This window comes from Streptomyces neyagawaensis (assembly GCF_023516595.1).
Classification (GTDB): Bacteria; Actinomycetota; Actinomycetes; order Streptomycetales; family Streptomycetaceae; genus Streptomyces; species Streptomyces neyagawaensis.
Map to the genome: position 1 here is coordinate 113,997 of NZ_JAMGBG010000046.1, position 53,884 is coordinate 167,880.

A 53,884-nucleotide genomic window follows, 5' to 3' on the forward strand; every position below is an offset into this window, starting at 1 on the left:
TGGTCTTGGCCGTCAGCCACGTCAGGGAGAGGGCCAGGGCGACCACACCGGCCACCACCCGCCGCCGGGCCGTGAACCAGGACAGCGGCAGCCGGGCCCCCTCCGCGCGGGCCTCGCCGCGGTACAGGGCGATGGCCAGGGCCGCCGCCGGGCCCGCCAGCTCCAGGAGCCGCTCGACGTTCGTGCCGATGGGGGTCGGGATCAGATAGCAGAGGACCACGCCGAGGGCGTACACCGCGGAGCCGAGGCGGAGCACCCGCCAGGCGCTCGGCGCGGTCACCACGACCACCGCGCAGATCACCACCGGAGGCCATATCCGGCTGAACGCCATGGGCTGCTCGCCCTCGAAGGGGAACAGCAGCGTGGTCACGGCGACGACCGTCACCGGCGGCACGATCAGCGCCGCCGCCCGGCCCCACTCGCGGCACAGCAGATAGGCGGCGCCGACCACGAGGAGGAAGAGCCCGGAGACGGGGCTCCCCATCGTGGACAGCGTCGCGCACACCGCCGCCACGGCCAGCCGCCGCCCGCCGCGCCCGCCCACCACCGCCAGCAGCGCCCCCATGGCGAAGGCCGTGCCCAGCATGAACGTGGAGCGGCCCGACACCACCTGGCACCACAGGGAGAAGGTCGCCGCGAGGGCGACCGGGATCGGCGCCCGCACACCCGTCCGGGCGACGACCGCGCCGACGAGCCAGGACGCGGTGAGCCCGGACGCCAGCGTCACGGCGACCACCCCGCACACCGCCATCAGATACGGCGAGAGGACGCTGTAGTTCGCCGCGTGCAGGCCCCCGTACCAGAACAGGTTGACCGCGGAGTCCGGGTACATCTTCGCGAACTCCGCCCACGCCACCTGGGCGGCCAGATCCCCGCCGCCGGTCGCGAAGACCGCCCACCACACGACGTACAGCGGCAGGGCGCACAGAGTGGCCGTGAGGGGCACTCGGTGGCGTTCCCGCCACGGCTCACGCGTCGGCGACGGTTTGTCGGCGCGCGAGACGGGACGTCGTGGGGTCAGCTCGGCAAAGGCCACTGCGGCTCGTCCGTTCCGTTCGACTCGTGCGGGCGGTTGTTCGTCGTGTGTTGGAGTAGACGCTAACCACCCGCTGACAGTTGGCCGACAGGACCTGTTCCCTCCGGTGCGGCCGTAGGGAAAACCCCCACAGCCGTACCGGTACTACATGGGTCAGGATGCGACCGGGAACGCCACGTCGCACACCGGATCCTCCGGCCCCGCCGCGTCCCAGTCCGCGAAGTACACCTCACGGCAGGGGCCGACGACCTCCAGGCCACGCGCGGCGATCCACCGCTCGACCGCCTCGAAGGCCGCCGCGATCTGCGGGTAGGCCACCTGCGCCTTGGTGATCCGCGTGTACGCGAGGCGGCGCGCCGGCTCCACACGCACCCCGGCCCCCCGGGCCCGCCCCTGCTCCGCGGCCCAGCGGCGGGCCGCGTCCGGGTCGGCCACCGGGACACACGACTCGGCGGGGCCGTCGCTCTCCAGGGACACCTCGGAGTGGTACACGACGTACGGCGCCCCCGCCGTCCCGCCGCAGACCGCCGCACCCTCCTCCAGCCGCCCGAGCGACGCCCCGATCCACGCCGGCAACTCGTCGACCAGGAGGTGACGGCTCTGGGTGAGCACCACCTGCTCGGCCGTGTCGACCGTTTCGACCACGAAGGTGCCGTACGCGCCGCCCGGGGCGTTCGTTCCGCCGGTGCCGTCCGTACCCTCCGTACCGTTCGAGCTGTTCGTGCCGTCCGTAGCGTTGATGGCGTCCATGGCCGGGTCCCTTCCCGTGAGCCGTCCACGGAGGTAGCCGACCAGGGCCCGCTGCGACGCGAACCGCTCCTCGGCGCCGGCCCAGTACGCGGCGAGCCGCTCGGCGGCCAGCGCGCCGTCCGTCCCGACGGCCTCCACGATCTCCGCGACGCGGGCGAGAGGCATGTCGAGCTGCCGCAGCAGGGCGACGAGACGGGCGCGTTCGACCTGGTCGAACCGGTAGTACCGGTAGCCGGTCAGCTCGTCGACGTACGCCGGGGCGAGCAGCCCCAGCCGGTCGTAGAGCCGCAGGGCCTTCGCCGACAGCCGTGCGCGGGCGGCGAAGGCACCGATGGTGAGCAGATCGTCGGTGGCCACTGGGTCATCCTCCGTCACCGGGCGTCCGCGCCCGGCGGGAGGGACGGTGGTCCTTGACCCAGGGGGAAGGTCAAACGGGTGACGGGTGACGGGTGACGGGTGGCCGCCGGCAGGCGGTCGGTGGCGGTGGCCTCAGGCGAGGGCCTTCTCCACGGCGGCCACCAGGTCCGCGGCCTCCGGCTCGGTCTGCGGGGAGAAGCGGGCCACGACCGAGCCGTCCCGGCCGATGAGGAACTTCTCGAAGTTCCAGCGGATGTCGCCGCTGTGGCCCTCCGCGTCCGCGTGGCCGACCAGCCGCTCGTACAGGGCGTGCCGGCCCTCGCCGTTCACCTCGACCTTCTCGGTCATCGGGAAGGTCACGCCGTACGTCGCCGAGCAGAACTCCGCGATCTCCTCGGCCGAGCCCGGCTCCTGCCCCAGGAACTGGTTGCAGGGCACGCCCAGCACGGTGAAGCCCTGTTCCGCGTAGCGGGCCTGAAGGGCTTCGAGGCCGGTGTACTGGGGGGTGAGACCGCACTTGGAGGCCACGTTCACGACGAGCACGGCCTTGCCGGCGTACTGCGCGAGGTCCGCGGAGCCGCCCGTGAGGGCACCGATCTCGACGTCGAGGGGCGAGGTACGGGGGGTGTCTGTAGTCATAAACGGATGCTATCTCCGGAAACTTTTTCTCCTCCGCCGCCCCGGACGGAACACCACAGCCGCCTCGGGGCCCGCCCCGGACGCGACGCGTCAGCCCGGCCCTCGTCGGCGGCCGTTCGTCAGCCTCGCCCCGACCGCGAAACGAGGCTCCGGCCCCGGCCCGCTCGGGACGCGGGGCTTCCGCCTTGGCCTCGGCCCGCCCGGGACGCGGGGCTTCGGCCTTGGCCCCGTCTGGGATACGGGGTTCTGGCGTCGGCCCGCCCGGCGACGCGGGGCTTCGGTCTCGGCCCGTCCGGGATGCGGGGCTTCGGCCTTGGCTCCGTCCGGGATACGGGGCTTCGGCCTTGGCCCCGTCCGGGATACGGGGTTCTGGCGTCGGCCCGCCCGGCGACGCGGGGCTTCGGTCTCGGCCCGTCCGGGATACGGGGCTTCGGCCTTGGCCCCGTCCGGGATACGGGGTTCTGGTCTCGGCCCGCCCGGCGACGCGGGGCTTCGGTCTCGGCCCGACCGGAACGTGAAGCTTCGGCCTCGGTCGGCTCCGGACGTGATACGTACAGCCCCCGGCCTCATCGGCGGCGGTGCGTCAGCCCCCGGCCCCCGCCCCCGCTCCCGTCGGTCTCCCGGCGTTCCGGGGCCCGTACCAGGACCTCGCCGGCCGCCGTCCGTGTGTACAGGACCGAGCGGCCCGCTCGTCCGCGTCGGACCAGGCCCGCGTCCAGCAGGACCTTCAGATGGCGGCCCACCGAGCCGAGGGGGCGGCCGGTGACCGCGCACAGCTGGGTCGTGCTCATCGGGGAGTCGAGGAGGGCGAGGACGCGGGCGCGGGCGGCGCCGAGGAGCGGGCCGAGGGCGGCGGGCGCGGCCGGAGGGCCGCCGACGTCGGCGAGGACCCCCGAGCACGGGTACACGACGGCGTACCGCTCGCCCTCCTCCCACGCCACCCAGCCGACCCGCTGCGGGGTGACCGGCACGAACACCAGCCGCGCTCCGGAGATCTCACGCGGCGGGTACTCGTGGAGGTTGACCTGGAGCCGGTTCTCGCCGAGCCAGCGCATCCCGGGCCGCAACGCGTCCAGTACCGCCGCCCAGCCGCTCTGCCCCAGCTGCGCGGTCCGGGCGAGGACATCCGCCTCCAGTACGCGCCGCCGCCGCTCCCAGTCCGGCCGTACGGTCTCCTCCCACACGTACGTCAGGAGGTCGGCCGCACGGTCCGGCAGGTCGTCGCGGTCGAGGGCGGCCGGGAGGGGGCCGCGCAGGGACAGCACGAGGTGGGCGCGGGCGGCGGCCGGGTCCACGGCCCGGACCCGGGCGACCTCCTCCGCGAAGGTGTCGCCCTCGCGCGGGGCCGGGGTGAGGAAGTCGGCGATCCACTCCTCGCCGAGGCCCGCCCGGACCAGCAGGGCGGTGACCGGGTCGCGGGCCAGCTCGGCGCGGTAGCCGGGCAGATGGGACGCCAGCCAGGACCGTTCCCCGGGATGGGTACCGGTGCCGGCGTGCAGCCGCTTCAGGCTCGCGAACGTCTCCGCGAGCGGCGACACCACGAACCGGCTGCCGGCGAGGGTGTCGGCGTTGACCTGCCACCAGCCCACTGCGAGACCTCCGGGACGCCGCGGAAGCCGTCCGGGAGCTTTCGCGTGTGCGCGAAACATTAGCGGCGGCCGGGACGGCGGACCGATCGTCCTGCTCATGCGCAGCTACCAAGCCCTCTTCCGCACCAGGGAGTTCACCCCTCTCTTTCTGTCCTCGGCCCTCCAGGTCGCCGGGTCCACGATCGGCGGCCTGGCCCTCGGGACATCCGTCTACGAGGCCACCGGGTCCCCGCTGCTGTCGGCGCTCAGCATGTTCGGCCCGTCCCTGGCCCAGGTGGTCGGCGCGACGACCCTGCTGTCCGCCGCCGACCGACTGCCGCCGAGGGCGACACTCACCGGCCTCGCCGCGTCGTTCGCGGTGAGCACGGCCCTGCTGGCGCTGCCCGGTCTGCCGCTGTGGGCGGTGTTCGCGGTGATCGCCGTCCAGGGGCTGATCGCGTCGCTCGGCGGGGGAGTGCGCTGGGGCCTGCTGACCGAGATCCTGCCGAAGGACGGCTACCTGCTGGGCCGCTCGGTGTTCAACATGCTGCACGGCCTCACGCAGATCACCGGCTACGCCACCGGCGGCGCCCTGGTGGCGTTGCTGTCCCCCCGGGTGACGCTGCTGGTGTCGGCGGCCCTGTACGCGGCGGCCGCCCTGTGCACGCGCACGGGCCTGACCCGCCGCGCCCCGCGCACCACGGGCCGTCCGTCCGTCGCCGAGACCTGGCGGACCAACGCGCGCCTGTGGGCGGCCGTCCCGCGCCGGCGCCTCTATCTGGGCCTGTGGATCCCCAACGGCCTGGTCGTCGGCTGTGAGTCCCTGTTCGTGGCGTTCGCCCCCGACCGCGCGGGCCTGCTGTTCGCCTGCGCGGCGCTCGGCATGTTCACGGGTGACGTGACCGTCGGCAGACTCCTCCCGCCCCGGGTCCGCGACCGCCTCGCCACACCCCTGTTGTTGCTCCTGGCCGCCCCGTACCTCGTCCTCGCCCTCCACCCCCCGACCGCCCTGGCCGCTGCCTGCGCGACGCTCGCCTCCGTCGGCTTCGGCGCGAGCCTCGTCCAGCAGCAGCACCTGCTGGCCCTCACCCCGCCGGACCTCACGGGCCACGCCCTCGGCCTCCACTCGGCCGGCATGCTCACCTTCCAGGGCATCAGCGCGGCCCTCGCGGGCGGAGTCGCCCAGCTGACGTCGCCGGGCACGGCGATGGCGGTGATGGCCGCGGCGTCCCTGGCGGTGACGCTGGCGCTGGCGGTCGACCGCCCCCGCCCGCCCGTGCCGGACGGAGCGGGAGCGGTCCGCCCCTCCTCGATCGGCACGAGGGGCGGGACCTCCCGGACGGGAAGGTTCCGGCGCTGAGCGCGCCTCGGCGTTCATGATGTGCGCGCGCCGGGCGCGGCCGGCCGGGACGCGGGAACTTCGCCCCGAAAGCCTGTACCGCCACACGTTTCGCCGTTGATGGGCGCCCGTAGCCGCTACGGTGCGCGCTGTCGCGCGGCGGCCGTATTGTTCCGCGATTCCCCGATGGCGTGGCGGGACGGGGAGCGCGCGCCCCATGCTGACGTCCGGCTCCCCGTTGACGCGCCGGCACCGCGGAGGGGGCCCTCTCGGACGTACATGTGGGGAAGGTTTCGATGTCCAGAAGGCAAGTCTTATCCGTCGCCGTCCTGGTGACGGTCCTCGGCTGGAGCGTCGTGCTGGTCGCCGTCGGCCAGCCGGCCGCGGCCGCCGCCGTCGTCCCCACGCTCGTGCTGAGCGCGGAACAGGTCGTCACCGCGATGACGGGCGGAACGGGCCCGGTGGCGGGCGGACGACCCGGCCCGGTGGCGGGCGGACGACCCGGTCCGGTGACGGCCGGCCGCGGCCCCGTCGCGGCCGACGAGGAGCGCCTCGGGTGACCCCGTCCCTGTCGCGGCGGCCCGGAGGGGGACCGCCGGCGGGCAAGCCCGGCCGGAAACTCGGGCCGATAGCCGACGGCGTGGGCGCCGCCCATCGCGCCTGGCTGGAGCCCCTGCGCCACCGGTTCCTGGCCAGCGGACTGACGATCAGCGAGCTGAGCTGCCGGTCCGGCTGGGCCAAGTCGAAGATCTCCGAACTGTTGCGCGGCACGGGCCGCTACCCCCGCTGGGAGATCACCTACGGCCTGTTGGACGTCCTCGACGTACCGAGCTGGCCGATGCGCCGGCTCTGGATGGCCGCCGCGCTGGAGGCGGAGAAGAAGCCCGACTGGATAGACGGCTGCATCCAGAACCGCCCCCAGCCGCCCGGACGGGCCACCGTGTCGACCGGACCCGCCGTACCCCCGTTGGAGCACCAGGCGTTCACCGAACTCAACCGCTCCGCCTACCTCGCCTACGCCCGGCTGTTCCTCGGCGAGGACGAGGCGCGGGAGGTCGTCGCGGAGACGTTCGACGTGCTGTGGTTCCGCTGGGACGAGGCGCTGGCCAGCTCCGATGTGGTGCCGTTCGCCTGGTCCGTGCTGCGCCGCGGCGTGATGGCCCGCGCCCGCCACGTCGACGGTTGCCCGGAACTGGCCCGCACCGCGTTCGACACGGTCGCCCTGAGCGTGATCTCCACGCCGGAGGCGCGGTTCGCGCAGATCGAGGAGTCGATGACCCTCTTCAAGGCGATCAGCCGCCTGCCCGCCCACCAGCTGGACGTCATGACGCTCACGTATCTGCGCGGCATGGACCACGCCGCCGTCGCCGACGTCCTGGGCGTGCCCATCGCCTCCGTCCACACGGCCGACCGCTACGCCCGCAAGACCCTCACCGCGGCGCTCCGCCTCCAGCAGCGGCACGGACACGACCCGGAGCCCCAGAACCACCCGGGAGAGATCCCCGAATGATCCCCACGCCGATGACCCCGATGCCCCCGCCGACCCCGCTGGACGACCTCCTCGCCCGGGCCCGCCTCCTCGAGACGCCGGTGATACCGCACGACATAGTGCCCGGCGCGCCCGGTCAGGACCCGCTTGTCGGCGGCGCCGCCCGCCAGCACGACCGCACCCGCACGATGGCCGCCCGCGACCTGCGCACCCTGTGCGAGACGGTCCTCGCCCACACCACCTCCGACTCCCTCCAGGCGTTCGTCACCGAACATCTGCCCGAGCCGCCGGGCGCCCGCGTCCTCGGCTGCGTCCTCCAGCTCGCCGACGCGGCGGACAGCGCCCGCTCCTGGTGGCAGTACGCGGCCGGCGCCGGCGACGACCTCGCCTCGTACTGCCTCTACCTCCAGCACCTGGTGCTCGGCGACGCGGAGGCGGCGGCGTGGTGGCGCGAACAGACCAACATCGGCACGCGCCCCTCGCCGGAACCCCTCACGGCGGTCCCCGACGCCGGTGTTCCCACCGCGTACGACGCGAGCTTCCCCACGGTGCTGCGGGCTTTGACCCACCTGGACCGCACGGCCCTGCCCCGCACGGAACTCGCCGACGCGGTCATGCACTACGTCCCCGGAGCGGTGACGCTCGGCTACGTCGACAACCCCGACTTCGAACTCCCCCTGCCACGACCCGACTTCGCCGAACACATGACGATCCTCCTGGCGGCGACCACGGCAACGACCACGTGGACCGGCCCCCCGGCCTCCCACGCGCAACCGCGACTGCCGCGACGGGGGGCGGCCGGGGGAAGGGCAAGGAAGGGGAACACCGACCCCGCCCCCGGTTCCCGGCACTAACCTGGAACACCTTTCCGGGGGTTGGGCCGCGGAGACGAGGGGGAGCGAAGTGGATCGGGGGGCCATGTCGGAACACGGGGTTTCGTCCCATGAGGGTGTGTGGCTCAGCCGGTTAGTGGGTAGGGCGCCGCTCAAGGACTGTGGTCTGTATGTCGCATGGTCACCCGACGGAAGCCGGATCGCGGTGCCTGCTGACCACGGTCGCGTCCGGATCGTCGATGTCGACCGTGACGCGGACGTGACTGTCCTTCGCGCACGCGGCAACAGGGGATACGTCAACCGGGTCAGCTGGTCACCGGACGGCTCACGCCTCGCCGCCGCGTGCGGGCTACACGGCGTCCGGGTGTGGGACATCGACAGGCCCTCTCAGTCCTGGCGGGGAATGGCTCACACGCGATGGGTCGGTCAAGTCGCATGGTCGCACTCGGCCGATCTGTTCGCGTCCGGTGCGCAGGACGGGACGGTCAGGTTCTGGGATGGTAGGGACGGAAAGCCGGTTGCCACCCTCGATGAGCACGGCGACTACGTGAACGGCCTCGCATGGTCGCCGGATGACACCTGGCTGGCGTCAGGTTCGGCCGACGGGGACGTGCACATCCGGGAGTTCCCGATGACCACTCTGGCCTCCCGCTTGTACCCGTTTGACGACATCGTGACCTGCGTCGCGTCGTCGGCGGACGGCCACACCCTCGTCGTCGGCACGAGCAAGGGGAAAGTCAGTTGCGTGGACGTCCGTTCGGGGGACTTCGGACGCCACGTCGTTCTGGAGGGGCACACCGACAGCATCTCCGACGTCACGTTCTCCGCGGACGGGAAGCTCCTGGGATCAGCCTCCCGTGACCGCACGATCAGATTGTGGCGCACCGACGACTGGTCGACGGTCGCGGTGTTGAAGCTGCCCTATGACGATGCCGAGGATGCTTACGAGGACGCCAGTCTCGACCGCAGCATCCGCGGCCACTCCCAACTCCCTGGATTCGACAACCACCCCTACTACGAGAACATCTTTGAGCACGACATCGACATCATGGGCGGCGGCTTGCACGACCGCGAACGCACGATGTCGACCTTCGCCTTCCACCCCACCCTCCCCCGCCTGGCCGTCTGGAACAACTACGCCGGCCTCTCCCTCTGGGACTACGACCTCGACCAGCTCCTCGGGCATCAGGACGTCGGTGAGTCCGTGCGGTACATGACCGCCAAGGTCGTCCTCGTGGGGGACTCGGGGGTCGGCAAGACGGGGCTCGGATGGCGGCTCGCGCACGACGAGTTCAAGGAGCACGCCTCCACGCACGGCCAGCAGTTCTGGCTCATCGACGACGTACGCACCCAGCGCGCCGACGGCACGGACTGCGAGGCCGTCCTCTGGGATCTCGCAGGCCAGCACGTCTACCGCCCCGTGCACGCGATATTCCTGGACAACGTCGACCTCGCCCTCGTGCTGTTCGACCCGACGAACCGTCAGGAGCCGTTGAAAGGCGTCCAGTTCTGGCTGCAACAGCTGTCCGGGAGAAGGGCGCTGCCCCCGACCGTGCTGGTCGGGGCGCGCGTCGACCGGGGCGCCCCCGTGGTGTCGCAGGCGGAGCTGGACCAGTACTGCCAGGCACAGGGCATCACCGGCGGCTACGTCAGCACCAGCGCGGCGACCGGCACCGGCGTCGGCGCGCTGATGGAGCTGCTGCGCGAGCAGATCCAGTGGGAGCGGATGACCACCACGGTCACGACTCTCACCTTCAAGCGGATCAAGGAGTTCGTGCTCGCGCTGAAGGAACGGCCGGACCGCCGCGGCGTCCTCGTGGCGCCCACCGATCTGCGGCGGCAACTGCTGGAGTCGGACCCCGAGTGGCGGTTCACCGACGCCGAGATGATGACGGCGGTCGGGCACCTGGAGAACCACGGCTATGTCTCGGTGCTGCGGACCTCCTCCGGCGCGCAGACCGTCCTGCTGGCCCCGGAGCTGCTGGTCGACCTCGCCTCGTCCGTCTTCCTCCAGGCCGACAAGCATCCGCAGGAACTGGGCGCGCTCAGCGAGTCCACGCTGCTCGGCGGCGACTACCCCCTCCCCGAGGTCGACACCCTGGACCCGGCGGAGCAGCAGGTGCTGCTGGACGCCGCCGTCGTGCGGTTCCTGGAGCACAACCTGTGCTTCCGTGACACGCTCGGCGCGGAGACCCTGCTGATCTTCCCCGGTCTGATCAAGCAGAAGCGCCCGCTGTTCGACGCGATCGAGACGGTCGACGACGTGTCGTACGTGGTCCGCGGCCAGGTCGAGAACGTCTACCCCGCGCTGGTGGTGCTGCTCGGCCACACCCAGACGTTCAACCGCGTCAACTACTGGCAGAGCCAAGCCCAGTTCGACATGGGCAGCGGGCAGATCTGCGGCTTCCGGCTCTTCCAGGAGCGCGAGGGCGAGATCGAACTCGTCCTGCACTACAGCGCGGCGGTGCCGCCCTACGGCCGCCGTATGTTCCAGGGGCTGTTCGAGCGGTTCCTGTACCAGCGCGAGGTGACGGTGACCGTCTTCCCGCCGGTGTCCTGCGCCAACGGGCACCGGCAGGAGCGCTCGGCGGTGATGGGCTCCCTGCGCGACGGTGTGCGGGTCATGTTCTGCTTCCGCTGCGGCGACCGCATCGACCTCCCCGACAGCGAGCAGCCGGTCGCGCTCGGCGCCGAGGACACCCGGCTCGTCGAACGGGACGAGGCGGCGGCCCGGCTGCGCAGCACGTACGAGTCGCAGCTCGTGCGGGTGAAGAGCTTCCGAAGCGACCGAACGGTGCCCCGCTGCTACCTCAGCCGGCAGCCCGCCGACGCCGCCTGGGCGTCCCGGCTCGCCCGCGACCTGCGTGAGGCCGGGGTGCTCATCGTGGACGACCCGGCCGACGTACGCGACGACGACGTCGTCCTGGTCGTGGTGACCCCCGACCACCTGCGGGTCCTGACCCGCCCCGAGGGCGCGGCGGCCGTCGACGCGGAACTGATCCGCGCCCGGCGCGGCGCCGGCGCATGGCCGCGGGTGATCCCGCTGCTGCGGGCCGGCACCGCCGACAGCCTCCAGCCCGTCGAACTCCTGCGGGGGCTCGCGCCCGGCAGGTTCCAGGACGACACCCGCCATGTCGTCGGCCTGTTCGACCTGGTGCTGACGCTGTACGCCATCCCCTTCACCCATCCGGCCTTCCAGCCGCTGCGCGGGACGCTGCGGCACGAGTGGGAACGACACAAGCGTGAGGAGCGTGCAGTGGTGGTGCGGCCGACGGCCCCGTCCGACACGGAGGTCTACCTGTCGTATTCCTGGAGCAAGGCGAGCAACGCGCTCGCCGACGAACTGGACGAGGCGTTCCAGGCCAGGGGCGTCACCGTGGTGCGCGACCGGCGGGACATCGGCTACAAGGCGTCCATCAAGGACTTCATGGCCCGCCTCGGGCAGGGCAAGTGCGTGGTCCTGGTGATCGGCGACGCCTATCTGAAGTCGCAGAACTGCCTGTTCGAGCTGCTGGAGACCGCCCGGCACGGCGAGTTCGCCGACCGGGTGTTCCCCGTGGTGCTCCCCGACGCCCGTATCTACCGGCCGCAGGACCGCATCGGCTACGTCCGGTACTGGGAGGAGCAGATCAACGAGCTGGACGAGGCCATGCGGAGCGTCTCGGCCGCCAACCTCCAGGGCTTCCGGGAGGACATCGACCTCTACACGGAGATCCGCGCCCAGCTGCCCCGGCTGGCGGACATCCTGCGCGACATGAACACCCTGTCGCCCGAACTGCACCGTGCCTCGGAGTTCTCGGAGATCTTCGAGGCGGTGATGACCCGCCTGTCCTCCTGAGAGCCGGAAGCGGGGGCCGGGCCCGGCCGATCCGGGAGGTGGGCGTCCGGCCGGGCTGTCAGGACTGGTACGGCTGCTGCTGGCTCTGCCCCTGGTGGTGGCCGCTGGGGCCGCCCGCGACCTGCGCCTGGAGCTGTTCCGCCTGCTCGGCGGTCACCTTCTGCTCCGCCCCGCAGAACGTGCACTGGGTCCGGTAATTCGTCGACACCGGGAACAGCGGCACGAAGAACAACGTGAACTTCGTGACCCGCTTCCGCAGCGTGTGGGCGGAGGGGTTCCCGCACTGTCCGCACACCAGCGTGAGTATCGCGAGCTGGTACAGGTAACCCTTGGTGCCAAAGATGATCAGCATGTCGGTCCTTCCCGGTGGTGCCTACCGGCACTCTGCCCCCAGTGTGCACGCCCCGGCCCGATCGTCCTAGAAGTTCTTGCGGCGACCTCCACCTCCCCCCACCTGGGGGGACCGGTCACGCGTACGACCCGCTGGGTACTACCGGGGCTGCGCCCTCCGCCACTCCACTTCCCCGGCAGCCATCGGGGCGTGGACGCTGTACACGTCGCCGACCCGCAGGTTGTCCGGCGTGGAGTACTCGCCGTAGGTACCGATGACGGAGACGGCCACGCGGGAGTCGGGCTGCCAGAAGGTGCGGTAGTACGGGGCGTTGGCCGCGATCTCCGGGACCTCGACCAGGGGGACGCCCCGCCGCACCAGCAGACGGCGCAGCTTCTCGAACCGGAGCCTCGGAGCGAACCGCCCGTACCGGGCACGCAGCGTGTCACTGACGAGGGCCCGGTTCCGGTGGGCGAGCCGGTGCACCTGAAGCGTGAAGTGGTGACCCGACCAGGGCTGGTCGGCGGCGGCACGATCCCAGGAGAACTCGGCGAGACCGTAGTCCCGGCACAGGCCGCGGTCCCCGAAGGCGTCCTCGGCGAAGGAGGGCCCGAGGACGTCGGTGACCCGGTCGGGAGAATCCCCGGGGCCCACGCCGAGCACGGTGCCGGTGGTGACGACGTCCAGATAGAACGCCAGCGAATACGGAGTCACAGACTGATCCTCGATGCGATGGGGCCGACGCGGTGCAGTGTCCACCGGCACGGTCAGCGCAGGGCGAGCGGGGTCGCGGAGGTGACGTGGGTCAGCTTGTCGGGGTTGCGGACGAAGTACAGGCCGCTGATGCGGGAGTTCTCCACGCGGACGGCCATGACGCCGTCGAGGACGCCGTCCACATGCGCGGCGAGCGCGGGGCTGCCGTTGACCACGGTCGGCTCCCAGGTGACCGTGGCCCGGAGCTTGGCGGTGCCGCCGACATAGAAGCGGATGATCTTCTCGGCGCCGACGATCGGATGCAACGCGGCCTTCTTCTTGCCGCCGCCATCGCTGAGCAGGACGACGTCCGGGGCGAGCACGTCGAGAAGATCCTGGGGGTTCCCGGTCTCGACGGCCCGCCGGAAGGACTCCAGGGCCGCCCGCGTCTCGCTCGACGACGCCGTCGTACGGGGACGCCGGGCGCCGACGTGCTTGCGGGCACGGTGCGCGATCTGGCGGACCGCGTCGGGGTTCTTGCCGACGGCCTCGGCGATCTCGTCGTAGTCGATCTCGAAGACCTCACGCAGCACGAAGACCGCCCGCTCGGTCGGGGAGAGGCTTTCGAGGACGAGCATCATCGCCATCGACATGCTCTCGGCGAGTTCGACGTCCTCGGCCACGTCCGGCGCGGTGACCAGCGGCTCGGGCAGCCACGGGCCGACGTACGCCTCGCGGCGGCGCTTCACGGTCCGTAGCCGGTTGAGCGCCTGCCGGGTCGTGATCCGCACCAGGTACGCCCGCTGGTCGCTCACCCGTTCGAGGTCCGCCCGGACCCAGCGCAGCCAGGTCTCCTGCAGCACGTCCTCGGCGTCGGCCGCCGAGCCGAGCATCTCGTAGGCGACGGTGAACAGCAGATTGCGGTGGGCGACGAACGCCTCGGTCGCCACCCCGGTGATGTCGTCGGTCATCTCTCGCTCTCACTCCGGGTCGGTACGACGGGACCGGCACCAGGCCGGGCCGGCCCGACGGGACAGGCAGGCTCAGCCACGCGCGGCCTCTCCGCTCCTCAGGGGGCGGACGGCCGTCTCACCGGTCGGAGCGGATGGTGCGGTCGCCAGGCGGCGCGTGCGCGTGGGCAGGCCGAAGGTCGGATGAGAGGTCGTCCACAGCGACATCCGCAGGATGGCCGCCTTGAACCGTGCGGCCTTCCGGCCGGCCATGAACCTCGGCTTCGCCTTCGCGTCATGGCCGACCAGCTGCAGGATTCCGTCGCGCCGCCCGAGGCTGATGTGGTTGGCGACGTACTCCAGCCCGGTGTGCTTGACCGTGCCGCCGGTCAGCCGGGCCACGATCGCGACCGTCGCCTGCCGGCCGGTGTAGCCGGCCGAGGCGCAGGACATCGGCAGCGGAAGGCCGTTGTCGCCGATGGCGTGGGCGCTGTCGCCCACGGCGTAGACGTCCGGGTGCGACACGGACCGCATGGTGCGGTCGACGACGATCCGGCCGTCGGCGGCGACCTCCAGCCCCGCGGTGGCGGCGATGGGGGCGACCACGAACCCGGCCGTCCACACGGTCGCGTCGGACGCCAGGACCGTACCGTCCGCGCACAGCACCCGTCCCGCTTCGACGGCCTCCACACCGGTGTGTTCGAGCACGGTGACGCCGAGCCGGTCACAGGCCCGGCGCAGATGCTCACGGGCCCCGGTGGACAGAGGGGCGCCCAGCTCACGGCGGGCGATCAGGGTCACCGACAGGCCGGGACGGGACTCGGCGATCTCGGTCGCGGTCTCGATCCCGGTCAGCCCGTCACCGACGACCACGACGCTCCCGCCGCCGCCACGCGCGTCCAGACCGTCCAGACGCGCACGCAACCGGAGCGCGGAGGGCCGGGCCGCGACGTCGAAGGCGTACGGGGCGACACCGGGGACACCGTGCGCGGCGCCGCGGCTGCCGAGCGCGTAGACGAGGGTGTCGTACTCGATCGCGCCGCGACCGCCGTCACCGTTCCCACCGCCGCCGTCACCGTCGTTCTCGGCCACGGTGACGACGCGGCGCTCGGGGTCGACGGCGGCGACGCGTGCCAGTCGCAGCCGGACCGCGGTTCCCGCGAAGACGTCGGCGAGCGGGGGAGCCGCGATCTCCTGCCCGGCCGCGAGCTGATGCAGCCGCAGCCGCTGCACGAAGTCCGGCTCGGCGTTCACCACGGTGATTCCGACATCCGCCGGAGCCAGCCGCCGAGCCAGCGTCCCGGCCACGTACGCCCCGGCGTACCCGGCGCCGAGAACGACGATGCGGTGCTTCATGCCACTCATGCCGCTCATGCCACTCCTGGGGGCCATGGCTTTCTCCTCTGTCTGAAGGCGTTCGACCTCAAGACACCGGAGGACCGGCGTGTGTGACATGGAGTGATGCGGGTCACAGTAGGGGGTGCCCCCTGTTACTCACTTTCGGGTGACGCCCGGGCCCATACGGGCGGGCGCACGACGATGAACGGATGTCGCACCCCAACGCCCCCAAGGAACCCCCGCCGCTCGGCGACGCCAGGCCGACCGTAAAGCGCATTGATGGATATTACAGGCAAGAGTCATGGAAATATGGACAAGAGGTAACAGAGGGGGATGTTGCGCCACGAGTTCTCCACGTCGTGGACAGAGTGTGCGTGCGGCCAACCGGCCGCCACTACACCGGCCTTCCCGTTGGCCCGCATCACCTGCCCGGGGAAGCCGTCCGCACCAAGAGGGAGCCCCCTTGTCCGCTACCACTACCGCTTCTTTCAGCGCCCGCCGTCTCGCCGCTGCCACGCTCGCCGCCGGCGCACTGATCTCGGTCGTCACACTGCCGGCGTCCGCCGCCGACCACGGCCGTCACGAGCGGCCGAGGGTGACGATCTCGGAGGTCCAGTACGACGCCCCGGGCCGCGACGACCGCTCGAACCGCTCCCTGAACCGGGAATGGGTGGAGATCACCAACACGGCCAGGAGCAGCGTCGACCTCTACGGCTGGACCCTCGAGAACGAGGACGGCCGCACCTACACCTTCGACGACTACCGCCTCCGGGGCCGTACGACGGTCCGCATCCACACCGGCTTCGGCCGCGACACCGCCAGTGACCTGTTCCAGGGCAGCCGCCACCACATCTGGGGCAACCACTCCGACACCGCCACCCTCCGCAACGACCGCGGCCGCTTCATCGACAGCGAATCCTGGGGCGACCACCGCCGCGGCGACCACGGCTTGGGCGACCACCGCCGCGGCGACCACGGCTTGGGTGGCCACCGCCACGGCCACGAGGGCCTGGGCGGCCACCGCCACGGCGACGGCGGTCACCACCACGGCGACCACCGTCACGGTGACAACGGCCACCACCACCGCTGACCCCACCACCCCCAGGCGCGCCCGGCACCCCACAGCCGGGTGCGCCTCCCGCATGACCGGCGATCAGACACAACTCGACGTCCGCATATGGAGCTTGGTTCACGGCGCAGACCCGACCTCGGCGAACCGCCGAGCCGTGTCCTCGTCGGGCGCGGCTGCCTTCCCCGTGATTCCCCGCACCACGGCTTGAAAAGCGATTCCCGAAGCGAGGGACACGACTGTTGCTCGAACTTCCGTGCCATCAGGCTCGTTCGGTAGATCGCTCCACGGCCGGCGCCGCTCGACGGTATGCCCGGCGAGGGTGGACATGCGATCGGCTCCGCCGACGTCAGCGGCGGTCTCGCGGTCCAGCCGCCCTGCTCGGCGTCTCCACAGTCCTGTCGGTGGTGTTCGGCGCGTTTCTCAGGCAGGTTCGTGGGATCCGGGCTTGTCGGAGTCCGGCAGGCTGCTTTGGATGTTCTTCCGCCCGGTGCGCAGTTTCGCCAGGACGCGGGCCACGTGCTTCTCGACGGTGCGGGGGGACAGGAACAGGGTCTGGGCGATGTCCTGGTTGGTGGCGCCGTCGGCGAGCAGCTTGGCGACTTCCAGTTCACGGGGCGACAGCTGGGTTCCGTAGCCGCGGCGTCCCGGTCGCCGCGACGTCTGGACACCGAGTTCGCGAAGGCGGTGTTGGCAGCGTGCGGCGTCGCCGGTCGCGCCGAGCCCGGTGAAGCCGCACGTGGCGTCGGCCAGGTGCGCCGCCGCGTCTTCGGGAGACGAGCAGGTCAAGGCTTCGCCCCGGCGTTCGGCGGCCTTGGCGACCTCGTAGGGACGGCCGATGTCCTGCCACCTCCGCTGCGCGTCGGCGAAGTGCTCGGCGGCCCGCGCCGGCTCGGTGGCGCGGAGTAACATGCCTCGGACCAGAGCCAGTTCGGCCGGGGCGGCCGGCGCGTCGCGGTCGCACAGGTCCGACTCGGCCTCCGCCACGAGTCGTTCGACCAACGTGTGGTGCCCACAGGCCAGCGCGGCCTCGGCCGCGACCGGGACGAGGTCCATGGTCCGGGTCCAGGACCTGAGTCCTCGCGACATCGACAGCGCGGGTTCGGCGATCTCCCAGGCCGCCCGCGGGTCACCCTCGGCGAGCCGGACCGCGGCGAGCGCGGCGGCGATCCTGATGCTCACGTCCACCTCGCTCGTGCCGTCGGCGGCCTCCGCCGCGGTGGCGAAGTGGTCGTGGGCCAGGGAGCGCCGCCCCTGGGCGAGGGCGAGGTGTCCCTGGCACAGAGCTCGGTCCACGTTGATCTGCTTCACGTCGGAGTGGGCATGCGCCAGGGCCGCGTAATCCTCCTCCAGCCGGGTCCAGCGCCCGGCCAGCCAGTCCAGGCGTAGTTCCGCGACGCGGGGGAGGCACTCGATGCGCCCGTGGGCTGCGTGTTCGACCAAGTCCTCGACCTCGGCCAGCAAAGCGCGGGCCCGCCGGTCGTGGCCGAGCTGGATCGCCACCTCGGCGAGGGCGTACAGCGCGTAGGCGGCGTGGCGCAGCACCGCGCCGGCGGCATCTCGGCGCGGTAGCCGGTCCAGCAGCGGCCAGACGGCGGGATCGCCGTCCCGGGCCATCAGGATGAGCCGGTTGATCCGGACTGCCCTCCGGCTCGCCTCGTCGGCGCTGTCGTGGACGGCCCGCTCGGCTCGGCCTTGCCAGTCCCACGCGTGCGCGGCGGCACCGTCCTGCTCGTAGAGGGCCAGGTTGACCATCGCCACAGCCGCCTTGTGCGGCTGCGTGGCCAGCTCGTCGACGGCGTGGGCGAGCTCGCGGAAACCGGTCGGGTCGGCGCCGACGTTGAGCATGACCAGACCGAGCCCCAGGCGGATCTCGCCCCGGATGGCATCCGGCAGCTTTGGATCGTCCAGCACGGTCCGCAGCTCGCGGACGGTCACGGCGTAGTCGACGCCGTAGCTGACGATCCGGGCGAGCGTGAGCGCGGCTCGCGACCGCCGCCCCGTGTCCACGTGGGGTCGGTCCAGGATCTGGTGCAGGAGGAAGGCCGCGGTGCCGGTGTCACCCAGTGCGATGGCCTGGTCGGCGGCCTGCTCGATGCGGTCGAGCCAGCCCTGATGGTCGCCGGTGGCAAGTGTGTGGTGGGCGATCTGCACCAGCGGGAGCGGGTCCTGGGTCTGGAGGTGGTCGATCGCCCGCTGGTGCAGGCGCGTGCGGCGCGGCCCGGGGATGTGCCGGTAGGCGACCTGCTGAGCCAGCACGTGACGGAAGCCGTAGAGACCGCTTGCGGTCTCGCGCAGCACGGCCGCCCGCAGCGCGTCGATCAGCCCGTCTGCGGCCTCGTCGCCGTTCAGGGCGGCGACCTCGGCGAGCAGCTTCTCGGTGGACGGCACGGCCAGTACGGCCGCCGCGTTCACGACCGCCGCACCGGCCGGCGACAGGGAGGTCAGCCGTTCGCTGACCGCTTCCCGCAGGCCGCCCGGCACCTCGGCCCGCTCCAGTTCCCTGACGTCCAGGCGCGCTTGGTCCCGTAACGTGATCAGGTCTTCCTCGGCGACCAGCGGCAGGCCCTCGCTGCGGCGGTGGAGCACCGCGCACAGCTCTGGCGTGGCATGGCTGCCCAGCGCCGCGCCGGCCAGATCCGCCACATCGTTCTCGGTCAGCGGTGACAGCCGGATCACCGTGCCGCTGGCGCCGGGTGGCGGGCGGTAGGCGGCGCCCAGGGCCGCGGTCCCGGGCGGCAGGTCCTCGGTCCGGTAGGTGACCACCAGCGCGAACTGGTCGGGCAGGTCGCGGGCGAGCAGCAGGAGCAGGTCGCGGGTGGCGTCGTCGCCCCAGTGCAGGTCCTCGACGACCAGGACCACTCGGCCGACTTGCGCCAGCACCGAGCGCACGGCCTGGATCAGCTGGTGGCGCGCTGCGCCCGGGCCCTGCGGCTTTGCCGGCGCCGGCGGCAGGCGGTCGGCCAGGTCCGGGAGCAGCGGGGCCAGCGCGCCGGTGGTCGGCGGCAGGGCGCTGTCCGGCAGCCACGGACCGATCTTGCCGAGCGCGTCGATCACCGGCCCGTACGGCAGGGGCTCGCGCAGCGGGTGGCAGAAGCCTGTCAACACCCGCCACCCTTCCGACTTCAGGATCGCGGTGGCTTCGCGTACCAGCCGTGACTTGCCCATGCCGGCGTCGCCCTCGACCATCACCACGGCCGGTGGCTGTCGGATGGCGGCGAGCACCAGGTCGAGTTCACGGCGGCGACCGACGAACGCGAAGCCCCGCCCAAGTCCCGAAGAGCCCTGCTGGGCCGCCATACCATCACCGTCCTGTACGGGACGCCCTGCTCGGTCACGCGCAGTGGCCGCTCGGGCCGACGTCATCGGCCATCCCCATCTTATTGGCGGCCCTACCCACTCAATGCGTCCCCCATTGTTTCGGCCTGCCCCCCACCTGCATCGTCAATGCCATCCACACAGGTGGAAGCCAGACAACAGCGTTGTTGCCGCATGGCGCGCAGCACGAGGGGCCGAGCCCATCGAAGCGCAACCTCCGATCACCTCCGCGTACCGGTGTCCGGTCACGTCGGAGAACGACGGCCCGCACGCCGTTCGACAAAGTCCATCTCCCTTCCTGGGCCGGCCCACCGGCCACGCACAACGGAGCGCACTCCATGTCCCGAGCACACATCTTCCGCAGGCTCAGCACGTCGGCCGTACTCTCGGCGGCCCTCGCCGGTGCCGTCGCCCTCGCCGGTCTGGGCGGCAATCTCACCACCGGTGCGCAGCACCAGTCGCTGGGCGGGCACGTCCAGCTGGCCAGCGCGACGGAGCCGACCGATGGCATGAGCTTCGACATGACGAACGTCGACGCCGACCAGTACGACGCCATCATCAACTTCCTCCGCGAGCGGGCCGGCGGCTGGTCCATCTACCAGAACATCCGTGTCACACGGACGAAGGACGACTACTTCCCCCTCACCCTGTCGGTGGGCCAGAGCCGGATCACTCTGATCTTCAACGCGCGGAACCTGTACGTGACCGGCTGGTACAACGAACAGACCCACCAGTACGTCCGGCTGGGTGACGGACCCGGGGGAATGCCGGGGCAGAACGGTCGTACGGATGAGCGGAACTGGCTCAACTACTCCCGGATGGAGGCTGCCGCTGGGGTCGACCGCGGCTCCCTCGGTATCACCATGGGTGCCATCCAGGGTGCGATCAGCGACCTGGCGAGGGGCAACAGCCGGGACCAGGCGCGGGCCCTGCTCGTCCTTGTCCAGGCCTTTGCCGAGGGCGCCCGCTTCGACTTCATCTCCTACCGGATCGGCCACGCGATGCGCAACAGCGGCATCTTCTACGCCGGGTCCTCGTCCTTCATCAACGGCGGGTCGGGCGCCATCGAGCTGACGTCCATGGATCTGGAGAACAACTGGGGAGGCCTGTCCGATGCGGCCGAGAACTCGACACAGAACCACGTGCCCTTGAACTACCACATCGGCAGTGGGTCTTTCACGTCGATGCAGGCGCTTGACGAGCAGCTGGCCCTGGCCCTGTACATCTTCAAGAAGTAGCACGAAAGCATGTAAAGTCGACCGAACATGGTAAGCGGGCTCGGGAGTCGGACAATGTCCGCCCTCGAGCCCGCTTACCGTCGCCGGGCGGTCCTCCCCGCGACCGTGCGACATGAGACGGCGCACGGACACGCTCGGAGAAACGTCCGAAACCTCCTGTTGAGAGCGACGCCCAGGCCACGTATCCCCTCTCGACTGACGGGGACCGAAGCCAAGGCGATATTCCGTGGTCGGCGGGCATCTGTGCCGTCGCCCCCGCCCGCTGACCTGGGTGAGCCGGGCCGCGTTGGTCTGTGCGAGTCAGCGCCCTTGGCAGCAGGAGCCACCGGCTGTGCGGCCGGCGCTGTGCGCGCCCGATGTGCTGCGCCGCCTCAGTACGGGCACCTCCCGTCTGGGACTCCGCGTCGTGGGACCACCCGTCCGGACTTTCGGGCCTCGCAGCCTGAGCGGTGCGCGGCGGAGCGGCTGCCATGTCCACCGAGTCCTCGTACAGGTCACCGCCCCGGTGACCTGTACGACGGCTGTGACGTGTCTCACCGGAACTCGCCCGCACAGTACGTCAGCTCAAGACGTGACCACAGATTGCGAACCCGGGTGCGAAACGGAGATCCGGACGCCTTCGCGGAACTCTTCGACGCGTGCGCCCGCGCGGTGTACAACCACGCCTTTCGGCTGACCGCCGACTGGTCGCTGGCCGAGGACGTGATGTCGACGACCTTCATGGAGGCGTGGCGGCGCCGGGCCTCGGTCGAGGCCGAAGGCGGCTCGCTGCGGCCGTGGCTGCTGGGCATCGCCACCAACGTCGCCCGCTCCCACCACCGCAGCAACCGCCGCTACCGCAACGCGGCGAGCGCCGCGGCCGCCGCGCACGCCGCCGAGGAACGGGTCGAGGACCACGCCGAGGAGACCGCCGGACGCCTGGACGACCGGCGGCGTATCAACGCCACGCTCGCCGCCCTCAGCCTGCTCAAGCGCCCCGAGCGTGAGGTCCTGACGCTGTGCCTGTGGGAGGGGATGGAGTACGCCGAGGTGGCTCGCGCCCTCGGCATCCCGGTCGGCACCGTCCGCTCCCGCCTCTCCCGCGCCCGCGCCAAGCTGCGCAAGCTCACCGACGCGCAACTGCTCGGAGAAAAAAGGGAACCCACCCGCACGAACCGGCAGATAACAGGTGATCGCGGATACGCGGTCCGGTCCGCACAGGAAGGAAACCGATGAACGCCAGCCCCTCCCACCGGCCCCACCCGGCCGAGTGGACGGAGACGCAGAGTCTGCTGCCCTCCGCCGAGCGGGATCTGCCGGCGGGCCGCCACCAGTTCCACAAGGAGCAGATGATGGCCCAGATCCACGAAGACCTCCGCACCTCCTCCCGCACGTCCGGTGCCTCTCCGGTCGCCCCCGTGAAGCGTTCCAACCCGTTCCTGCGCCGTACGATCCTCCTGCCCGCCGCGGCCTTCGCCCTGGCCGGCGCGGTCGTGGGCGGTCTCGCCCTCACCGGCGGCGGGACCGACGGCGGCAAGACCGCCCTGGCCACCGGCCCCGCACTGACCACCAGCATCGGCGTCGCCGACCCCAAGGGCGCCCCCCAGCTCCTCGAACGCATCTCCCTGGCCGCCGCCGACACCTCCGCGCCCACCCCGCGCAAGGGCCAGTACATCTACATCGCCTCGAAGGTGGCCGACACCTACATCAAGACCGAGGGCGACAAGAGCGAGGTGGTCAGCGACGAGCTGCACTTCCGCCAGGTCTGGAACTCCCTCGACGGCAGGGACGGTTGGCTGATCGAGGCCGGCAGGACGAGCGACAAGGGCATCACCCTGAAGGGCGACACCCCGCTCAGCGGCGCCTACAACGCCCTGGCCGCGCTGCCGACCGACCCCGACACGCTGCTCCAGCAGATCTACCGCGAGTCGGACGCCGTCCGGGACCCTGAAGTCCCGCGCGACCAGGCCGCCTTCGTCGCCATCGGCGATCTGCTGAACGCGAGCTACCCGCCCGCCGAGGTCGGCGCCGCCCTCTACAAGGCCGCGGCCAAGATCCCCGGCGTCGTCGCGGTGAACGACGCGGTCGACGCCACGGGCCGGCACGGGGTCGCGATCGCGCGGGAGAACGACGGCGAGCGCATCGAGTGGATCTTCGACAAGAAGACGCTGCGGTTCCTCGGCCAGCGCATCGTGGTGGTCAAGGCCACGGCGGACAATCCCCTCAAGGTCGGTACCGTCACGCACACCAGCGCGATCACCGAGCGCGCGGTCGTCGACGCCAACAAGCAGCTCCCCGGGCAGGTGAGCTGAATGCGCGACAGAACCGCAAGCGCCTCGCTGGCCGCCCTGCTGGTGGCGGGGCTGATGACGGGCGTCTCGGTGGCCGCCACGGGCTCCGGCCTCGGCGTACGGACGCAGGACACCGCCACCGTCGCGGCGCCCGGCAGCCCCGCCTCCGGCGCGCGGACCACCGGCTCCGCCTCCGCGGCAGGCCGGTACGTCACCCTCCTCACCGGCGACCGGGTCCGGCTGGACCCCCGGGGCCGGGTGACGGGCGTACGGCGGGCACCGGGCCGTGAGCACGTCCCGGTGTCCGTGCGCGGCGTCGGGGGCGATCAGTACGTCGTTCCCGCCGACGCCGCCGCCCTGATCGGCCAAGGCGTCCTGGACATGCGGTTGTTCGACGTCAGCGGCCTGGTACGCGCCGGTTACGACGACACCCGGCGCGGCACGCTCCCGCTGATCGTGTCGTACGAGGGCAAGTCCGCCCAGCGCAGGAGTACGCAGAAGTCGCTGGTCGCGGACGCGGACGCCACCGTGCGCCGGGAACTGCCCAGTGTGGCGGGCGCCGCGATCACCGTTTCCAAGGCCGGGGCCGACGACATGTGGCAGGCCCTCACCGAGGAGCAGGGAGTCGCGCGGGTCTGGCTGGACGGCCGGTTCAAGGCGTCGGCGGACGAAGACGGCGCGAAGGCCGGGGAGGCGGGCGGCAACGTCGCGCAGATCGGCGCCCCGGCCGCCTGGGCGGCCGGATACGACGGCAAGGGCGTCAAGGTCGCCGTCCTGGACACCGGCGTCGACACCACACACCCGGACCTCGCCCCGGCGGTGAAGGCCTCGAAGAACTTCACCGGCACCGACAGCACCGAGGACATGGCCGGCCACGGCACCCATGTGGCCGCGACGCTGGCGGGCTCCGGCGCACGGTCCGGCGGCCGGTTCAAGGGCGTCGCGCCCGGTGCCGGGATCCTCAACGCCAAGGTGTTGGACGACAGCGGCGAGGGCAGCGACTCCAGCGTCATCGCCGGCCTGGAGTGGGCCGCCGGGCAGGGCGCCAGGGTGGCCAACCTCAGCCTGGGCCAGGTCGACACCCCGGGGGAGGACCCGGTCGAGGCGGCGGTGAACGCCCTCTCGAAGAGCACCGGCATGCTCACCGTCGCCGCGGCCGGCAACGAGGGCCCCGACGCGGGAACCGTCGACTCCCCGGGGGCCGCGGAATCGGCGCTCACCGTGGGCGCCGTCGACGGCGAGGACCGGCTCGCCGACTTCTCCAGCACCGGCCCGACCGCCGACAGCGCGCTGAAACCGGACCTCACGGCGCCGGGCGTGGACATCGTCTCGGCGAAGGCGGCGCACGGCTACCTGGGCGACCCGGCGGCCGACGGCTATGTCTCCATGTCCGGTACGTCGATGGCGACACCACATGCGGCGGGGGCGGCCGCGATCCTCGCCCAGCGGCACCCCGACTGGACCGGCGCACGGATCAAGCAGGCGCTCACCGCGTCCACCACCCCGACCACTGGCGCGACCGGCTACCAGCAGGGGACGGGCCGGCTCGACGTGTCCCGGGCACTGGAGGGGGCGGTGGCGAGCGAACAGACCTCCGTGTCCTTCGGCAAGCAGCTGTGGCCCCACACCGACGACCGGCCGGTCACCCAGCACATCACCTACCGCAACGACGGCGACCACCCCGTCACCCTCGACCTGACGGCCACCGCGACCGGCCCCGGAGGCAGCACGGCCACCGAAGGCATGTTCACGCTGAGCAGCACACGGCTCACCATCCCGGCGGGCGGCACCGCGGGCGTCGACCTCACCGCGGACACCCGCGTCGAGGCGGCGGACGGCGCCTACTCGGGCACGCTGGTCGCCACCGCGCGGAACGGCGCCGAACCCGCTGCCGTACGGACCGCCTTCGGCGTCGTACGCGAGGCCGAGTCATACGACCTCACCCTGAAGTTCCTCGACCGCGGCGGCAAGCCCGTGAGCGCCCCGCTGACTGAGATCCTCGGGTACTCGGGCACGTACTGGACCACGAACCTCAGGGACTCCGAGCAGATCTCCAAGGGCGTGTACCGGGTGCGGGTCCCGCGCGGCGACTACGTCGTGGACACCGTGATGGACGGCCCCGGGGGCACCTCCGCGCTGGTCCGGCCGCGGCTCTCGCTGACCGGGGACACCACGGTCGTCCTCGACGCGCGCAAGGCGAAGCCGGTCGGGATCACCGCGCCGCAGGGCGCGAAGATGTCCGACGGCCAGCTCAACCTCGCCGTGGGCACCGGGGACACCGGAAGCGAACCGCACAACAGCACCCTGTTCTGGGGAACGTTCAAGAACCTGCGCACCGCGACCCTGGGACCGACCGCCCCGGCCGGGAGGCTCAGCACGCAGCTCGGCGGCCTGTGGCAGAAGGGCAGCACCACCTACCACCTGCTCCACAACCTGCCCGACCGCTTCCCCACCGGTTATCGGCACACCACGCGCATGAGCGAACTGGCCCTGCTGAAGCGGAACTTCGGCTCGTCCGTCGCCCACCGCAAGGGCATCGTCAACGTCCTGTGGAGCGGCCCCACCCTGTCGCTGGGCACGGTGAGCGCCCCCTTCCCGCTGCCGACGACCGCGAAGATCTACGTCACCACGCCCAAGGGCTTCAAGTGGACAGCCAACCTGGGCCAGCGAAACGCCTCTGGAGACGACGATAACGTCTTCTACGGCGCGGAGGGCGCGAGGTCGTACCAAGCGGGCCGGACCTACGCGGCGACGTACAACGTCGGCGTCTTCAGCCCGATCACCGGCGGCCCGTACGGCGCGCGGCGCGACGGCGACACCCTCGACCTGTGCGTCCCCGCCCTCGCCGACGGGAGCGGACACCCCGCCTCCTCCACAGCGAAACGCCACACCACGGTCACCGCGGACGGCAGCACCCTGCTCGACAACGACGGCGACCTCTGCCAGACCGTGGAGAAGCTCCCGTCCGTCCCGGCCCGCTACACGATCCGAACGAACCTGACCCGCCCGCCGGGCGTGGCCACGACCACGAGCCGCCTGACAGCGGCCTGGACCTTCACGTCCGGCCCGTCCGACTCCGGCTCCGTGCCCCTCTCCACGGTCCGCTTCCACCCGAAGCTGACCCCGACCGGCACGGCCCCCGCAGGCCGCCCCACCACGATCCCCCTCTCCCTCCAGGGCCCGGCGGCCACTGACCTGAAATCCCTGACGGTGAAGGTCTCCCACGACGCCGGCAAGACCTGGTCCCCCGCCCCAGTGACCACCACCCACGGCAAAAGGACCCTCACCCTGACCCACCCGGAAAACGCCCGCTCGGTCTCCCTCAAGTCCACCCTGACCGACACCACCGGCAACACCTACGCGGTGACGATCCTGAAGGCATACCTCCTGACCTGAGGTGGTTCAGACACTCCTCGACGCGGTCACGCCTCGTCTGGAGCACTTCGCCGCTGCCGACCGAGACACACGTTTTCGTCGATCCGCAGAGGCGGGCAACTGCGGCGGAGGGGCGACTGGGTGAAGGCTCGGAAGGCTGCGGGTGTCACGGCCGAGTTGCACTTCCACGACCTTCGGCACACGGGCAACACGCTCGCCCAGACGGCGGGAGCCGGCACCCGGGAGTTGATGACGCGCATGGGCAACAGCAGCTCCAGAGCCGCGCTGATCTACCAGCACATGACCAGCGACCGGGACCGGGCCATCGCCGACCGGCTTGGGGCCATGATCCGGGGCGGCGGGGGAGTGGCCGGCCCCGAGCCCTCTGAGAAGGATCGGGCGGGCTCGTAGGGCATGGATGTGGCACGGCGCCTGCAATGGCCAAGGGCCAGCCTGGGAGGAAACCCTCCTGAGCTGGCCCTTTTGCTGTGCCCCCGGCAGGATTCGAACCTGCGACACCCGCTTTAGGAGTTTTCTCCGAACGGGCCTGCGACCTGCTGAAACGCTCGCTTCAGGCCGCCTGGCCTGGGAAAACACTCCTCTGTAGTTCTCGTGTGTTCACGGGGTTTCCCGGCCTCATGTGTGCTGGATCCGTTCCGGCTGGGGCCGGTCGGTAGAGGGCGATTTCGGAGACGTCGGCGCGCGTGGCACCAGGAGTAGCGTGGCAGGTGCGAGGCGGTCCCGTTGTCGCACCTGCCCTACAGACGGGTGGTCCTCATGACCAGCTCGGATACACCTCCTGTTCCCCGGCGTCTGCCCAGCGGTGTCCACGAGGCCGTGCGGCCGGGTTGTGCGCTTCTCCGGCTGGAGACGACCGCATCACGTGAAGGTGTCCTCGATGGTGCGTGGTGGCCGCGCTCGCGCGACATGGGCGCCGAGCTGCCCGCGCTGCTGAGTGCCCTCATCGCCCACCTCGGCCCCGTGACCCGGGTGGGGCTGGACACCGCAGCTTGGGAAGGTCTCCCGACGCGCATCCTCGTGGACGACCGCGTGGTGCACATCGATTCCTTCCCGGTCGGTGACGACACGGTCCTGATCACCCGGGGCGACCGGGACATCTTCTCGCTCCTGGTGGTCCCGCCGGACGCGGCACCGGACGCCGCCCGCACCGCGATGGCCCAGGCGGTCCTGGCGGACAACATCAGCCAGGCGGAACAGATCCTCATCGACACCGGGAGCGGGCGCGGTTCGTCGGGCTGACGGATCACCGCCGGGCTCGACGGCGCAACGGTGTCGGACGGCGGGGCGAGGTCAGCCGCGCCACTGCAGCCGTCGTGCTCTTCGCGGTGCTCCGCGCGGACCGGGGCGTGTCGACGGTGGCCACATCACGGCCTCCGACGGCTCCGGCAGGGTCTCTCAGATGGGGACACGTGCCTGCCGGAGCGGTGCTCCGGCACGGTGGAGACTGGCGAGGGCCAACCGGTAGGAGGCGACCAACCCGGTTTCCACGTAGTCCACACCCAGTTCCTGGCAGTGGCGCCGCACGATGGTCCGGGCCCTGCGCAGGTTGGGGCTGGGCATGCTGGGGAACAGGTGGTGCTCGATCTGGTGGTTCAGCCCGCCCAGTGCGATGTCGGTGAGCATGCCGCCGCGCACGTTGCGTGAGGTGAGCACCTGGCGACGGAGGAAGTCCGGGCGGTCCTCGCCTGTCAGGATCGGCATGCCCTTGTGGTTGGGCGCGAAGAGGGAGCCCAGGTAGACGCCGAACAGGCACTGGTGGACGGCGAGGAAGGCGATCGCCATGCCGGGCGGCAGCAGCCACAGCAGCACGGTCAGGTAGAGCACGAAGTGCGTGAACAGCAGGACGCCGTCGAGCGTGCGGTGCTTCAGCGAACGATTGGCCAGTGCCTTCACGCTCGACACGTGCAGGTTGAAGCCCTCCAGGGTGAGGAGCGGGAAGAACAGGAACGCCTGCCAGCGGCCGATCAGGCGGGGGAGCCCCTTGGCCGCCCGCGCCTGGTCCTGGGACCAGACCAGCAGGTCGGGGTCGAGGTCGGGGTCGAGTTCCTCGTGGTTGGGGTTGGCGTGGTGGCGGGTGTGCTTGTCCTGCCACCAGCAGTAGCCCATCCCGATACCGGCACCGGCGATCCGTCCGGACACCTCGCTGGCCCGGCGTCGGCGGAACACCTGGCGGTGCGCCGCGTCATGGGCGAGCAGGGCGACCTGGCCGAAGACAACGCCAAGGAACGCGGCGACCGCCAGAGTCCACCAACTGTCGCCGATGAGCGCGACGGCGGCACACCCACTGACGTAGAGCCCGGCCACCACCGTGGTCCGCAGCGCGTAGTAGCCGGGACGGCGCCCCAGCAGCCCGGCGGCGGCGATCTTTTTCGACAGGCGGGCGAAGTCACTTCCGGACGCCTCCGAGGGCGGGGGGCGGACCGCGGTGTTACTGCTCATGATGGTGAAACTCTCTCCGAAGAAGGGCCGAGTGGCCCGGCGCCGCCCCGGGAGCCGCTGGACCGGGCCGCAGGCAGGGCTTTTCGTCCTCCGTGGTTGCGGGACACATCACACGACCACGGAGCTGGGAGGCGTCTGCTTCGTCCGTCAGCGGCTGCTGCGCAGGCCCTCTGTTTCTAGCGGGTACCCCGCCGCAGGCGTCTCACACCGTGTCAGACGGGGCCTCCGGAGCGGTCCGCGTGCATGTCGGCAGACAGAACCGACTCCGGCCGGTGAAGCGGATCTGCTGATCGCTGATGAGTGCTCGACGCCTGTCCGGTCAAGCCGCGGTCTCGGTGATGAGGACGGCAACGGTGACCGGGCCCGGGGCGTCGGTGGTCGCCGCGTCGGCCACGGCGGCCCGGACGGTGCGCGCGACTTCCAGAGGATGGTGTCCAGGGGCGACCGCGAGGTGGACCTCGACACGCCGGCCGGGTGGGTCGGCATGGTCCTCCATCTTGACCGGGCGGCTCCCCAGCACGGTTGTGAGGCCGGCGACGCCCGGAACACCCGTTGCGACGTCCGCCAGATCCCCGACGGGCCTTCGCGGGGAGCCCGCTCCGGTCACGGGGAGCGAGCTCCGTGCGGCTGCGGTCCTTGCTGCGGCTGTGCTTTGCGGCGTGAGCGTCATGGATCTCACAACGGTCCGCGTCTCCGTAGCTGTCTGCGGGGCCTCATGGAGATCCGTGACGCGCAGGTCGGCTGCCACGGTGGCCAGGCCGAGCCGTCGAGCGGCCGTGTCCAGCAGTCTGCTCCTCAACTGGTCGGCGGTTTCGGGCAGTGGCTCCCCGAGTGATGCCGAAAAGGCGGCTTCGATCCTGAGCGGGCCCGGCGGCATCGCGCTGGCCGGCGGACGGACGGCCGGCTCGGATACGGATTCGAGCGGCGCCGGCCCGATGCGCAGAGACTCCAGCCGCACCCCGGGAATCTCGTTCGCGGCCCGCCTGAGGGTCTGGACGGCCGCTTGCTCGGTGATCCAAGCCCCGTCGGCGGGCCCGCCCAGCGGGAGCAGCCGGCCCAGGCCGAACTGGTGCCGTACCGCCTGCGTCCCTGCTTCGGTCTTCACCGGCCTCGCACCCTCTTTCAGGTGACTTGTCGGACCCTCGTGCCTCGCAGTGTTCAATTCCGGCAATGCGCCCTAATGTAAATATAGTTGTATAAAAGAGAGCCAGGTGGGCCTCTAAGGGAGGAATATCCCGATGACCGAGATCACCGCCGTAAGGCGCAGTGGCGCTCCCGCTTCTCGTGGCCGGACGACGGTCGCCGATGTGGTGGTGGAGAAGATCGCCGGAATGGCGGCAAGGGACGTGCCCGGCGTGCATGCCCTGGGCAGCGGATTCGCGCGCTCAATGGGATCCATGCGGGAGCGGATGCCCGGCGCCGGCAGCGGCAAGTCCGTCACACGCGGGGTCAGCGTCGAGGTCGGAGAGAAGCAGGCGGCCATCGACCTGGAGATCGTCGTCGACTACGGCGTCTCCATCACGGACGTGGCCGGTGAGGTGCGGGAGAACGTGATCTCCGCGGTGGAGCGGATGGCGGATCGCGAAGTCGTCGAAGTCAACATCACGGTCAGCGATGTGAAGCTCCCCGACGAGGAGGACGAAGGGGAAGAGCGGCAGCGGATCCAGTAGCCGGGGCGCAGCAGCCCGCGTGAGCGAAGGAGCGCGTGATGAGCAGAGCCGTGGTGGGCCTGATGGCCGGGATGGCGCTGGGTTTCGCCGCGTATTTCGGTGACTTCTGGGCTTTCCTGCTGGTGCTGGGGCTGGGTGTCGTCGGACTCGTGGTCGGGCGGTTCATGGAAGGCGATCTCGAACCGGGCGACTTCGTCCGCCGCCGGGACCGGCAGGAGCGGATCCGAGATGACCGGCGACGGGCACGGGGAGACTGGCGGCAGTGACCGGTGAAGCCAATCGGCGTCCGGGCATTCCCCGTGGGGAGCGTGGTGCGATCACCATCGCCGACCGGGTCGTTGCGAAGATCGCTTCCCACGTGGCGCGCGAGGCGCTGAGCCGGTTCACCGACTCGGTCGACCACGTACCACCCGGCCGCCGGATGCCACGCGTGACCACTTCCGTGCGGCGGGCACCGGAGCGGGATACCGCAGGACGAGGCGCCGAGGCTGTCGGCGGACGGCAGGCGGCGCTCGGCGAGGCACGGCTGCGCATCACCGTCGAGCTCGGCTATCCGTCCGACATCGGGGCGCAGTGCGCCGCAGTGCGCCGGGAGGTTACCGAACGGCTCAGGACATGGGCCGGCATGGAGGTGTCCGACCTTGCGGTGTCGGTCGAGAGGCTGCACTCGGTGCATACGCGCCACACGGACCAGGAGAGGGTGAGATGAGCGCGAACACCTGGCGGCAGCCGACCGGTGACAGCGACCTTCCCCCCGAACCCGGACAGGCAGCTCCGTCCGCCGACGGCACCCCGGGGGCGGGCTCGGGCGCGACGGCGGCGATCGATGAACCAGGCCGGTCGGCGCGCCGTTTCTGGTCAACGCGGCGGATTCCCGCGGCCGTGGTGGCCCTGCTGTCCGCCGCGGCCATCGGATTGCTCCTGTACGACGTGGTCTCGGTCCGGGCAGGTCGGTCTGCGATGCGCTGGCGGCTGCGGCTCGCCGAGGAATTGGCCACACGGCCACTGGATGACATCTGGGTGATCGTCGGGGCCGCAGTGGCGATGGCCCTCGGCCTGTGGCTGTTCCTGCTGGCGGTGACGCCGGGACTGCGCAGGCTGCTGCCCATGCGCCAGCCCACCGGTATCCCTGGGACAGGGGAGGTCCGCGCCGGGCTCGACCGCCGCGCGGCCGCCCTGGTTCTGCGCGACCGGGCCGTGCAGGTGCCCGGTGTCCAGTCGGCACGCGTCGCTGTCGGCCGCCGGAAGGTCAAAGCCCGGGCGCGCGCCCATTTCCGCGAACTCGAGGACGTCCGCGCGGACCTGGACAGCGAGCTGGGCCAAGCCGTGACGTCCTTGGGACTCGCCCGGCAACCCACGCTGACCGTGCGCGTCCGGCGTCCGAAGAAGGGCTGAGGTGATCCTGATGCTCAGGACGGTGAACCGGGTGCTGCTGGGGCTTCTCGGCCTTGGACTGTTCGCTCTGGGCGGCGGTGTGCTGCTGGGCGGGCTGGACCTGCCGCGCCGCTGGGACTTCGGCATGCCGGGCTGGTGGCCCTTCCGCGGGCCGGACGACGTGGTGCTGGGAACCGAGGGACGCACCCGGTGGCGGGAGGAAGGCTGGTGGTGGCCGACCGTCATCGCGGTGCTCGCGGTGCTGCTGGTCCTGCTGCTGTGGTGGCTCCTCGCACAGCGCAGGCGCCGCCTGGGCGGCGTCCTCGTCGACAGCGGGGACGGGGCGGCGGCCCGGCTCGACGGCGGCGCACTGGAGGACGTGATCGAGGAAGAGGCGCAGGCCCTGGACGGGGTCTCGGGGGCGCATGCACGGCTGACGGGCCGAAGCTCCGCTCCGGCTGCGCGCGTGCGGCTGTTGCTGGAGCCTCATGCGGATCCAGCGTGGACTCTGGGGCGACTGAGCCGGGAAACACTCACGCACGCGCGGGACTCGGCCGGCTTGGACCGCCTCCCCTCGAAGGTCCGACTCAAGGAAGTCCGCCACCGCGCACGACGCGTCGGCTGAGATCCACAGGGCCTGACTCCCAACGGGGGACCCGGTCTGGCTCGCAGGGCAGGTCTTCACGACTGCCCCAAAGTCAGCCACAAAGTCATCTACGCCGCGGTTCTCTCCAGAGAGGTATTCCGCATGGTCCTGTTCCTGACCCTGCTCGTCGCCGGAATCGCTCTGATCGCCATCGGGGCGGGCGTCGACGGCATGCTCTATCTGACCTCCGCCGGTGTACTGCTCCTCATCGCCGATCTGCTCTACCTGGCGGCCCGCTCCGTGTGGCGATCTCCTCGGCGCCCGGCCCGCTGAGGCCGCGCCCCTCCTGGCCTCGTCGTACGAAGCAGACGGTCGGAGCCCGTGTCCATGAGCAGTCGTTCGGTCTGCGGGGAGGGGTGGTGCAGCCGCAGGGACGCGTGAGTCTCGGCGGCGTGCCGTGACACGTCGAGGAAGACGCGCAGGCCGCTGCTGTCACAGCGGTCGACGGTGGTCAGATCGACGTCGATGAGGGTGATGCCGTCCTGCAGGCACCGCTCCAGAACGGCGCACACCTGGGGCGCGGTGGCGGGGTCGATCACACCGGCCAGGGTGACCAGTGCCCGCCTGTCCCGGTCGTGCCGGTAGATGTTCAGCTGCGGAAGAGTCATGACGCCTCGGTTCGGATGCTCAGATGCCTCGGTCCACGGGTCCCGGCCGCTTCCCGCCCGGTCCGGGGCCCGGGTGTACACCCCGGGCACGCGTCGCCGCGGACTGAACCGACGGTACCGAGGCGCGGCCGGGCGGCCGGTGGGGCGCCCGGATGCTCACTCGTGGTGCCCGGTACGGCTGCGGCAGGCAGCGGCCGCGGCGGCCGGGCCGGGGGGTGCTGTACCGGTACGCGGCGATCCTGTCGGCGTGCTGGAGGCCGAGCCGGTGGATCACGTACGCCGCCGCTGCGATGAGGACCACGAAAGCGGCGGCTGTCAGGAAGGCGTTCATGGCGGCCACCTCACATACCGATGATCAGCCGGCTGGCCCGGCCGGGCGGACCGGTCTGCGGGGGAACGGCTACGGACACCGCGGAGGCGCCGCCCTCGTACTCCCATGCCTCGCCCGGGTCCAGTGGCTGGTCGGCCGCCAAGACGCCGTGCCGGGCCTCGTCCGCGGCGATGAGCGCGCTCGCGGTCAGGGGCGGGCCGTCGTGGTCGGACGCGGCAGCCATCAGCCGGGCCGCAGACTCCGCCCCGGTCTCGGGCGGGATGACCAGGAGATCCCAGCGGCCGGTGCCGTAGGAGAGCAGCAGCAGCTTGTGCGGGTCGATCTCCGGGGTGAACCAGCCGACCTTGACGATGTGGCCGTCCACGGGAACCGTGCGGGGGATGACCGGCCAGTGTTCCGGGTTTACGGCGATGCGGGTGATGCGGCCCCACAGGGGATCCAACACGTCGGTGAGTGCCGGCAGTTCGCTCAGCAGATCACGGGAGCGGGGCCACCAGGCTCCGTCCAGGAGTCCGCGGGAGGGGCTCTCGGTCTTCAGTGCGAGACGCGCGGCCGGGGCTGCGACGGACTCGGGGTGCGGCAGAGTGGAGTACAAGGTCGCCGACATGATGCGGACCCGTCTCCGGGCCGCCTCTGCGGCGGCCCGGGTTTCATCTTTCGCCGGGGACGACCCGGCGTGGAAGCCGGTGTGCGAAATGCCCTCGGTACTGTCCACACTACTCCGCGTTTCGCTGCGGCGCGGAGCAGTGGCCACATGGAGTGGAGTACCGGCCGGGTGATCTCCCGGCAGTGTCAGCGCGTGCCGGGAGCTCCCGTCCTTCGGGCTGAAGGGCCGTCGCCGCCGGGCGCGGCCGGCACAACGGTGTCGGACGGCGGGAGGGAGAGGTCAGCCGCGCCACTCCACCATGAGCAGGGTCGCGTCATCGCTGGTCCGCCCGCCCCTCGCCTGCTTGAGCGTGTGGGACAGGGATCGCGTCACCGCCCGGATGCCGCGCCCGGTCCTCTCCAGTTGGTTCACGCAGTCGATCAGCTGGTCCTCCCCGAACTCCTCCCCACCGCTCTTGTGCTCCTCGACCACTCCGTCGGTGAAACAGAGGACGCGGTCCCCGCGCACTAGCCCCAGCTCGCTGATCCGAGGCACCGAACCACCCAGGCCGACGGGAAGGGTCGTCGGGGCGACCAGACGCTGTGCGACGCGGTGGTCGCGGACGAGGATCGGCGACGGGTGCCCGGCGTTGATCCACTGCGCCCGTCCCGTCGTCGTGTCCAGCTGCATCATCTGTGCGGTGACGAAGTGCTCGGGACCGAACTGCTCTGCCACGGCGCGGTCCATGAAGTCGTAGATCTCCGGCAGTCCGATGCCGGCCCGGCGGGCGTGGCGGTAGGCGCCGATGGCCACGGTGGCCATCGTGGCCGCGTCCAGTCCGTGGCCCATCGCGTCGATCATGGCCACGTGGAGGACGTCATCGTTGAGCGCGTAATCGAAGCTGTCACCGCCCACGTCGTAGGCGGGTTCCAGGATCCCGGCGACGGCGACCCGGGGCATGATCATCGCTAGCGGTGGCAGCAGCGACCACTGGATCTCCGCGGCGACGCTCATCGCCTCGCCGCGTCGGACGCCGAAGAACAGGTCGGAGTAGCCGTGCTTGGTCACCAGCAGGTCGGCCACCAGGCCGGAGATTCTGAGCAGCAGGCGGCGGTCGTGGTCGTCGACGCTGTCCAGCGTCACGACCATGACCCCCACCTGGTCACCGCCGTCCAGCAGGGGCAGGTGGACCCGGACGCCGTCCTCCCGGGGCACCTCCACGGGGACCGCGTCGAGGAAGCAGCGGCCCGCCTCGGAGTCGTCGATCACCTGAGGTTCCCCGCCCGTGAGGCCCTCACCGGGCAGCGGTACGAGCAGCAGCTGGCCGTAGTCCTGCAACAGCACCTGCGGTCGGCGGCCACCGAGCCGGTCCACCACGTCAGCGATCAGGGGCCCGATGAGATGGGGCGGCAATTCGTGCGCGCTGTCGAGGATCTCTCCGAGGAGAGCTTCTCCGAAGCTCTCGGAGCGGTCCGCGCGCCGTCCTGCCGTCATCCCCTCACCCGCCATGGTCAGGGGCGGGCCGGTATGACAAGGGATCTGTCGGTGCCATGGCTCCATCACGGGGTAGTGGACGCCCGGGCCCGCCGGGTACGCGTGGCAGGCCGGGTCGGGCTGCTTACCTGGGTCCGGCTCCTCCTTCCGACTCCCATGTGTCCTGTCCGTCGAGGCCGCTCTCGGCGAGTGCCAGCAGGCGCGGGGCGGACAAGGGGTTCTCGGGGTCGGAGGCGGCGGTCAGCAGCAGGGCTGCTGTTCCGGCCGGTTCGTCCGGTGGGACCACGAGCAGTTCCCAGCGCCCCACGGTGCCGCAGTCCACGGTGATGGCATGCATCTCGGCCGCCCCGTTGCTCAGGGCCACCTCGATCACATGCCCCGGTGCCATCACCTCCTGCGGGGCATCTGGCCAGGCGGCGGTACCCACGGTCACGCGCGTGATGGTGCCGATGCTCGGATCCAAGGAGCCGACCAGCGCGGGCAGCTCCAGTTCCAGTGCGTCGCAGCGCGGCCACCATGCGCCGTCCAGCGGGCCATGGCTGACATCCGGCGTGAGGCGCAGCCGGGGCAAGGGCATCCGGTAGGAGTGTCCGTCACCTGGGGCCGTACCTTTGGCGGACTTGGTGATGGCGTTCATCGTGCGATCCCGATCCGGGCGGTTTCCGGCTGCCCGTGTCTGTCACTCGCCGGGAACGGCGCCGCCGTGGTCGTGCGCCCGACAGTTCTCGGTACCTGTCAGGCTACTCCCGGCTGTGGCGGGCGGCGTGGCGCGCAGCCATCGCGTCGAGACACGTCCGTACGGCGGACGACGGGTGGCGTGGCGGCCCGGGCCGCGTACGACCGCCGGCTCATCGCTCCTCTGCCGAATCATCGGCGTGCCGAGGGCTGCCCTTCGGAAGACAGGGTCAACACACAGGGGGCGACGGGGCCGGGCAGCCCGACCACCTCGCCCATGTTCTGCCAGCCCCAGGACGAGAAGGCGGCTTGTCCTGCCTGGTCGGCAGGATGCAGCAGGGTGACCCCGAGGGAGGACCGCAGGTCTGTGAGCAGACGCTGTTGCAGGCGGCGGGCGATATCGCGGTGCTGAGCGTGCGGATGGGCCACGACCTGGGTGAGGACGACGAACCGTGCGCGGGAGGTGAGCCGCTGGATGATCTCCTGGAGCGTTCCGTCGAACCACCGGCGGTCGGAGCCGTCAGGGTCCACCGGATAACCGAAGGCGCAACCGATCAGCACCGTCGTTTCTGCGACCAGCAGGGCGAAGCCAGGGCGGTGGGCGGTGACCGCCAAGCGGTGCAGGAAGTCTCCACGGTCGTGGTACGCCTCGCCGGCGGTGCCCGCGACGGACTCCGCAGCCAGGTCCGCGATGTCCTCGCGCATGTCTTCTGCCTGCCAGCGGGTCAGCCGTCGAAGGCGGATCCCGTCCCTGAGGACCGGCTGATCCGGCCGACGAGCGGGGTCCTCGGGCGCCCGCGTCGCGATACTCATGAGGTCGCCGGATGCGGCGGGCGGCACGGGACTCACGGGGGCCGTAAGGAGCAGCGAAGTCGATCCGGTGGTATCGAGGAGCCGGGTGATCTGCGCGCACGGATGGTGCAGCCGCAGGCGAGCGTGGACCCGGCTGGCGCGCCGTGATGCCGACAGGAGGACGTCCAAGCCCCTGGCGTCGCAGGAGCCGACCGTGGTCATATCGATGTCGATCACGGTGACACCGTCCAGCAGACACTGCTCCACTGCGGCCCGCAGCAGCGGCGTCGTGGCCGGCCCGATGTCGCCGGCAAGCGTGACGAGCGTCCGCTCTCCTCGGTTCCGCCGATGGATGTCCAGCCGGGCAAAGGCCATCACGCCTCCCCTCGGCGGGGTTGCGGACCTGCACGGGTGTTCAGCGCGGCCCCTGCCATGATGAGCTTGCGCGGAGTTGCTTCGACCGCGGCGGACATGATGCCGACCCGTCTCCGCGCCGACCACTGGGGCGGCCCGGGGTTCGTCTCTCGCCGAGGACGACCCGGCGGGGCGGCCGGAGTGCGTGGTGCCCTCGGTACTTCAACCGTACGTCGGCCGCAACCGGAAGCGGCTGCTTCGACGGGCGCGCGGCACGGTAGGGGCCGCATCACCTCACGGGCCGTCCCCACGGTCCGGGCTCTGCCGCGAGTACGAGCGCATGGGTTCGCGCCAGGCCCGGCTTGCCAAGGCCACCTCCAGCGTGTCCCCTCCCGTAAGGCAGCCTGCAGCGCGGGCGGACTTGCCCCGACGACACGGCGTCTGAAGATCAGGTTTTGAGACGGCTGACTGTGACGCGCTGACCCTTCAGCAGGGGCAGGTTGCGCACGTGGAAGGCGTGGGCGCCGGTGACGTTGCTTATCTCGTCCAGGATGTGCGGCATGGCAGCGAGGTAGGCGGCCGTGGAGTTCACGATGTACAGCAGGCCGTCCGCGTCCGGTTGACGATGGCCGATCCAGTGGAGGCCGGTCTCTATGAGCGCGTCGCGCTCGTTCCGACATGCACCGCCGCACCTTCCTCGCCGCGAGCATCGCAGCGCTCGCGGCCCCGGCCGGCTCTTCGGCCTCACACACCGCCCTCGTCCAGGCCCTCCTGCCCGGCGCCGGCCCTGCGGGCGCCGGTGGCCCACAGGACACGGCCGTCCTGTACGAACGCGTCGGATCAGCACTCAGGCTTTTCCACACCTGTCACTACACAGAGCTGGAGCGCACCCTCCCGAACCTGATCGCCGACCTGCGGATGGCCGCCGGCGATGCGACGGACAGGGACACGGTGTCCGGGCTCCTGGCCACGGCGTACCAGACCGCGACCAGCCTGCTGCTCAAACAGCACGACCAGGGCAACGCATGGCTCGCCGTCGGCCGGGCGATGGCCGAAGCAGAACGCTCGGGCGACCCGGTGGTCCTCGCCTCCAGCGTCCGTGTCCAGGCCCACGTCCTGGTGCGCGAGAAGCACGCCACCGAAGCCGTCACTCTGGTCAGGCACACCGCCGACCAGCTCACCGGTTCGTACGACCGGCGCTCTCCGAAGTACCTCGCTGCTGTAGGACTGCTACTCCTGCGCGGCGTGACCGCGGCCAGCAGCCGCGGTGATCGCGCGGCCACGAAGGAATTCCTCACAGAGGCCAAGGAAGTCTCCCGGTACGTGACCCTGGACCGGCCTGACGCTTGGGCCACCTTCAGCCCGACCAATGTCGCCCTGCACGAGCTGAGCGCCCTGGTGGCCTTCGGTGACGCCGGCCTCGCCCTCCAGGCGGCCCGACCCCTCATGCGCCGACACATCCCGGTCCCCGAGCGCCGCGCCGCCCTATGGGTGGAGGCGGCTCGTGCCTACAGCCAGCAGGGCCGCCTCGCCGACGGCTACCAGGCCCTGCGCATCGCCGAGACCTGCGCCGCCCAGGACATCCGCCGTCCCGACGTCCGCAACCTGGTCGCCGACATGGCCGCCCGCGACCGCCGTCGTACCCTGCCGGAACTGCACCACTTCAGCCGCCAACTGGGAGTCCCCGCGTGACCGAGCCGACCGCTCCGGACAAGAAGCCCTTCCTGTACGTCGTCGTGTGCGCGGCAGGTGTTGCCCGTGACGTCGGCAAGCTCATCACCACCGCCCAGGAGGCGCACTGGGACGTCGGCGCCATCGCCACACCGCAGGGACTCGGCTTCATCGACGCCAAGGCGATCGAGGCACAGACCGGCTACCCGATCCGCTCCGCCTGGCGATCACCGGGAGACCCGCGCCCCCTGCCTCCGGCGGACGCGATCGCCGTCGCTCCCGCCACGTTCAACACGATCAACAAGTGGGCCGCCGGGATCTCAGACACCCTCGCCCTGGGCATCCTGTGCGAGGCGTACGGCATGGGCATCCCGACCGTGGCACTGCCCTACCTGAACTCAGCCCAGGCCGCCCACCCTGCCTATCAGCAGAGCCTGGACCGTCTGCAGGGGATGGGCGTCCTGATCGGCTCGTGCGAACCGCACCGGCCGAGGGCCGGTGGCGCGGCGGATCGCTTCCGCTGGGAGGAAGCGCTGGAGTTGCTGGAGCCTCTGGTCAGCACGGTGCGGTGACGCGGTTCCTTCACCGGGGACGGACCGCAGTGATCATCGTCGACGCCCGTTCGCCAGGCTGCCGACGAGGTCACCGGGGAGCGAGGCAATCACTCCTCCTCGTGCGGACGTGCTGGGCTGCTGCCGAGGCGAGCTGATCCGGAAGTAGGAGGGGGTCCCCCGGGCAAAGACCGTTCACTCAGGAAACACCAGAGCGTTCACTCAGGAAACGCGCGAATGTTCACTCAGGAAACCCGCGCCCGTCGTGGACCGGCCAAGCGCCCGTTGTGTGGTGTCAGCGGTGTGGGAGCCTGGGGGTGAACGGGACAGGTGCCTTCCTCCTGCTGACGGCCTCGCGCGCGAGGCCGTCAGTGCCGGAATTACCGGTGTCGAGAAGGTGCCGCAGGCCCAGGCTGCGAAGGGCTCTGTGGGGTCTGGCCACGCTGTGCCGTTCGTGCTGCAACGCTCGTGCGGGCTTGGGCGGCTCGTGCTCGGGCGCTGGGGGCCTGCCGGGCGGCGAGGCGTTGGATGCGCCAGGTGAGGGTCCTGGCGGTGGAGCGGGCGTCGTCCAGGGTGCGCTGGCGGGCGGCATGCTGGAGGAGCAGCTCGGGATCGTGGCCGGCGGTCTCGGCTTCGGTCAGGGCGGCGGCGAGTGCCGGCCAGGCGGGGTCGTCGAGGATCTGCTGAGCGTGTTCGGGCACGATCACGAGGATCCGCTGGGCGTGCCGTTCCATGGTGCGGGCCGGTGGTTGGCGCTGGGCCAGGGCGGCCAGTGGCTCGGCAGCAGCCTGTTGGGAGACGGCCTGCAGGTGGACCAGGGCCTGGTGGGCGGCGGCGACCTGCTGGTCGTGCTGGCGAGCCTGGTGCCAGCGGGCTGTGGCGAAGATGACGAGCACTGCGATGTCGAGGAACATCGCCAGCCCGGACCCGTCACCGGTGACCGGCACGGTGCGCAGCGCGCGGACGGCGCCCCGGAGGGTGCGTGCCTGGTCCTGCTGGGCGCGGATGCGGGAGCGGGTGGCGCGTTCGAACGCTGTGGCGGCCTGTTGCAGCTGTGGCCGCAGGTGGCTGAGGGCGAGCAGCGGCAGGACATCGATGGCTTCGCCAAAGGCTGCGATGTGGGCCTGGGCTGCCGCGTCGTCACCGTGGTCGAGGTGGTGGGGGATGCGCTCGGCCGCGGCGGTGGCCTGGTACCAGGGGTTGGGCCTGCGCCGGCTGCCCGGCTCCGCTGCGGGCGGAGCCTCGATGGCGGTGAGGCGTTCGCGGATCTTGGGGAAGGACAGGTCGGGGGCGAGTTTGGCGCCGGAGAACCAGATCGGCTCGGCGGCGGCGTTGGTGTCGCCTGCCACGGCGACCTTGTACCCGCGTACGTCGCCGGAGGGAAAGTGCTGAACATCGACGAGGACGCCTTCGACGCCGTCGAGCAGGTGGAGGAATTCCTCCGGGCTGGTGGCGATGGACACCAGCTGGCGGACGGTGGTGCGCAGGCGCTCGCGGGAGGTCCGAGTCGTGCCGGCGCGGCGGGCTTTCTCCATCTCGGCGCGGGTGGGGCGCTTGGTGGCGGTGCGGTCGCCGCGCACGACCTGCAGGAGTCCGTATTCCTTCTCGATGGCGGCGAGTTCCTTGTCGGCCTTCAGGTAGTCGTTCCAGTGGCGGGCGGTGCTCAGGTCTCCTCGGACCTTGGTGGCGGTGATGTGGATGTGGTCGTCGGCGTGGCGTACGGCGACCCAACGGCACCCGTCGGGGTCGCCTTGTGGCGCGATGCCGGTGGCCGCCACAATGCGGCGCGCGATGTCCGCCCACTCGGCGTCGGTGAGGTGCCGGTCGCCGGGGGCGGCACGTACCGAGCAGTGCCACACGTGCCGCTCGGGTACCCGGCCCAGTCGGCGGGCTTGCTTGACCCGCAGGTCGAGGTCGGCCACGAGGCGCTTCTTTGTGGCGTCGAAGTCGTCGGCGCGGCCTGGGTCGGGTGCGAAGCCGTCCCAGGAGGCGATCAGGTGCGGGTCGGTGTGGTCCTTGGCCTTCTTCGTGTCGAACAGGTACCGGATCAGGCCGGCGGTGTCCTTGCCGCTGCCGATCTTGGCGATCACTGGGCCGCCTTCGCGGAGACAGCGTGGTTCATGGTCTGCGCGATGTCGCCGATCGCGGCGCGGACTGCGTCCAGGGTGCGCTCGGTCTGCGCGAGGACGGCGGTGTCCACAGGGTGTGGATCCCCTCCGGCGTTGAGGCGGTGGGCGATCTGGTTGACGTTGTTGCCGATGCGGGCGACCTCGGCCCGCAGGGCGTCGAGCTTGTCGAGGCAATCATCGAGCTGGGTGCGCTGCCCGGCCAGGCCCACGGTGAGATCGCCATCGAGGTAGGCCATGATCACGGCGCCGACGAGGTGGGCGCCGGCGATGCCCATCTCACGGGCCCGGGTGAGGATTCGGGTCTTCTCGTCGACGCTGTAGCGGACGGCGACACGCTTTTTGCGCTGGACGTCCTCGCGGGAACGGCGGCGGGCGAGACGACGCAAGGTGACTTCGTCGGCGCTGGCGGCGGGCGACTGCTCGGCTGCGTCGGCGGGTGCCTCCTCCTCGGGCACCCCCTGGTGCCCGAAGTCCTCCGCCACCCCCGGGGCGGAGGTGTCCGCGTTGGACCGGCCCTTGGACGGTCCAACGTCATACCTTGCTGGCTGGGTGACGGCGGTGGTCACCTCCTGCTGGCTGGTGGGGAGTTCATTGTGGAGGTCGGGCATAGAGCGGTTCTCCATGTGGTGTTGCGGTGCGACGGTGACGCGATTCGACGGCTGGCTCGTCCCCGTACTGGTCAGCGCGGGGACGAGCGAGAGAAGTCGAGTTCGCAGGGTGGTGGGTGCTGCTGGGAGCCTCAGAGGGCGTTGGCGGGTTCCTTGTCGGGCTCGGCCCGCCACTGGCTGGCGGCCTGGTCGAGTTCGGCCTGCACCCAGTCCTTGATCCGGGTCAGGCGGTCCTTGCCGATGCGGTAGCCGACGTCTCGTATCGCCGCCTCGATGTTGCGGCGTGACGCGCGGCCTCCGCGTCCCAGCGGTGCCGTGCGGGCGAGGGCGAGGAGTTCGTCGAAGGTGACGTCGCGTTCGTGGCCCTCTGCCGTGGCGAGCGGTTTCCGAGCCTGCGGCACATTGGCGGCGTCCCGCACCACGTCGCGGGGGCGACCGGCCACATCGGGCATCTCTGCTTGCTCTGGCAGACCGGCGTTGCCCTCGGATGACGGAGTCGGCTCGGCGTAGTCGGTGTGGTTGTGGCCGTAGCCAGGGGCGTTGTGGCTCTTTGTGGTGGCGACCTCTTGAACGTGGCGTGTGGGGTGGCGGCGGATGACCAGGTCAAGGTGGACGGCTCCGGCCAGTGCCAGCGGGGCGATGGCTGACAGGGCGCCGACGGTGATGTCGTCCAGGTGGAGCCCGGTGGTGTGAGCCTGCTGGTTGAGGCGGACGGCATGCAGGGCGTTGGCCCAGATGCTGGTGATCGTGTCGATGCCGACGAGTGCCCAGACGTACAGCCGGGAGCGCCAGGGTGCGGTGCGCAGGATGAGCAGGGCGGCGACGCCGATGGCGATGAAACCGTCGATCACCAGGGGGAAGGCGTACGTGAGGATTCCGCGGACGTGGATGGCGACGGCCATCTGCCGCAGAGCGTCGTAGGAGAGGGCGAAGCCGATCGTGCCGACCAGGGCGACCCCGAGGCGGATCGCTGCGGTCAGTACTGGCGAGGGAGCTTGGGCGGTGCGTGAAGGCAAGCGGGGTACTCCAGGCGGGGAGCGGGTGCCATGGGCACCGAGTGAGGCTGGTGGGAGGGGGTGCGCACTCGTCGCACTCGTCGCGTGCCTGGTCACAGCAGGTACGGAAGGTTGGCGTGATACGAGTGGACTCGTCACGGCGAGGACACTCGTCGCGGGGCTGACCTGCGACGCGACGAGTGCGACGAGTCTTTACGAGTGCAGGCCCGGGCCGGGGGCGGTGCTCTCGTCGCCGCTGTCGGGCGTCGGCTCCTCGGGGCAGTAGCGGGCCCAGGCGTCGGCGAAGCGGAGGCGGGCGAAGCCCTTGGCCTGCCGGCCGCCTTCAAAGCGGTGAGTGGCGGCCTTGATATCGAAGTCCTTGAGGTGGATGCCCAGGTGGCGTGGGCTCAGGCCGGCGGTGCCGTACTCGGCCCACGGCGCCTCCTGGTCCTTGAGGAGTTCGTCCAGCAGGTCCCGGGTGCGCATGATGTCGGGATCACCGCAGCGTGCGAAGGCGCGCCGGATGTCCTGCAGCAGGCGGGTCTTCAGGTTCGACTCGTCGTCCTTGCCTGCCTCGGCCGCGCACATGGACGCACACGCGGCACGGGCCTCCTCGGGCCAGGTGCCGCCCGCCAGTTCCGCGACGATTACGAGCGGTTCCCAGGTGTCTGCCGCCCGGTCCTGCACCGGCATCGGCGGTACCAAGTCCGCTGCGGTGTCCATCAGGGGGCGCAGCCAGGCGGTCAGCCGGTCGCGCAGGCCGTGCAGGGTCGGGATGTCGCGGCGGGAGCGGAACTGCTCGACCCGCTCACCATCCTTGCGGCGCTGCATGCGGATCACCACCGCCCGGTCCATGACCGTGTCCGGTAGATCCCCGATGCCGGCGACCGCTGCCATGGCGAAGGTGGGGAACGCCTGAGGCTTGTGCTCGGGCCCGGAGATGCGCAGGGCGGGCCGGTTGCGCTGGTGGCCGGCATTGAGCAGGCCGCGCAGCTCCTCGTTCTTCTCGGCGGCCTTGATGCTGCCGAAGATGGTGTCGGCCTCGTCCACCAGCAGGGTGGGCGGGTCATCGCCGATGGCGCGGAAGACGACCGCCGGGCTGGTGTTGACCGTGATCAGCGGCTCGCGCACGGTCTTCGTGATCACATCCAGCAGGCGGGACTTGCCGCACCGTTTCGCCGGTCCGACCACCGCGAGACGAGGCGCGTGCTGGAGGGCGGGCTGGATGTGCGTGGCCGCGACCCACAGTGTGACGGCGGTCAGCGCCTCGCTGCTGGGCAGGATCACGTACCGGGCGATGGCTTCCCGCAGCTCGTCCAGCAAGGCGGCGCCCTCTGGAGCCTGGGGCGGCTTCTCGTCCTCGGCGGGCGAGGGTTCGGGTATTGCGGGAGCTGCCTGGCCGGGGACGGCGACGGGCGGCCAGGTGGGCGTCGGGGATGCGGTAGGGGTGGTGGAGGACGTAGGTTCGTCCACAGGCGTTCCTCCCTGGTGGGCCGGACGGGCAAGGCCCGGCCCACCGGATCGGTCATTCAGGGGCGATGGGGCAGGGACTGTGCGGCTCTCGGCGGTGGCTCGCCGAGAGCCGTTTCGCTGTCCCTGAAAGGGCGGCGTCAGACCACGAGGTCGTACGTGGCCTGGGCGTTCAGCCAGGCGTCCACCTCGTGCCAGCGGTAGCGCAGGTGGCGGCCGACCTTGTGCACGTTGGGGCCGATGCCCCGGTACTTCCACTGGTAGAGCGTCTTCACCGGTACCCCGAGGTACGCGGCGACTTCCGCAGGGGTGGCCAGCGGGCCGCGCTGGGCAGTCGCGGTGGTGGCGGAGGCGTTGGTATTGCGGGTAGAGGTCTTCGGCACAAGGCTCCTTTTCGGTCTTGCAGAACGGGCATGGACAACACAGCCGCACCGCCCAGAGAAAAGTCCAGAGTTAGTTCTAAAACTCTGTACTATTTCTGTCGGCGTGGCCGGGGGAGACCAAACAGTAAGGGCGGATCCCCGGCTGCCGAAATCGCTTCTGCGGAGGCTGAAATTTTTCTGTGGCCCAACGGCTGGCAGAGGGGTCGGAATCCGTTACCTCCGCAGCTCAGAGATGGCGACCAGCAGTCATCAGTGGCGCTGTAGCCCGCCGGGCACTGTGGTCGATAGTTGCTCAAATCGCCCATCTTCATTACGCGGAGGGAAGATAGCACGGCCTCTCAGTTGAAAAGGCTCGTGATGTGCCGGAATTCGACGAGACGAACACCACTTCGGCCCGGGTGACTTCTATAGAGTTTAAGAACTAACTCTTGCCATGACGGCCGGACGCAAGTTACAGCTACCTGTCATGGCAACCCGACCTGTCGAAATAGGCCCCGTCGGCCTCCACACCGCCCGCGCCATCGAGCGCCTACGCCTCGTGCGCGGCCTGACCCAGCACCAGCTCGCCGCCCGCTGTACGACGCTGGGCCGCCCGATGTCCAACACGGCCCTCAGCCGAACCGAACGCGCCCACCGACGCTGCGATATCGACGACCTCGTCGCCATCGCCACCGCGCTCGGTGTTCCTCCCATGGCCCTGCTCCTGCCGCTCCCGTCGGTGTCCAGCGATGACCGGAGGGGGTGCTAGTTGGCACGGGTCTGGATTGAGGACCGCATAGGGCACGCGGCGTACGCACGTGCCGTGGCTGATGCCAAGAGGGCTGGCCGTACGCCACCCGGGCGCTACCGGGTCCGCTGGTACGACCCCGACGGCAAGCCGAAGATGAAGACCTTCGCCCGCAAGGTCGACGCCGACGCCGAGCGAACGAAGATGGAGTCCCGCCTCAACGACGGCTCCTACCGCGATCCCGCAGCCGCCCGCGTGAAGTTCGCAGAGGTGGCCGAGTCCTGGCTGGCCGCGCAGATCCATCTCAAGCGTTCGACCCGGGGCCGGTATCGCGGCGTTCTCGACGTCCACGTGATCCCCAAGTGGGGCACCACTCCACTGGACCGCATCAACTTCGAGGACATCGCCGAGTGGCTCGCGGACCTGCTGTCCGGCGAGGCGACCGGCGGTCGGAAGCTCAGCCCCCGCTCGGTCCGCAAGGCGTACGGCGTCCTCAGCCGCGTTCTCGGCTACACGGTCAAGGCTCGTCGTCTGGCGGTCAACCCGGCTGTCGGCGTGCCCTTGCCGAAGGCGGCGCCGGCCGACCACGTGTACCTCGATGACATGCAGGTCGACGCGCTGGCCAACGCGTCAGGTGCTTACCGGGTGTTCATCCTGTTGATGGCCTACACCGGTTTGCGCTGGGGCGAGGCGTCCGCGCTGAAGGTGGGCCGCTTGGATCTGGACGTCTGCCGAGCCCGCATCGTCGAGGCGTACGCCGAGGACAACGGCAAGCTCTACCTCGACACCCCCAAGAACCACGAGCGCCGGTCGGTGCCGATCCCGCGGTTCCTGGCCGAGGAGCTGGAGCCCCATGTCCAGGGGCGGGGAGATGAGGAGTTGCTCTTCACCGCTCCGCAGGGCGGACCGCTGCGGGCCCGTCTTCCGTCAGCGGTTCTTCGCGCCAGCGGTCGTGAAGGCCGGGCTGGGACACCTCAAGGTCACCCCTCACAAGCTGCGGCATACGGCGGCCTCGCTCGCCATCGCCAGTGGCGCGGACGTCAACGTCGTGCAGACGATGCTGGGCCACAAGTCGGCGACGCTGACCTTGGACACGTACGGGCACCTCTTCCCAGATCGCTTGGACGAGGTCTCGAAGAAGATGCACAAGCGCCGCGCCAAGCAGTTGGCCAAGGCGAAGGCCAAGCTGGACAAGGCAGAGGAGAAGGCCCGTAAGGCCGCCGAGGCGGTGGCCGCCCTGGAGGACGATGCCGCGTGATGTGTGCCTGATCCGTGCCGGGGAGCCCGTAACCGAGGGGGCCGCCCCACCGCGTTGATGCGGTGGGGCGGCGCCTTGTGTCTCCTCCGGATCAGGTCAACCGGGCGGTCGGCGGCTCTCCTGCCGGGCTCGGTCGATGGCAGCAGCGGCCGTATCGCCAGCCAGTCGCCTGATCTCCTCGGGCACCTCTCGCTCGTCCAGCACGAAGAGCCGGTCACTGACGAGACGAGTGGTGGTGCTCCAGCCGAGACGACGACCCGCTTCCCGAGCGGCATGCCGGACGTCCTTCAGCTCGCCCGGCACCGCAAGATCGTCGCGACCAAGGATCAGCTGTCCGTAGTAGCCCTGATACTCGGGCTTGAGGGCGGCCCGCATCAGCGATTCGAGCCGGTCGACCAGCTTCTCGTACCGGCGCCGGGCCAGCTCATCCTTGACGGGCATCCTGCCCAGCTCCCCACCATCCGCGCGCACGGCATGTGTGCCATATGTGTGCTGCAAGCGCAGGGGCCCTTCCGCCCGCTGGACGGAAGGGCCCCTGACCTGGTGTTTCTCTGTGCCCCCGGCAGGATTCGAACCTGCGACACCCGCTTTAGGAGTTCGGTCCTACGTCCTCAGCCAGCAGCTGGCGCGAGATCCAGGCTGACGCCTACGGCCACCTGGAGTTGCTGGCATCCGGTGCTGTTGATGTCAGCTGTGGATGTCAGGTACCCCCGCCCGGTTCGACTACGTGCGACGGTAGACGGCAGGGTCGGTTACAGCTGATGGGGCCCGTAACAAGTCCAGGTAGCACGGGTAGTCGGGGTTACCTACCTCCATGAGTACGAATTGATCGACATCGTGGTTGGCGAAGCTGACGGCCCGGCCGAGGTCGAGCCGCCTACTCGTTGTGCACTGACTGATCCATAGCTCTAGCCGGACCGGTCAGCACCGGTCATGCCGGCCGCTTCAACGGCCTGCGTGGTCACGTGCAGTCATGTGTGGTTTGTGGCGGCTGCTGTACGCCGCTGCCGTGCCAAGGCCTGCCAGCGCAGAAGTCAGAGCAAGGGCGCTCGCGTAAGCGTCAGCGATCTGTGCGGCCGAGCGAGAGAGCACCAGTACGATGACGACCACTCCGACGATCCATGGCTTGGGCATGGGGTTTGACAGCGCCCCGGAGTTTAGGGTGACACTCATGTGAGCCTCCAAATGGCTTAAGGCCCTCGATCGCACGCACCGCCAAGCACTGGCGATCGAGGGCGCTTTCTTGCCTCCGGACGGTAGCAAGATCTTGGCTGTCGAAAGGTGCTACCGCGGGGCCACCGGCAACTCTCAGCTGTAAACTATAGTTTACAGCTACGTTGAGTTACGAAATAACGGGCATTCGCCCCTGGCTCCTTCTACTTTCCTAGGGGAAAAGTAGAAGGAGGGCTCAATTGACTCACCTAACGTAAGTTTGCAACATGGCCGAAAGTTGACCCCGCCAGACCGGCCCTTTCTAACTCCAATCCCGTCTGCCGTCGCCCCCATGCATAGCGGAGAAGGCGCTGTGCCAGGCGTCCAGGTGGAGAGCGCCACGCACGAACGACCTGCACGTTCGGTGTCCTGTCTGCCCGGGCTCTGCCAGGGGCGATGGCAGACGGCATAGGAGTTCCACACCCTTACAACCCACCGGCTGGCACCCGCCTCCGGGTTCCTCCACCCGGTCCATGACCTGGGGGTGCTGGCGCGGCTGGCGAGAGTCGAACTCGCGCTCTCCGCCTGGGATGCTGGGGTTTTCTGGTGGCGATTAGTGCACTGGCCTGCGTCGGAACGGTGCTTGAGCCTCTGCAGCTCCGTGGCCGAGTCCCCGCTGTTCCCCGTGAGTCCCCGCAGGATCTGGCACGCCGATGGCACGACTCTCCGCCTTGGCTCGAAGCAAGTTGGTCGGCTGCTTGTGCTTCGGTCGGCCGCAGTGACCCTAAGTCTTCGGATCTGGGGGCACGGTGCTGCGCACGCGCGGGACGCCCGACGCTATCGGCGAAGGCCGATAACCTGGTGAGATACCAGGAGGGGGACGCTATGGGGAAGAGTCATGGGCGACGCAACCGTCGGAAGAAGCAGATTAGGACCACCGCCAATCAGCAGAAACCGGCCGTGCGCCGGTACCTGATCCCGAATGCGGACACGCCGCTGCTGGAAGTGGTGTTCGAGCCTGACGTGTCCGACGAGGACAAAGCGATCTGCTTGGACTACTGGTCGTTCACCGAACCCGGGTCCTGGTCGCACAAGGTCGCCGACATCGGGCCCACAACTGCGGTGCTGCGGACTGTCAAGGCGTCGTGCCGCGCTTACCTGCTGACGATCGTCTGCCCCGACTGCGAGGCCCCGAAGGTCATCCACAGTCGCTCGGACATGACCGCGACCCGGAAATGGGCGCCGGATGACTTCCCCAGCGTGGCCACCGTCTCCGGCGCGCCGTGCAAGGACTGCCAGCAGGCTGCCGCGGCGGAGGCCGCCCGGGAAGCCGAGCGGGCCGCAGAGGAGCAGCAACAGCAGAACCAGGCCCGTCTGGATGCCGCCTCGGCGTGGTTGCAGGAGCAGGTGGAGCGGGACTTCCCGGCCGGTTACCCGAGCGTGATCGGCGCGCTGACGCTGGTCTCCATGGTGGAGATCATGCTGCGGAAGGACGCTGAGTCGATCGGCCCGTTGCAGGACCTGAGGTACACGCTGACCGCGTCCGCCGAAACCGACGTAGAGGTGTTCCGCACTCTGCATCAGGAGCGCTGGATCTGCCCGACCCTGCCGGCCACGACCGGTGACTTCGCTTTCAACGACGACGGCACGGTCCGTGGCGTGTACATCACCCAGATCCCGTGGCGTCTAGCGCCCTCCCTGGGTAGCAAGACGGCAGCGCGCCGCGATATCACGGCTCTACTGGGCGAAATGATGATCAACCGTGCCGACGAGGTGCAGCAGCAGGCGCACGCTCTCCAGGCCGGCATGGCCGTCAACTACCTCGAAGGCCTGCTGATCCGCACGTACGACGAGGAGCCCATCCCGGAGCACCGTCTGCCGGACGCTTACGAGACGTTCCTGGGAGCGCTACGGGAAGGCTTCACCCTCGGGCAACTGATCGCGATCGCGTGGAGCGCCGCGGCCGCGGCCGTGGCCTGGGGACAGCGCACCCCTGGTTTGAAGCCCGGCAACGTGTCGGCGGCCGCTGTCACGAACGTCGGCCGGCGTATCGGCTTCTTGCACGACCGACGCATCGACGAGTACGACCTGCCGAACTGGGTTGCCCGCCCGGCCACCCTCGGGACTGCCCTGCGGATCCTGGAGCAACACACCGCGGAGATCGAAGCGCTCAGCCGCTTCCGAACCGTCAGGCAGCGCATTGAAGCGCGCTCGCTCGAGGCCGCCGAGTTCGACGGCGACATCGCCGATCTCCAGGACCAGCAGGAGAGCGACGTTGACCACAGCATGGGCTCCTTCATCGACGACCTGCGGGCTGGCCGGAAGCGAGAATCGAGCGGCCCGGTCATCACCTACGCCCTCGTCACCCCGGACGGCGAGCTTGAGTTCCATACCGATCCAGTCGACGGCATGCGGGACAAGGTGGGCTCGGCCGGCGCCGGTGTCGTCGACCGGATCCACCTGCCGTCGCCGTCCACCGTCCATGCTTACGTCGCAGAGCTGGTCACCGCATCATCCGAGCACAACAACCCGGTCGCGGACGAGATGCTGCGCCTGCTGGACTGCCACGACGGCCCCTACTACGGGCCGATTTCGTTTTTCGCCATCGGCGCTTCCAGCCCCCGCCCGCGAAGTCTGGACGAGGACCAGCAGGAGATGCTGCGCGCGGCGCACGAGGTGGCTCGCAGCAGAGCCTGGCTGACTAACGACTGATCGACGCGCCCGGCGCCTCTGGGTCTTCGGGTTTGGGGGCGCACACGGGTTCCACCGGTACTGCATCCTTTTGAGCCAGGTGCAGGCCAGCCCGGCAGAGTCATCGGCTGTCTACCTGATGTTGGCAGAGGCCATCCAGGTGCCTCAGTGCCGACTCCTGCGGAAACGTTGAGAGGCCTCGTGCGTGGCCGATCACGCGTCCCCCTGCATTACAGACAGTCCACAAGCCAAATGATCCCCGCTTTAGGAGAGAGGCGGGGAAAGCGGGCGGCTGACCTGGGGCTTCGGTGCCTGGTCAGGCGGTCGGGAACTCGACCGTGAGACGCCCATGCTGACCCTGACTGACCCCTGGATCTGGCACGGTAGTGGCACGAACCTCAGCCGACGAAAGTCAGCCACGACGGCGGGTGCGCCGACCGAGCACGCACGCGTATGCCTCGCTGCACCCCCACCGGCCTCAGCCACGCTATCGAGGTTTGTCGTCGACCAGAGCAAGCGACCACGGCCAGCCCGTGACGGATGGCCCGAGTCCTCAACTCGTCCGATTTGCGCGCGATGTCAACTTGTGATCAATTTGTATGGAGGGGGTCAGGCCGAGGGGCGGTGGCTATGGCTCGGTGCGTTGCACTCGTGATAGGCGTCGGGGATGTAGAAGGATTCCGGGTCCTTCCAGATGCTCGTGAGGATGCTCGGAAGTTCGCCAAGTGGGCTTCGTCACAAGGCTTCAAGGTGATCGAGAAGATCGACGATCACACCGAAGTCACGATCCATGATCTACGCAACGTCGCCAATGATCTGCATGAGGAAGCTACGACAACCCGTCAGATATACAAGCTCTTCTTCTACTTCGCGGGTCACGGCGTCTGCGATGGAGACAGCGATGTTCTTCTGCTGACACGGGCGAAGTCCGACGGGCATGAAGCGATCAACTTGTCGAGGACCATCAACTGTTCCCGAGCGTGCAAGATCCCTCACGTAGGGTTCTTCATCGACGCTTGTCGGATCTTGCCCGATGTCTACGCGCACGGTCTCCCCCTCTTCCCTGGCCGCTTGTCTCAGGACAAGGTGTACCTAGACGAGTTCTATGCTGCGTACCCGGGGAGGCCGGCACATGCCCTGCGACCTGACGAGGACCCTGCCTCCGTGGGCTATGGGGTCTATACCGAATGCCTCCTTGACGCGCTATGGGGTCGGGCGTTGGAGGCCATCCGGCCCACTCCAGGCGGAGAGCACCCCCGAGCTGTCGTCGCCGAAAGCCTTGACGATTATCTGGGCAGGGAAGTGCAGCGACGGGCAGGGAAACATCGCATCGTTCAGGTCCCTCAGACTGAGGCTCGATCTCGCTGGCAGCCGCACGTGATTTCTTGGATACCGGGGGGCTCTGCCTCTGATGAGCCAGCGGGTGAGCTTGAGGGTCATGCGGAGCGTAGCAACGATTCCGATCGACGTGAGAACGATGCATCTCATCACGAGCCACCAGAAATGACATCCGAGATTGCGGCTAACCGATCAGCCATTGCGTCTGCTGTGGACTCGATGGCCCATGGGATGACCATTTATCTTGACGGTGCCCAAGCCAAAAGCGCGGAGGTGAGTCGGGCTGGAATAGCCGACCAATTTCGTTCTGGTGAGAGTGGATGGCATATCCGTGCTCCGCACAATAAGCCTGGACCTATCATGCTTCACTTGGACAAGTCCTGGCAGAAGCGAAGCATGTGGCCAGCTCTCATGGTGCTTCCGGGATATTTGACGCAAGTGCGAGTCGGGCTACGCGGGGTCGAGCAGCTCTCATTCCTTAAGGTTGACTCGGATAACCAGCCCGACGTTCTGGCATGGGCTGTTGCTTATGCGCGTTGGGGTGGTCTTATATCCAAGAACCCGAGAGTTGTCGACATGCTGTACAAAACCTGCAACCCCACTTTGGCCGTGTTGATGGCGCATGCGTTTCATAGGCAAGGTGAAATCGGCGAAATAGGGAGGCTGCTCAGCCATCTGCGAGAGAGGCGAATGCCTATTCCGTTCGATGTTGCATTGCTTGGCGAAGGTAGATTTCCCCATGAAAGGGATGTCTTCCCGAACTATCCATGGATGGCCCGAGGGTGGAATGTCCTTGCAGACACAAAGTATGGAGGGTTCGAAAAGGCGGTAAGGCCTTACTTGGCTCCCGAATTTTGGACCACTCTTCTTGACCCGCCTCGAAAGCTGGTGGAACAACTGGTTCATCACGACTGCTGAGTGGGGGCACCTGCGAGGATTAGGAGGACGTTGTGCGACTCGTTTTCGTACACGGACGCGCTCAAGGAAAGTCGAGTAGTGAGGAAATAAAGACGAGCTGGCTACGGGCTCTGCGTCGCGGATGTCGACGTGCTGGTGTTAGTCTCCCTGACCCTCTCGACGTCTACGCTCCTTTCTATGCAAAAGATTTGGATGAAGATACGGCGGCTGGTCCCTCACGGGCCGTCGTGCGTGGAAGCGAAGCCGCTCCCGATCCTTTCGAAAGGGAACTCGTTCTAGATATAGCACGGAGAGCAGGAATCACTAATGCTGAGATTACCGCCGAGCTTAATGAGCCGGTAGTCGCACGTGCTCCTGAGAACTGGCAGTGGGTGCAAGCGGCAGGTCGTTTGGTCTGTCGCAGGGTTCCGTTCATAACAGCCTCTTTCATTCGCCAATTCACCGCGGATGTGCATGCGTATCTAATGTTCCCAGATACGCGTGAAATGGTAAATTCTCTTGTCTCCAAAGAGCTTGGTGACGGCCCGGCGGTAGTAGTGAGTCATTCGCTAGGCACCATTGTGGCTTACTGT

The 53,884-nt window shown here is 69.9% G+C and carries 46 protein-coding genes and 4 pseudogenes (1 of these 50 running past the window's edge); 26 read left to right on the forward strand and 24 right to left on the reverse strand.

Annotation, left to right across the window (positions count from 1 at the left end):
* The 4 genes from M8J73_RS20815 to M8J73_RS20830 all read right to left on the reverse strand — a co-directional run.
* Window positions 1-946, reverse strand: partial view of a DUF8823 domain-containing protein gene (locus M8J73_RS20815; RefSeq protein ID WP_249828928.1) — the 5' portion only. Its footprint begins 719 nt before the window's first position; only the first 946 of its 1,665 coding nucleotides appear in the window; the start codon lies at window positions 944-946; the stop codon falls past the left edge of the window.
* A gap of 243 nt (window positions 947-1,189) precedes the next feature.
* Window positions 1,190-2,161: a MerR family transcriptional regulator gene (locus M8J73_RS20820; protein ID WP_249828929.1), complete on the reverse strand. Its 972-nt coding sequence runs from the start codon at window positions 2,159-2,161 to the stop codon at window positions 1,190-1,192.
* A gap of 114 nt (window positions 2,162-2,275) precedes the next feature.
* Window positions 2,276-2,782 carry a glutathione peroxidase gene (locus M8J73_RS20825; RefSeq protein ID WP_055542903.1) on the reverse strand — a complete coding sequence of 169 codons (507 nt, stop codon included), beginning with the start codon at window positions 2,780-2,782 and terminating at the stop codon, window positions 2,276-2,278.
* A gap of 566 nt (window positions 2,783-3,348) precedes the next feature.
* On the reverse strand, window positions 3,349-4,371 hold the full coding sequence (locus M8J73_RS20830; protein WP_055543322.1) for a helix-turn-helix domain-containing protein: 1,023 nt from the start codon (window positions 4,369-4,371) through the stop codon (window positions 3,349-3,351).
* Between the two features lie 97 nt (window positions 4,372-4,468).
* Here M8J73_RS20830 and M8J73_RS20835 point away from each other — a divergent pair, with 97 nt between their 5' ends.
* From M8J73_RS20835 to M8J73_RS20855, 6 genes and pseudogenes are all read left to right on the forward strand, one after another.
* Window positions 4,469-5,710, forward strand: a complete 1,242-nt coding sequence (locus M8J73_RS20835) for an MFS transporter (protein ID WP_249828930.1) — start codon at window positions 4,469-4,471, stop codon at window positions 5,708-5,710.
* A 311-nt stretch (window positions 5,711-6,021) separates the two neighbouring features.
* Window positions 6,022-6,249 (forward strand): hypothetical protein, encoded by a 228-nt coding sequence (locus tag M8J73_RS20840; RefSeq protein WP_249828931.1) that lies wholly within the window; start codon window positions 6,022-6,024, stop codon window positions 6,247-6,249.
* Window positions 6,246-7,199, forward strand: coding sequence for a sigma factor-like helix-turn-helix DNA-binding protein (locus M8J73_RS20845; protein ID WP_249828932.1), 954 nt, complete (start codon window positions 6,246-6,248; stop codon window positions 7,197-7,199). Before M8J73_RS20840 ends, M8J73_RS20845 begins: the two co-directional genes overlap by 4 nt.
* The gene (locus M8J73_RS20850) at window positions 7,196-8,032 is read left to right on the forward strand and encodes a hypothetical protein (protein WP_249828933.1); all 837 of its coding nucleotides are present in this window, start codon (window positions 7,196-7,198) and stop codon (window positions 8,030-8,032) included. Before M8J73_RS20845 ends, M8J73_RS20850 begins: the two co-directional genes overlap by 4 nt.
* A gap of 64 nt (window positions 8,033-8,096) precedes the next feature.
* Window positions 8,097-8,618: pseudogene (locus M8J73_RS45515) on the forward strand (WD40 repeat domain-containing protein); the annotation flags it as partial.
* A 24-nt stretch (window positions 8,619-8,642) separates the two neighbouring features.
* A complete protein-coding gene (locus M8J73_RS20855; protein ID WP_249828934.1) occupies window positions 8,643-11,849 on the forward strand; it encodes a TIR domain-containing protein in 3,207 nt (1,068 codons plus the stop codon).
* 58 nt (window positions 11,850-11,907) lie between these two features.
* Here M8J73_RS20855 and M8J73_RS20860 read toward each other — a convergent pair whose 3' ends face one another.
* From M8J73_RS20860 to M8J73_RS20875, 4 genes are all read right to left on the reverse strand, one after another.
* Window positions 11,908-12,201, reverse strand: a complete 294-nt coding sequence (locus M8J73_RS20860) for a zinc-ribbon domain-containing protein (RefSeq protein ID WP_249828935.1) — start codon at window positions 12,199-12,201, stop codon at window positions 11,908-11,910.
* A gap of 138 nt (window positions 12,202-12,339) precedes the next feature.
* Entirely contained in the window at window positions 12,340-12,894 is a 555-nt protein-coding gene (locus M8J73_RS20865) for a hypothetical protein (RefSeq protein ID WP_055539124.1), read from the reverse strand.
* Between the two features lie 53 nt (window positions 12,895-12,947).
* Window positions 12,948-13,844: an RNA polymerase sigma-70 factor gene (locus M8J73_RS20870; RefSeq protein WP_055539123.1), complete on the reverse strand. Its 897-nt coding sequence runs from the start codon at window positions 13,842-13,844 to the stop codon at window positions 12,948-12,950.
* Between the two features lie 72 nt (window positions 13,845-13,916).
* Window positions 13,917-15,179 carry an NAD(P)/FAD-dependent oxidoreductase gene (locus M8J73_RS20875; RefSeq protein WP_055539129.1) on the reverse strand — a complete coding sequence of 421 codons (1,263 nt, stop codon included), beginning with the start codon at window positions 15,177-15,179 and terminating at the stop codon, window positions 13,917-13,919.
* Between the two features lie 445 nt (window positions 15,180-15,624).
* Here M8J73_RS20875 and M8J73_RS20880 point away from each other — a divergent pair, with 445 nt between their 5' ends.
* A complete protein-coding gene (locus tag M8J73_RS20880; RefSeq protein WP_055539122.1) occupies window positions 15,625-16,251 on the forward strand; it encodes a lamin tail domain-containing protein in 627 nt (208 codons plus the stop codon).
* 402 nt (window positions 16,252-16,653) lie between these two features.
* On the opposite strand, the gene M8J73_RS44845 is transcribed toward M8J73_RS20880, so the two are convergent.
* Window positions 16,654-19,530, reverse strand: a complete 2,877-nt coding sequence (locus M8J73_RS44845; protein ID WP_055539121.1) for an ATP-binding protein — start codon at window positions 19,528-19,530, stop codon at window positions 16,654-16,656.
* A 356-nt stretch (window positions 19,531-19,886) separates the two neighbouring features.
* On the opposite strand from M8J73_RS44845, the gene M8J73_RS20895 reads away from it, so the two are divergent.
* The 6 genes and pseudogenes from M8J73_RS20895 to M8J73_RS20920 all read left to right on the forward strand — a co-directional run bounded on the left by M8J73_RS20895 (window position 19,887) and on the right by M8J73_RS20920 (window position 27,691).
* Window positions 19,887-20,786, forward strand: a complete 900-nt coding sequence (locus M8J73_RS20895; protein WP_055539120.1) for a ribosome-inactivating family protein — start codon at window positions 19,887-19,889, stop codon at window positions 20,784-20,786.
* Window positions 20,787-21,368: 582 nt separating this feature from the next.
* Window positions 21,369-22,001 carry an RNA polymerase sigma factor gene (locus M8J73_RS20900; protein ID WP_055539119.1) on the forward strand — a complete coding sequence of 211 codons (633 nt, stop codon included), beginning with the start codon at window positions 21,369-21,371 and terminating at the stop codon, window positions 21,999-22,001.
* Window positions 21,998-23,077, forward strand: a complete 1,080-nt coding sequence (locus M8J73_RS20905; RefSeq protein WP_055539118.1) for a CU044_5270 family protein — start codon at window positions 21,998-22,000, stop codon at window positions 23,075-23,077. The genes M8J73_RS20900 and M8J73_RS20905 overlap by 4 nt, the downstream gene beginning before the upstream one ends.
* Window positions 23,078-26,452, forward strand: coding sequence for a S8 family peptidase (locus tag M8J73_RS20910; protein ID WP_055539117.1), 3,375 nt, complete (start codon window positions 23,078-23,080; stop codon window positions 26,450-26,452). It abuts the gene before it with no gap.
* A 13-nt stretch (window positions 26,453-26,465) separates the two neighbouring features.
* A pseudogene (locus M8J73_RS20915) lies at window positions 26,466-26,842 on the forward strand (tyrosine-type recombinase/integrase); the annotation flags it as partial.
* 366 nt (window positions 26,843-27,208) lie between these two features.
* Window positions 27,209-27,691, forward strand: a complete 483-nt coding sequence (locus tag M8J73_RS20920; RefSeq protein ID WP_055539128.1) for a DUF5994 family protein — start codon at window positions 27,209-27,211, stop codon at window positions 27,689-27,691.
* A gap of 156 nt (window positions 27,692-27,847) precedes the next feature.
* On the opposite strand, the gene M8J73_RS20925 is transcribed toward M8J73_RS20920, so the two are convergent.
* The gene (locus M8J73_RS20925) at window positions 27,848-28,891 is read right to left on the reverse strand and encodes a fatty acid desaturase family protein (protein ID WP_055539116.1); all 1,044 of its coding nucleotides are present in this window, start codon (window positions 28,889-28,891) and stop codon (window positions 27,848-27,850) included.
* Window positions 28,892-29,210: 319 nt separating this feature from the next.
* Complete coding sequence (locus M8J73_RS20930; RefSeq protein ID WP_055539115.1) at window positions 29,211-29,996, reverse strand: hypothetical protein; 786 nt, start codon at window positions 29,994-29,996, stop codon at window positions 29,211-29,213.
* Between the two features lie 133 nt (window positions 29,997-30,129).
* On the opposite strand from M8J73_RS20930, the gene M8J73_RS20935 reads away from it, so the two are divergent.
* The 6 genes from M8J73_RS20935 to M8J73_RS20960 all read left to right on the forward strand — a co-directional run bounded on the left by M8J73_RS20935 (window position 30,130) and on the right by M8J73_RS20960 (window position 32,854).
* Window positions 30,130-30,561, forward strand: coding sequence for an Asp23/Gls24 family envelope stress response protein (locus tag M8J73_RS20935; RefSeq protein WP_055539114.1), 432 nt, complete (start codon window positions 30,130-30,132; stop codon window positions 30,559-30,561).
* Window positions 30,562-30,599: 38 nt separating this feature from the next.
* Window positions 30,600-30,827, forward strand: coding sequence for a hypothetical protein (locus M8J73_RS20940; protein WP_055539113.1), 228 nt, complete (start codon window positions 30,600-30,602; stop codon window positions 30,825-30,827).
* Window positions 30,824-31,270 carry an Asp23/Gls24 family envelope stress response protein gene (locus tag M8J73_RS20945; protein ID WP_055539112.1) on the forward strand — a complete coding sequence of 149 codons (447 nt, stop codon included), beginning with the start codon at window positions 30,824-30,826 and terminating at the stop codon, window positions 31,268-31,270. Before M8J73_RS20940 ends, M8J73_RS20945 begins: the two co-directional genes overlap by 4 nt.
* On the forward strand, window positions 31,267-31,956 hold the full coding sequence (locus tag M8J73_RS20950; RefSeq protein ID WP_055539111.1) for a DUF6286 domain-containing protein: 690 nt from the start codon (window positions 31,267-31,269) through the stop codon (window positions 31,954-31,956). Before M8J73_RS20945 ends, M8J73_RS20950 begins: the two co-directional genes overlap by 4 nt.
* Window positions 31,957-31,966: 10 nt before the next feature.
* Window positions 31,967-32,560 carry an alkaline shock response membrane anchor protein AmaP gene (gene amaP / locus M8J73_RS20955; protein ID WP_055539127.1) on the forward strand — a complete coding sequence of 198 codons (594 nt, stop codon included), beginning with the start codon at window positions 31,967-31,969 and terminating at the stop codon, window positions 32,558-32,560.
* A gap of 123 nt (window positions 32,561-32,683) precedes the next feature.
* Window positions 32,684-32,854 (forward strand): hypothetical protein, encoded by a 171-nt coding sequence (locus M8J73_RS20960; RefSeq protein WP_167404007.1) that lies wholly within the window; start codon window positions 32,684-32,686, stop codon window positions 32,852-32,854.
* On the opposite strand, the gene M8J73_RS20965 is transcribed toward M8J73_RS20960, so the two are convergent.
* The 7 genes from M8J73_RS20965 to M8J73_RS20995 all read right to left on the reverse strand — a co-directional run bounded on the left by M8J73_RS20965 (window position 32,803) and on the right by M8J73_RS20995 (window position 38,013).
* Window positions 32,803-33,189 (reverse strand): STAS domain-containing protein, encoded by a 387-nt coding sequence (locus M8J73_RS20965; protein WP_055539110.1) that lies wholly within the window; start codon window positions 33,187-33,189, stop codon window positions 32,803-32,805. The genes M8J73_RS20960 and M8J73_RS20965 overlap by 52 nt on opposite strands.
* A gap of 19 nt (window positions 33,190-33,208) precedes the next feature.
* Entirely contained in the window at window positions 33,209-33,520 is a 312-nt protein-coding gene (locus tag M8J73_RS20970) for a hypothetical protein (RefSeq protein ID WP_055539109.1), read from the reverse strand.
* Window positions 33,521-33,530: 10 nt separating this feature from the next.
* Window positions 33,531-34,235, reverse strand: coding sequence for a DUF5994 family protein (locus tag M8J73_RS20975; RefSeq protein WP_055539108.1), 705 nt, complete (start codon window positions 34,233-34,235; stop codon window positions 33,531-33,533).
* A gap of 171 nt (window positions 34,236-34,406) precedes the next feature.
* Complete coding sequence (locus tag M8J73_RS20980; protein WP_055539107.1) at window positions 34,407-35,600, reverse strand: PP2C family protein-serine/threonine phosphatase; 1,194 nt, start codon at window positions 35,598-35,600, stop codon at window positions 34,407-34,409.
* A gap of 124 nt (window positions 35,601-35,724) precedes the next feature.
* The gene (locus M8J73_RS20985; RefSeq protein WP_228473096.1) at window positions 35,725-36,237 is read right to left on the reverse strand and encodes a DUF5994 family protein; all 513 of its coding nucleotides are present in this window, start codon (window positions 36,235-36,237) and stop codon (window positions 35,725-35,727) included.
* Window positions 36,238-36,467: 230 nt separating this feature from the next.
* Complete coding sequence (locus M8J73_RS20990) at window positions 36,468-37,442, reverse strand: STAS domain-containing protein (RefSeq protein WP_079054876.1); 975 nt, start codon at window positions 37,440-37,442, stop codon at window positions 36,468-36,470.
* 427 nt (window positions 37,443-37,869) lie between these two features.
* On the reverse strand, window positions 37,870-38,013 hold the full coding sequence (locus M8J73_RS20995) for a hypothetical protein (protein WP_157873151.1): 144 nt from the start codon (window positions 38,011-38,013) through the stop codon (window positions 37,870-37,872).
* A gap of 83 nt (window positions 38,014-38,096) precedes the next feature.
* Between M8J73_RS20995 and M8J73_RS21000 the strand changes: the two are divergent.
* A pseudogene (locus M8J73_RS21000) lies at window positions 38,097-39,113 on the forward strand (helix-turn-helix domain-containing protein); the annotation flags it as partial.
* Window positions 39,110-39,664: a flavoprotein gene (locus M8J73_RS21005; RefSeq protein ID WP_055539106.1), complete on the forward strand. Its 555-nt coding sequence runs from the start codon at window positions 39,110-39,112 to the stop codon at window positions 39,662-39,664. The pseudogene M8J73_RS21000 and the gene M8J73_RS21005, both read left to right, overlap by 4 nt.
* A 359-nt stretch (window positions 39,665-40,023) precedes the next feature.
* Here the strand turns inward: M8J73_RS21005 and M8J73_RS21010 are convergent, their stop codons facing one another.
* The 5 genes from M8J73_RS21010 to M8J73_RS21030 form a co-directional block, all read right to left on the reverse strand.
* Window positions 40,024-41,733, reverse strand: a complete 1,710-nt coding sequence (locus tag M8J73_RS21010; RefSeq protein WP_055536754.1) for a relaxase/mobilization nuclease domain-containing protein — start codon at window positions 41,731-41,733, stop codon at window positions 40,024-40,026.
* Entirely contained in the window at window positions 41,730-42,380 is a 651-nt protein-coding gene (locus M8J73_RS21015; protein WP_055536753.1) for a MobC family plasmid mobilization relaxosome protein, read from the reverse strand. Before M8J73_RS21015 ends, M8J73_RS21010 begins: the two co-directional genes overlap by 4 nt.
* A gap of 131 nt (window positions 42,381-42,511) precedes the next feature.
* Window positions 42,512-43,396 carry a DUF2637 domain-containing protein gene (locus M8J73_RS21020; protein ID WP_055536752.1) on the reverse strand — a complete coding sequence of 295 codons (885 nt, stop codon included), beginning with the start codon at window positions 43,394-43,396 and terminating at the stop codon, window positions 42,512-42,514.
* A 192-nt stretch (window positions 43,397-43,588) separates the two neighbouring features.
* A complete protein-coding gene (locus M8J73_RS21025) occupies window positions 43,589-44,848 on the reverse strand; it encodes a DUF3631 domain-containing protein (RefSeq protein ID WP_079054633.1) in 1,260 nt (419 codons plus the stop codon).
* 137 nt (window positions 44,849-44,985) lie between these two features.
* A complete protein-coding gene (locus M8J73_RS21030) occupies window positions 44,986-45,228 on the reverse strand; it encodes a helix-turn-helix transcriptional regulator (RefSeq protein ID WP_055536751.1) in 243 nt (80 codons plus the stop codon).
* Window positions 45,229-45,694: 466 nt separating this feature from the next.
* Between M8J73_RS21030 and M8J73_RS21035 the strand changes: the two genes are divergently transcribed.
* From M8J73_RS21035 to M8J73_RS44855, 3 genes and pseudogenes are all read left to right on the forward strand, one after another.
* Window positions 45,695-45,976: a helix-turn-helix domain-containing protein gene (locus tag M8J73_RS21035; protein ID WP_055536750.1), complete on the forward strand. Its 282-nt coding sequence runs from the start codon at window positions 45,695-45,697 to the stop codon at window positions 45,974-45,976.
* A 183-nt stretch (window positions 45,977-46,159) separates the two neighbouring features.
* A pseudogene (locus M8J73_RS45520) lies at window positions 46,160-46,822 on the forward strand (tyrosine-type recombinase/integrase); the annotation flags it as partial.
* Window positions 46,823-46,826: 4 nt separating this feature from the next.
* On the forward strand, window positions 46,827-47,213 hold the full coding sequence (locus M8J73_RS44855) for a tyrosine-type recombinase/integrase (RefSeq protein ID WP_240500884.1): 387 nt from the start codon (window positions 46,827-46,829) through the stop codon (window positions 47,211-47,213).
* Window positions 47,214-47,309: 96 nt separating this feature from the next.
* Here M8J73_RS44855 and M8J73_RS21045 read toward each other — a convergent pair whose 3' ends face one another.
* On the reverse strand, window positions 47,310-47,654 hold the full coding sequence (locus tag M8J73_RS21045; RefSeq protein ID WP_055536749.1) for a hypothetical protein: 345 nt from the start codon (window positions 47,652-47,654) through the stop codon (window positions 47,310-47,312).
* A 1,596-nt stretch (window positions 47,655-49,250) separates the two neighbouring features.
* On the opposite strand from M8J73_RS21045, the gene M8J73_RS21050 reads away from it, so the two are divergent.
* Both M8J73_RS21050 and M8J73_RS45895 read left to right on the forward strand, forming a co-directional pair.
* Entirely contained in the window at window positions 49,251-51,077 is a 1,827-nt protein-coding gene (locus tag M8J73_RS21050; RefSeq protein ID WP_055536748.1) for a hypothetical protein, read from the forward strand.
* A gap of 609 nt (window positions 51,078-51,686) precedes the next feature.
* Complete coding sequence (locus M8J73_RS45895) at window positions 51,687-53,312, forward strand: caspase family protein (RefSeq protein WP_505016640.1); 1,626 nt, start codon at window positions 51,687-51,689, stop codon at window positions 53,310-53,312.
* The last annotated feature ends 572 nt before the right edge of the window (window positions 53,313-53,884 follow it).

Coding starts and splice junctions, on each gene's coding strand:
- M8J73_RS44855 (WP_240500884.1), top strand. CDS start 46,827: ATGAGGAGTTGCTCTTCACCGCTCCGCAGGGCGGACCGCTGCGGGCCC.
- M8J73_RS21015 (WP_055536753.1), bottom strand. CDS start 42,380: ATGCCCGACCTCCACAATGAACTCCCCACCAGCCAGCAGGAGGTGACC.
- M8J73_RS20905 (WP_055539118.1), top strand. CDS start 21,998: ATGAACGCCAGCCCCTCCCACCGGCCCCACCCGGCCGAGTGGACGGAG.
- M8J73_RS20965 (WP_055539110.1), bottom strand. CDS start 33,189: ATGACTCTTCCGCAGCTGAACATCTACCGGCACGACCGGGACAGGCGG.
- M8J73_RS20850 (WP_249828933.1), top strand. CDS start 7,196: ATGATCCCCACGCCGATGACCCCGATGCCCCCGCCGACCCCGCTGGAC.
- M8J73_RS44845 (WP_055539121.1), bottom strand. CDS start 19,530: ATGGCGGCCCAGCAGGGCTCTTCGGGACTTGGGCGGGGCTTCGCGTTC.
- M8J73_RS20895 (WP_055539120.1), top strand. CDS start 19,887: ATGTCCCGAGCACACATCTTCCGCAGGCTCAGCACGTCGGCCGTACTC.
- M8J73_RS20910 (WP_055539117.1), top strand. CDS start 23,078: ATGCGCGACAGAACCGCAAGCGCCTCGCTGGCCGCCCTGCTGGTGGCG.
- M8J73_RS20855 (WP_249828934.1), top strand. CDS start 8,643: ATGACCACTCTGGCCTCCCGCTTGTACCCGTTTGACGACATCGTGACC.
- amaP (WP_055539127.1), top strand. CDS start 31,967: ATGCTCAGGACGGTGAACCGGGTGCTGCTGGGGCTTCTCGGCCTTGGA.
- M8J73_RS21035 (WP_055536750.1), top strand. CDS start 45,695: ATGGCAACCCGACCTGTCGAAATAGGCCCCGTCGGCCTCCACACCGCC.
- M8J73_RS20825 (WP_055542903.1), bottom strand. CDS start 2,782: ATGACTACAGACACCCCCCGTACCTCGCCCCTCGACGTCGAGATCGGT.
- M8J73_RS20935 (WP_055539114.1), top strand. CDS start 30,130: ATGACCGAGATCACCGCCGTAAGGCGCAGTGGCGCTCCCGCTTCTCGT.
- M8J73_RS20980 (WP_055539107.1), bottom strand. CDS start 35,600: ATGACGGCAGGACGGCGCGCGGACCGCTCCGAGAGCTTCGGAGAAGCT.
- M8J73_RS20925 (WP_055539116.1), bottom strand. CDS start 28,891: ATGAGCAGTAACACCGCGGTCCGCCCCCCGCCCTCGGAGGCGTCCGGA.
- M8J73_RS20985 (WP_228473096.1), bottom strand. CDS start 36,237: ATGAACGCCATCACCAAGTCCGCCAAAGGTACGGCCCCAGGTGACGGA.
- M8J73_RS20950 (WP_055539111.1), top strand. CDS start 31,267: ATGAGCGCGAACACCTGGCGGCAGCCGACCGGTGACAGCGACCTTCCC.
- M8J73_RS20875 (WP_055539129.1), bottom strand. CDS start 15,179: ATGAAGCACCGCATCGTCGTTCTCGGCGCCGGGTACGCCGGGGCGTAC.
- M8J73_RS20990 (WP_079054876.1), bottom strand. CDS start 37,442: ATGGCCTTTGCCCGGCTGGACATCCATCGGCGGAACCGAGGAGAGCGG.
- M8J73_RS20960 (WP_167404007.1), top strand. CDS start 32,684: ATGGTCCTGTTCCTGACCCTGCTCGTCGCCGGAATCGCTCTGATCGCC.
- M8J73_RS21045 (WP_055536749.1), bottom strand. CDS start 47,654: ATGCCCGTCAAGGATGAGCTGGCCCGGCGCCGGTACGAGAAGCTGGTC.
- M8J73_RS45895 (WP_505016640.1), top strand. CDS start 51,687: ATGGCTCGGTGCGTTGCACTCGTGATAGGCGTCGGGGATGTAGAAGGA.
- M8J73_RS20860 (WP_249828935.1), bottom strand. CDS start 12,201: ATGCTGATCATCTTTGGCACCAAGGGTTACCTGTACCAGCTCGCGATA.
- M8J73_RS21050 (WP_055536748.1), top strand. CDS start 49,251: ATGGGGAAGAGTCATGGGCGACGCAACCGTCGGAAGAAGCAGATTAGG.
- M8J73_RS20940 (WP_055539113.1), top strand. CDS start 30,600: ATGAGCAGAGCCGTGGTGGGCCTGATGGCCGGGATGGCGCTGGGTTTC.
- M8J73_RS20970 (WP_055539109.1), bottom strand. CDS start 33,520: ATGAACGCCTTCCTGACAGCCGCCGCTTTCGTGGTCCTCATCGCAGCG.
- M8J73_RS20920 (WP_055539128.1), top strand. CDS start 27,209: ATGACCAGCTCGGATACACCTCCTGTTCCCCGGCGTCTGCCCAGCGGT.
- M8J73_RS20870 (WP_055539123.1), bottom strand. CDS start 13,844: ATGACCGACGACATCACCGGGGTGGCGACCGAGGCGTTCGTCGCCCAC.
- M8J73_RS20835 (WP_249828930.1), top strand. CDS start 4,469: ATGCGCAGCTACCAAGCCCTCTTCCGCACCAGGGAGTTCACCCCTCTC.